This is a genomic window from Microbispora bryophytorum (assembly GCF_043197435.1).
Lineage (GTDB): Bacteria > Actinomycetota > Actinomycetes > Streptosporangiales > Streptosporangiaceae > Microbispora > Microbispora bryophytorum.
Map to the genome: position 1 here is coordinate 491,127 of NZ_JBICTF010000003.1, position 57,372 is coordinate 548,498.

At 72.2% G+C, this 57,372-nt stretch carries 49 protein-coding genes, 1 pseudogene and 1 riboswitch (1 of these 51 cut by a window edge); of the genes and pseudogenes, 26 read left to right on the top strand and 24 right to left on the bottom strand.

Going from position 1 to position 57,372, the window contains the following annotated elements; translation table 11 throughout:
- Positions 1-112 precede the first annotated feature (112 nt).
- A complete protein-coding gene (locus ACGFIB_RS11580; protein WP_357256854.1) occupies positions 113-850 on the top strand; it encodes a pyrimidine reductase family protein in 738 nt (245 codons plus the stop codon).
- Positions 834-1,943 (top strand): ATP-dependent DNA ligase, encoded by a 1,110-nt coding sequence (locus ACGFIB_RS11585; RefSeq protein ID WP_435822678.1) that lies wholly within the window; start codon positions 834-836, stop codon positions 1,941-1,943. The genes ACGFIB_RS11580 and ACGFIB_RS11585 overlap by 17 nt, the downstream gene beginning before the upstream one ends.
- A 12-nt stretch (positions 1,944-1,955) precedes the next feature.
- Here ACGFIB_RS11585 and glgX read toward each other — a convergent pair whose 3' ends face one another.
- The 4 genes from glgX to ACGFIB_RS11605 form a co-directional block, all read right to left on the bottom strand.
- Positions 1,956-4,076 (bottom strand): glycogen debranching protein GlgX, encoded by a 2,121-nt coding sequence (gene glgX, locus ACGFIB_RS11590; RefSeq protein ID WP_393370793.1) that lies wholly within the window; start codon positions 4,074-4,076, stop codon positions 1,956-1,958.
- 114 nt (positions 4,077-4,190) lie between these two features.
- On the bottom strand, positions 4,191-4,619 hold the full coding sequence (locus ACGFIB_RS11595) for an OsmC family protein (protein WP_142571701.1): 429 nt from the start codon (positions 4,617-4,619) through the stop codon (positions 4,191-4,193).
- An 88-nt stretch (positions 4,620-4,707) separates the two neighbouring features.
- Complete coding sequence (locus ACGFIB_RS11600; RefSeq protein WP_393370797.1) at positions 4,708-6,354, bottom strand: isovaleryl-CoA dehydrogenase; 1,647 nt, start codon at positions 6,352-6,354, stop codon at positions 4,708-4,710.
- Positions 6,355-6,493: 139 nt separating this feature from the next.
- Positions 6,494-8,197, bottom strand: a complete 1,704-nt coding sequence (locus ACGFIB_RS11605) for an ankyrin repeat domain-containing protein (protein ID WP_393370800.1) — start codon at positions 8,195-8,197, stop codon at positions 6,494-6,496.
- A gap of 175 nt (positions 8,198-8,372) precedes the next feature.
- Here ACGFIB_RS11605 and ACGFIB_RS11610 point away from each other — a divergent pair, with 175 nt between their 5' ends.
- The 6 genes and pseudogenes from ACGFIB_RS11610 to ACGFIB_RS11635 form a co-directional block, all read left to right on the top strand.
- Positions 8,373-9,059 (top strand): DUF1707 SHOCT-like domain-containing protein, encoded by a 687-nt coding sequence (locus ACGFIB_RS11610; RefSeq protein ID WP_357242637.1) that lies wholly within the window; start codon positions 8,373-8,375, stop codon positions 9,057-9,059.
- Between the two features lie 178 nt (positions 9,060-9,237).
- On the top strand, positions 9,238-9,735 hold the full coding sequence (locus ACGFIB_RS11615; RefSeq protein ID WP_357242640.1) for a SigE family RNA polymerase sigma factor: 498 nt from the start codon (positions 9,238-9,240) through the stop codon (positions 9,733-9,735).
- A gap of 1 nt (position 9,736) precedes the next feature.
- Positions 9,737-10,534: a hypothetical protein gene (locus ACGFIB_RS11620; RefSeq protein ID WP_357242643.1), complete on the top strand. Its 798-nt coding sequence runs from the start codon at positions 9,737-9,739 to the stop codon at positions 10,532-10,534.
- Positions 10,535-10,579: 45 nt separating this feature from the next.
- Positions 10,580-10,849, top strand: a complete 270-nt coding sequence (locus ACGFIB_RS11625; RefSeq protein WP_393370805.1) for a helix-turn-helix domain-containing protein — start codon at positions 10,580-10,582, stop codon at positions 10,847-10,849.
- A gap of 1,510 nt (positions 10,850-12,359) precedes the next feature.
- Positions 12,360-12,797 (top strand): transposase, encoded by a 438-nt coding sequence (locus ACGFIB_RS11630; RefSeq protein WP_393370808.1) that lies wholly within the window; start codon positions 12,360-12,362, stop codon positions 12,795-12,797.
- A 21-nt stretch (positions 12,798-12,818) separates the two neighbouring features.
- Positions 12,819-13,066, top strand: a pseudogene (locus ACGFIB_RS11635) (IS630 family transposase); the annotation flags it as partial.
- A gap of 48 nt (positions 13,067-13,114) precedes the next feature.
- Here ACGFIB_RS11635 and ACGFIB_RS11640 read toward each other — a convergent pair.
- The 8 genes from ACGFIB_RS11640 to ACGFIB_RS11675 form a co-directional block, all read right to left on the bottom strand.
- Positions 13,115-13,267, bottom strand: coding sequence for a mycothiol transferase (locus ACGFIB_RS11640; RefSeq protein ID WP_393370811.1), 153 nt, complete (start codon positions 13,265-13,267; stop codon positions 13,115-13,117).
- A 3-nt stretch (positions 13,268-13,270) separates the two neighbouring features.
- Positions 13,271-13,444 carry a hypothetical protein gene (locus ACGFIB_RS11645; protein WP_393370814.1) on the bottom strand — a complete coding sequence of 58 codons (174 nt, stop codon included), beginning with the start codon at positions 13,442-13,444 and terminating at the stop codon, positions 13,271-13,273.
- Between the two features lie 177 nt (positions 13,445-13,621).
- On the bottom strand, positions 13,622-14,119 hold the full coding sequence (locus ACGFIB_RS11650) for an SRPBCC family protein (RefSeq protein ID WP_357256846.1): 498 nt from the start codon (positions 14,117-14,119) through the stop codon (positions 13,622-13,624).
- Between the two features lie 411 nt (positions 14,120-14,530).
- On the bottom strand, positions 14,531-15,277 hold the full coding sequence (locus tag ACGFIB_RS11655) for a sirohydrochlorin chelatase (RefSeq protein WP_357242649.1): 747 nt from the start codon (positions 15,275-15,277) through the stop codon (positions 14,531-14,533).
- Positions 15,274-16,002, bottom strand: a complete 729-nt coding sequence (locus ACGFIB_RS11660; RefSeq protein WP_357242652.1) for a phosphoadenylyl-sulfate reductase — start codon at positions 16,000-16,002, stop codon at positions 15,274-15,276. Before ACGFIB_RS11660 ends, ACGFIB_RS11655 begins: the two co-directional genes overlap by 4 nt.
- A 60-nt stretch (positions 16,003-16,062) precedes the next feature.
- Positions 16,063-16,215: a DpnI domain-containing protein gene (locus tag ACGFIB_RS11665; RefSeq protein WP_357242655.1), complete on the bottom strand. Its 153-nt coding sequence runs from the start codon at positions 16,213-16,215 to the stop codon at positions 16,063-16,065.
- Positions 16,212-17,894 carry a nitrite/sulfite reductase gene (locus ACGFIB_RS11670; RefSeq protein ID WP_393370820.1) on the bottom strand — a complete coding sequence of 561 codons (1,683 nt, stop codon included), beginning with the start codon at positions 17,892-17,894 and terminating at the stop codon, positions 16,212-16,214. Before ACGFIB_RS11670 ends, ACGFIB_RS11665 begins: the two co-directional genes overlap by 4 nt.
- Before the next feature lie 311 nt (positions 17,895-18,205).
- Positions 18,206-18,340, bottom strand: a complete 135-nt coding sequence (locus ACGFIB_RS11675) for a hypothetical protein (RefSeq protein ID WP_263407616.1) — start codon at positions 18,338-18,340, stop codon at positions 18,206-18,208.
- A 220-nt stretch (positions 18,341-18,560) separates the two neighbouring features.
- On the opposite strand from ACGFIB_RS11675, the gene ACGFIB_RS11680 reads away from it, so the two are divergent.
- The 5 genes from ACGFIB_RS11680 (at position 18,561) to ACGFIB_RS11700 (ending at position 25,142) form a co-directional block, all read left to right on the top strand.
- Positions 18,561-19,529, top strand: a complete 969-nt coding sequence (locus tag ACGFIB_RS11680) for a YihY/virulence factor BrkB family protein (RefSeq protein WP_223853256.1) — start codon at positions 18,561-18,563, stop codon at positions 19,527-19,529.
- 32 nt (positions 19,530-19,561) lie between these two features.
- A complete protein-coding gene (locus ACGFIB_RS11685) occupies positions 19,562-21,133 on the top strand; it encodes a serine/threonine-protein kinase (protein WP_393370823.1) in 1,572 nt (523 codons plus the stop codon).
- A gap of 228 nt (positions 21,134-21,361) precedes the next feature.
- A riboswitch (ZMP/ZTP riboswitch) is annotated at positions 21,362-21,457 on the top strand.
- Between the two features lie 9 nt (positions 21,458-21,466).
- Entirely contained in the window at positions 21,467-22,744 is a 1,278-nt protein-coding gene (glyA, locus tag ACGFIB_RS11690; RefSeq protein WP_457852310.1) for a serine hydroxymethyltransferase, read from the top strand.
- A 523-nt stretch (positions 22,745-23,267) separates the two neighbouring features.
- Positions 23,268-24,422: a ribosome small subunit-dependent GTPase A gene (gene rsgA, locus ACGFIB_RS11695; RefSeq protein ID WP_229689663.1), complete on the top strand. Its 1,155-nt coding sequence runs from the start codon at positions 23,268-23,270 to the stop codon at positions 24,420-24,422.
- A 39-nt stretch (positions 24,423-24,461) separates the two neighbouring features.
- Positions 24,462-25,142 carry a phosphoribosyltransferase gene (locus tag ACGFIB_RS11700; protein ID WP_357159537.1) on the top strand — a complete coding sequence of 227 codons (681 nt, stop codon included), beginning with the start codon at positions 24,462-24,464 and terminating at the stop codon, positions 25,140-25,142.
- 87 nt (positions 25,143-25,229) lie between these two features.
- Here ACGFIB_RS11700 and ACGFIB_RS11705 read toward each other — a convergent pair whose 3' ends face one another.
- The 3 genes from ACGFIB_RS11705 to ACGFIB_RS11715 form a co-directional block, all read right to left on the bottom strand.
- Complete coding sequence (locus ACGFIB_RS11705) at positions 25,230-25,544, bottom strand: WhiB family transcriptional regulator (RefSeq protein ID WP_076434697.1); 315 nt, start codon at positions 25,542-25,544, stop codon at positions 25,230-25,232.
- Positions 25,545-25,660: 116 nt separating this feature from the next.
- Positions 25,661-26,566, bottom strand: coding sequence for a sucrase ferredoxin (locus tag ACGFIB_RS11710; protein ID WP_142570002.1), 906 nt, complete (start codon positions 26,564-26,566; stop codon positions 25,661-25,663).
- 172 nt (positions 26,567-26,738) lie between these two features.
- Positions 26,739-28,247 carry a glycerol-3-phosphate dehydrogenase/oxidase gene (locus ACGFIB_RS11715; RefSeq protein WP_393370834.1) on the bottom strand — a complete coding sequence of 503 codons (1,509 nt, stop codon included), beginning with the start codon at positions 28,245-28,247 and terminating at the stop codon, positions 26,739-26,741.
- A gap of 57 nt (positions 28,248-28,304) precedes the next feature.
- Here ACGFIB_RS11715 and ACGFIB_RS11720 point away from each other — a divergent pair, with 57 nt between their 5' ends.
- From ACGFIB_RS11720 to ACGFIB_RS11730, 3 genes are all read left to right on the top strand, one after another.
- On the top strand, positions 28,305-29,918 hold the full coding sequence (locus tag ACGFIB_RS11720; RefSeq protein ID WP_393370837.1) for an FAD-binding oxidoreductase: 1,614 nt from the start codon (positions 28,305-28,307) through the stop codon (positions 29,916-29,918).
- Between the two features lie 169 nt (positions 29,919-30,087).
- Positions 30,088-31,587: a metallophosphoesterase family protein gene (locus ACGFIB_RS11725; RefSeq protein ID WP_393370841.1), complete on the top strand. Its 1,500-nt coding sequence runs from the start codon at positions 30,088-30,090 to the stop codon at positions 31,585-31,587.
- Between the two features lie 51 nt (positions 31,588-31,638).
- A complete protein-coding gene (locus tag ACGFIB_RS11730) occupies positions 31,639-33,264 on the top strand; it encodes a bifunctional 3'-5' exonuclease/DNA polymerase (RefSeq protein ID WP_393370844.1) in 1,626 nt (541 codons plus the stop codon).
- Positions 33,265-33,282: 18 nt separating this feature from the next.
- On the opposite strand, the gene ACGFIB_RS11735 is transcribed toward ACGFIB_RS11730, so the two are convergent.
- The 5 genes from ACGFIB_RS11735 to ACGFIB_RS11755 all read right to left on the bottom strand — a co-directional run bounded on the left by ACGFIB_RS11735 (position 33,283) and on the right by ACGFIB_RS11755 (position 41,140).
- Positions 33,283-34,896 carry a serine/threonine-protein kinase gene (locus ACGFIB_RS11735; protein WP_357242686.1) on the bottom strand — a complete coding sequence of 538 codons (1,614 nt, stop codon included), beginning with the start codon at positions 34,894-34,896 and terminating at the stop codon, positions 33,283-33,285.
- A 134-nt stretch (positions 34,897-35,030) separates the two neighbouring features.
- Positions 35,031-37,304, bottom strand: coding sequence for a serine/threonine protein kinase (locus ACGFIB_RS11740; RefSeq protein WP_357242689.1), 2,274 nt, complete (start codon positions 37,302-37,304; stop codon positions 35,031-35,033).
- 152 nt (positions 37,305-37,456) lie between these two features.
- A complete protein-coding gene (locus ACGFIB_RS11745; RefSeq protein ID WP_393370849.1) occupies positions 37,457-38,842 on the bottom strand; it encodes a YlbE family protein in 1,386 nt (461 codons plus the stop codon).
- A gap of 34 nt (positions 38,843-38,876) precedes the next feature.
- Positions 38,877-40,238, bottom strand: a complete 1,362-nt coding sequence (locus ACGFIB_RS11750) for an FdrA family protein (RefSeq protein WP_393370852.1) — start codon at positions 40,236-40,238, stop codon at positions 38,877-38,879.
- A complete protein-coding gene (locus tag ACGFIB_RS11755; RefSeq protein ID WP_357256820.1) occupies positions 40,235-41,140 on the bottom strand; it encodes a DUF2877 domain-containing protein in 906 nt (301 codons plus the stop codon). The genes ACGFIB_RS11750 and ACGFIB_RS11755 overlap by 4 nt, the downstream gene beginning before the upstream one ends.
- Before the next feature lie 287 nt (positions 41,141-41,427).
- On the opposite strand from ACGFIB_RS11755, the gene ACGFIB_RS11760 reads away from it, so the two are divergent.
- The 6 genes from ACGFIB_RS11760 to cutA all read left to right on the top strand — a co-directional run bounded on the left by ACGFIB_RS11760 (position 41,428) and on the right by cutA (position 48,698).
- Positions 41,428-43,005: a PucR family transcriptional regulator gene (locus ACGFIB_RS11760; RefSeq protein ID WP_142570595.1), complete on the top strand. Its 1,578-nt coding sequence runs from the start codon at positions 41,428-41,430 to the stop codon at positions 43,003-43,005.
- Between the two features lie 95 nt (positions 43,006-43,100).
- Positions 43,101-43,328 carry an RNA-binding S4 domain-containing protein gene (locus ACGFIB_RS11765; RefSeq protein WP_167748190.1) on the top strand — a complete coding sequence of 76 codons (228 nt, stop codon included), beginning with the start codon at positions 43,101-43,103 and terminating at the stop codon, positions 43,326-43,328.
- Between the two features lie 146 nt (positions 43,329-43,474).
- Positions 43,475-44,857, top strand: coding sequence for a uracil-xanthine permease family protein (locus tag ACGFIB_RS11770; RefSeq protein WP_142570013.1), 1,383 nt, complete (start codon positions 43,475-43,477; stop codon positions 44,855-44,857).
- 27 nt (positions 44,858-44,884) lie between these two features.
- Complete coding sequence (locus tag ACGFIB_RS11775) at positions 44,885-45,760, top strand: FAD binding domain-containing protein (RefSeq protein ID WP_357242702.1); 876 nt, start codon at positions 44,885-44,887, stop codon at positions 45,758-45,760.
- On the top strand, positions 45,757-46,293 hold the full coding sequence (locus tag ACGFIB_RS11780; RefSeq protein ID WP_393370856.1) for a (2Fe-2S)-binding protein: 537 nt from the start codon (positions 45,757-45,759) through the stop codon (positions 46,291-46,293). Before ACGFIB_RS11775 ends, ACGFIB_RS11780 begins: the two co-directional genes overlap by 4 nt.
- The gene (gene cutA / locus ACGFIB_RS11785) at positions 46,290-48,698 is read left to right on the top strand and encodes an aerobic carbon-monoxide dehydrogenase large subunit (RefSeq protein ID WP_393370859.1); all 2,409 of its coding nucleotides are present in this window, start codon (positions 46,290-46,292) and stop codon (positions 48,696-48,698) included. Before ACGFIB_RS11780 ends, cutA begins: the two co-directional genes overlap by 4 nt.
- Here the strand turns inward: cutA and cydB are convergent.
- The gene (gene cydB / locus ACGFIB_RS11790; protein WP_357242714.1) at positions 48,692-49,603 is read right to left on the bottom strand and encodes a cytochrome d ubiquinol oxidase subunit II; all 912 of its coding nucleotides are present in this window, start codon (positions 49,601-49,603) and stop codon (positions 48,692-48,694) included. The two genes, cutA and cydB, sit on opposite strands and share 7 nt — an antisense overlap.
- An 11-nt stretch (positions 49,604-49,614) precedes the next feature.
- Positions 49,615-51,075 carry a cytochrome ubiquinol oxidase subunit I gene (locus tag ACGFIB_RS11795; protein ID WP_393370863.1) on the bottom strand — a complete coding sequence of 487 codons (1,461 nt, stop codon included), beginning with the start codon at positions 51,073-51,075 and terminating at the stop codon, positions 49,615-49,617.
- 452 nt (positions 51,076-51,527) lie between these two features.
- On the opposite strand from ACGFIB_RS11795, the gene ACGFIB_RS11800 reads away from it, so the two are divergent.
- The gene (locus ACGFIB_RS11800) at positions 51,528-52,220 is read left to right on the top strand and encodes an SRPBCC family protein (RefSeq protein WP_393370866.1); all 693 of its coding nucleotides are present in this window, start codon (positions 51,528-51,530) and stop codon (positions 52,218-52,220) included.
- Position 52,221: 1 nt separating this feature from the next.
- Here ACGFIB_RS11800 and ACGFIB_RS11805 read toward each other — a convergent pair whose 3' ends face one another.
- Together ACGFIB_RS11805 and ACGFIB_RS11810 are read right to left on the bottom strand one after the other, a co-directional pair.
- On the bottom strand, positions 52,222-53,409 hold the full coding sequence (locus ACGFIB_RS11805) for an FAD-dependent monooxygenase (RefSeq protein WP_357242723.1): 1,188 nt from the start codon (positions 53,407-53,409) through the stop codon (positions 52,222-52,224).
- 138 nt (positions 53,410-53,547) lie between these two features.
- Positions 53,548-54,195, bottom strand: a complete 648-nt coding sequence (locus tag ACGFIB_RS11810; protein ID WP_357242726.1) for a PadR family transcriptional regulator — start codon at positions 54,193-54,195, stop codon at positions 53,548-53,550.
- A 125-nt stretch (positions 54,196-54,320) separates the two neighbouring features.
- On the opposite strand from ACGFIB_RS11810, the gene ACGFIB_RS11815 reads away from it, so the two are divergent.
- The 3 genes from ACGFIB_RS11815 to ACGFIB_RS11825 form a co-directional block, all read left to right on the top strand.
- Complete coding sequence (locus ACGFIB_RS11815) at positions 54,321-54,983, top strand: DsbA family oxidoreductase (RefSeq protein WP_393370871.1); 663 nt, start codon at positions 54,321-54,323, stop codon at positions 54,981-54,983.
- Positions 54,984-55,077: 94 nt separating this feature from the next.
- Positions 55,078-57,123 (top strand): hydantoinase/oxoprolinase family protein, encoded by a 2,046-nt coding sequence (locus ACGFIB_RS11820; protein ID WP_393370874.1) that lies wholly within the window; start codon positions 55,078-55,080, stop codon positions 57,121-57,123.
- Positions 57,113-57,372: the beginning of a hydantoinase B/oxoprolinase family protein gene (locus ACGFIB_RS11825; RefSeq protein WP_393370877.1), read on the top strand. The gene runs 1,588 nt beyond the window's last position; only the first 260 of its 1,848 coding nucleotides appear in the window; the start codon lies at positions 57,113-57,115; its stop codon lies beyond the right edge, outside the window. The genes ACGFIB_RS11820 and ACGFIB_RS11825 overlap by 11 nt, the downstream gene beginning before the upstream one ends.

Genomic DNA, 57,372 nt, shown 5'->3' on the forward strand with positions numbered 1-57,372 from the left:
CTCGTGTTCCCTGACTCGTTCACCGGCTCCTCGTTCGCTTTGCGAGCGGCTCGTTCCTCACCGCTCACTCCGCTCACTGCGTCGGGTTCTCTCGTGTGCCACTGTAGGAAGCGTGCGCCGCATCCACCCCTATGCCGAGGACGAGCCGGACATCCCCGCCGCCTACGCCTACCCGCGCGACCACTGGTTGCGCCTCAACATGGTGGCCAGCGCCGACGGCGCGGCCTGGGTCGAGGGCCATTCGGAGGGCCTGTCCGGCCGGGCCGACAAGCGGATCTTCGGACTGCTGCGCGGCCTGGCCGACGTGGTGCTGGCCGGGGCCGCCACCGTCCGCACCGAGGGATACCGACCGGCCCGCCCGCGTGAGTCGTGGCGGGCCCTGCGGGAGGGCAGGCCCCCGGCGCCGCCCGTCGCCGTCGTCACCCGCCGCCTCGACCTCGACCTCGACAGCGAGCTGTTCACCGAGGCGGAGCCGTACGCCCGGACGATCGTGATCACGACGGAGTCGGCGCCGAAGGACCGCCGCGAGGAGGCGGCCGCGAGGGCCGATCTGATCATCGCGGGCGACGAACTGGTCGATCTCGCGACTGCCGTGGGCGAGCTGCGCGACCGGGGGCTCGGCCGCGTCCTGTGCGAGGGCGGTCCCCGGGTGAACGCGCAGCTCGCCGCCGCGGGCCTGGTCGACGAGCTGGCGCTGACCGTGAGCCCGCTGCTGGCCGGTGGCGACGCGGCGCGCATACTGGACGGCGTCGCGTCGCACACGCCGGTGACCCTCGCCCAGGTGCTCGAAGAGGACGGTTTCCTCTTCTGCCGATACATCAGGGAGGCGCAGGATGAAGCTTCCGGTTGAGCCGCAGATCCCCGACCTGGATCTGCCGGTCGTGCCGCCGGTCGCGCCGATGCTCGCCAAGGCCGTCAAGGGGCTGCCGAAGCAGGACGGCACGCTCTACTACGAGCCGAAGTGGGACGGCTTCCGCTGCATCGTCTTCCGCGACGGCGACGAGGTCTTCCTGGGCAGCAGGAACGAGCGGCCCTTCACGCGCTACTTCCCCGAGCTGGTCGAGGCCGTCAGACGGGAGCTGCCGCCCAGGTGTGTCGTGGACGGCGAGATCGTGCTGATCAGGGGACAGTCGCTCGACTTCGACGCGTTGCAGCAGCGCATCCATCCCGCGCAGTCCCGGGTGCGGATGCTGGCCGAGAACACGCCCGCGTCCTTCGTCGCCTTCGACCTGCTCGCCACCGGGACGGAGGACCTCATGGAGGCGCCGTTCTCGGAGCGGAGGGCGCGGCTGGAGGAGGTGCTGGCGGGCGCGGGCCGGTCCGTGCGGCTCACGCCGGTGACCCGGGACGAGAGCCGGGCCGCCGAGTGGTTCGACGCGTTCGAGGGCGCGGGTCTCGACGGCATCGTGGTCAAGCCGGGCGACCAGCCGTACACGCCGGACAAACGGGTGATGTTCAAGGTCAAGCACGAGCGGACGGCCGACTGTGTGGTGGCGGGCTACCGCGAGCACAAGTCGGGTCCGATCGTCGGCTCTCTGCTGCTCGGGCTCTACTCGCCGGACGGCCGCCTGCACCATGTGGGCGTCGCCGCGTCGTTCCCGATGAAGCGGCGCGAGGAGCTCGTCGAGGAGCTCGCGCCCTACCGGGTGGAGGACCTGAGCGAGCATCCGTGGGGACACTGGGCCGAGGTCGCGGGGGGCGGCGCCGAGGGACAGCGCCTGCCCGGCGCCGTGTCGCGGTGGAACGCCAAGAAGGATCTGTCGTTCATCCCGCTGCGGCCGGAGCGGGTGATCGAAGTGGCCTACGACCACATGGAGGGCGACCGCTTCCGTCACACCGCCCAGTTCCGCCGCTGGCGCCCGGACCGCACCCCGGCGTCCTGCACCTACGAACAGCTCGAACGTCCGGTGAGCTACGACCTCGACAAGATCCTCGCCCGCTGACCGCCCGGCGGCTCAGCCGCCGGCGGAGATCAGGACCCGCATGGACCGGTCGGTGAGGCAGACCTTGGCCCCGGCGGGCAGCGTCTCCTCGGCGTACGGGTCGTCGCGGACGTCCTCGTCTGCGGTGTCGAGGACGGGACGCCAGGCGGCCCCCAGCTCCGGGCCGGGGAGGGCGAACGTCAGGTTCTCGTGGTGCGCGTTGATCAGCAGCAGGAACGTCTCGTCGCTGATCCGCTCGCCGCGCGGTCCGGGCTCACTGATCGCCTCGCCGTTGACGTACACCGCCAGCGACTTCGCGTAGCCGGTGTGCCAGTCGCCGTCGGTCATCTCCGTGCCGGACGGCGTGAGCCAGATGACGTCCCTGCTGCCGTCCCCGACCGAGTGGCCCTGGAAGAACCGGCGCCGCCGGAAGACGGGATGCGCCCGCCGTAACGCGGCCAGGCGGCGGACGAAGTCGAGCAGGTCGCCCTCCTGCCGGACCAGCGACCAGTCGATCCAGGAGGTGTCGTTGTCCTGGCAGTAGGCGTTGTTGTTGCCGCGCTGGGTGCGGCCGAACTCGTCGCCCGCCAGCAGCATCGGCACGCCCTGGGACACGAACAGCGTGGTGAGGAGGTTGCGCCGCTGCCGGCGGCGCAGCCGTACGATGCCGGGGTCCTCCACAGGGCCCTCGGCGCCGCAGTTCCAGGAGCGGTTGTCGTCCGTGCCGTCGCGGTTGCCCTCGCCGTTGGCCTCGTTGTGCTTGTGGTCGTATGACACGAGATCGGTGAGGGTGAATCCGTCGTGCGCGGTCACGAAGTTGATCGAGGCGACCGGGCGGCGGCCGCTGCTGGCGTACAGGTCGCTCGACCCGGCCAGGCGCGAGGCGAACTCGGGCAGCGTCTGTGAGGCCCCGCGCCAGAAGTCCCGCACCGAGTCGCGGTACTTGCCGTTCCATTCGGTCCACAACGGCGGGAAGTTCCCGACCTGGTAGCCGCCGGGGCCGACGTCCCACGGCTCGGCGATCAGCTTGACCTGCGAGATCACCGGGTCCTGCTGGATGAGGTCGAAGAACGCGCTGAGCCGGTCGACGTCGTGCAGCTCGCGGGCGAGCGCGGCGGCGAGGTCGAAGCGGAAGCCGTCCACGTGCATGTCGAGCACCCAGTAGCGCAGCGAGTCCATGATCAGCTGAAGCGCGTGGGGCGAGCGGACGTTCAGGGAGTTGCCGCACCCGGTGTAGTCGAGGTAATAGCGGCGGTCCTCCTCGCGCAGGCGGTAGTAATCGACGTTGTCGATGCCCCGGAAGCCCAGCGTGGGGCCCATGTGGTCGCCCTCGGCGGTGTGGTTGTAGACGACGTCGAGGATCACCTCGATGCTCGCCTCGTGCAGGGCGCGCACCATCGCCTTGAACTCCTGGACCTGTTCGCCGCGCTGCCCCGAGCTGGCGTAGGTGTTGTGCGGCGCCATGTAGGCGATCGTGTTGTAGCCCCAGTAGTTGGTCAGGCCCCGGGCGACCAGGAAGTGCTCCGGCACGAACTGGTGGACGGGCATGAGCTCGACCGCCGTCACGCCGATCGACTGGAGGTGGTCGAGCACGGCGGGGTGCGAGAGCCCCGCGTAGGTGCCCCGCTGCTCCTCGGGGACGGCGGGATGGCGCATGGTCAGGCCGCGCACGTGCGCCTCGTAGATCACCGTCTCGTGATAGGGCGTGCGGGGCGGCCGGTCGTTGCCCCACTCGAAGAACGGGTTCACCACCACGTTCTTCGGCATGTACGGCGCGGAGTCCTCGGTGTTGAGCCGTGCGGGATCGGCGAAGTGGTAGGAGAACAGCGACTCGTTCCACCGCACCGAGCCCTCGATCGCCTTGGCGTAGGGGTCGAGCAGCAGCTTGGCCGGGTTGCACCGGTGCCCGTGGTCGGGCCGGTAGGGCCCGTGCACGCGGAAGCCGTACCGCTGGCCGGGCAGAATCCCCGGCACGTATCCGTGCCAGACGAACCCGTCGACCTCGGGCAGGTCGACGCGGGTCTCTCCGCCGTCGTCGTCGTACAGGCACAGCTCGACCCGCTCGGCCGCCTCCGAGAACACCGAGAAGTTGGTGCCCACACCATCCCAGGTGGCGCCGAGCGGGTAGGGCTCTCCAGGCCAAACCTCGCGCATGTAACCTCATTCTCCACTGCTGGGGCGAATCGTGCACCCGCGACGACCCCTGCTCTCGCACGGGAACGCGGGAGCCCCTACCGGATCGGGTCCGGCAGGGGCTCCCGCTGGTGCTCAGCCGACGAATTCGGCGTTCAGGGTGATCGTCGTGCCGGCGAGCGCCTTGCTCACCGGGCAGTTCGCCTTGGCCGTCTCGGCGGCCTGCTGGAAGTCCTCGGCCGAGATGCCGGGCACCTGTCCCCGGACGGAGATCACGATGCCGGTGATGCCCTCACCCGGCTGGAAGGTCACGTCCGCGCGGGTCTCCAGCGACTGCGGCGGCGTGCCCGCCTTGGCCAGGCCGGCGGACAGCGCCATCGAGAAGCACGAGGAGTGGGCGGCGGCGATCAGCTCCTCCGGGCTCGTCTTGCCGTTGGCCGCCTCCGCGCGGGAGGGCCAGGAGACGTCGAAGGTGCCGACTCCGGAGGTGTCGAGCGAAACGGTGCCCGAACCGTCGAGCAGCGCGCCCTTCCACTGCGTCGTCGCGGTACGAGTGGTCGCCATGGCGATATCCCTTCAGTAAGCGGAGCCTATCCACAGTGACCTTAACGCCGCCGCCGCTGCGCCGGGTCCACCGGCATGGCCGGTCGGGTCACGCCGGCGCCGCGCGGTCGAGGATCGCCTCTAGGGCGAGGCCGGAGGGCAGCGTGCCGAAGGCCCGTCCCCAGTCGCCGGACAGGCGCGAGGCGCAGAACGCGTCGGCCACCGCGGCGGGGGCGTGTCGTACGAGCAGGGACGCCTGCAGGACCAGCGTCATCTCCTCGGCCACCCGGCGCGCGTCGGACTCTCCCGCCGAGGCGAGCCTCTTCAGCACCCGCTCGGCCGCGTCGGCGACCCTCCTGTCCTGGGCCAGCGCCACCTCGGCGAAGAACGCCTCGACCGCCTCGGACTCCCTGGCCATCACACGCATCAGATCGAGGGCGGCCACGTTTCCCGAGCCCTCCCAGATGCCGTTCAGCGGCGACTCCCGGAACAGCCGGGGCATCTGCGACTCCTCGACGTACCCGTTGCCGCCGAGGCACTCCAGCGCCTCGGCCGCGTGGACCGGCGCCCGCTTGCACACCCAGTATTTGCCCGCGGCGAGGGCGGCCCGGCGGAACAGGCCCTCGGCGGCGTCGCCCCTGATGGCACGGTCGGTCGCCCCGGCCAGGCGCGTCATGAGCGTGGTCGCCGCCTCCGACTCCAGCGCCAGGTCGGCGAGCACCGCGCGCATCAGCGGCTGCTCGGCCAGCGTCCGGCCGAACGCGCTGCGGTGGCGGGTGTGGTGGAGCGCCTGCGTCAGGCCGTAGCGCATGCCGGCGGCGGAGCCGATCACGCAGTCGAGCCTGGTCATGTTCACCATCTCGATGATCGTCCGTACGCCCCGGCCCTCCTCGCCGACGAGGTAGGCGACGGCGCCCTCGTACTCGACCTCGGCCGAGGCGTTCGACCGGTTGCCGAGCTTGTCCTTCAGCCGCATCAGGCGCATCGCGTTGCGGGTGCCGTCGGGCAGCACGCGGGGGAGCAGAAAGCACGACAGCCCGCCCGGAGCCTGGGCGAGCACCAGGAAAACGTCGCACATCGGGGCGGAGTTGAACCACTTGTGGCCGGTCAGCGCGAAACTCCCGTCGCCCAGCGGCTCGGCCCTGGTGGTGTTGGCCCGCACGTCGGAGCCGCCCTGCTTCTCGGTCATGGCCATCCCGGCCAGCACGCCGCGCTTGTCCTGCGGCGGGCGCAGCCCGAAGTCGTACGTGCGGGAGGCCAGCAGCGGCTCCCACTCCGCCCGCAGCGACGGCGAGTGCCGCAGCGCGGCCACGGCGGCGTACGTCATGGAGATCGGGCAGCCGTGCCCGGCCTCGACCTGCGACCAGGTGAAGAACTTGGCGGCCCTGGCGACGTGCGCACCCGGCCGGGCCGAGGTCCAGGGCGCGGCGTGCGCGCCGCTCTCGACGGCGACCGTCATGAGCTCGTGCCAGGCCGGGTGGAACTCGACCTCGTCGATCCTGTTGCCGTACCGGTCGTGGGTGCGCAGCACGGGCGGATGCTCGTTGGCCAGCCGTCCCCACTCCTGCGCCTTCGCGGAGCCGGCCAGCAGGCCGAGCTGGCGCAGCTCCCCGGTCGCCCAGTCCGCGCCCTCCCTGGCGAGCCCTTCCAGCAGAACCGGGTCGGCCGAGACGTCGTGGCCGGTCAGCGGGGGCACCTGATTGGTCACGTCGTGGGTCACTGGGGCCTCCTGTGGTCGATGCCGGGACTCGTCCATGCCGGACGTCCAACATGCCGGGACTCCATCTCAACATCTCGAAGGGCCGGGACAAACACCGGGCGGCAGACGGTCCGGTGCGGGACGAACACCGGGCGGCAGACGGTGCGGTGCGGGACGAACACCGGGCGGCAGGCGGTCAGGCGCCGGAGATCTCCAGGCCGAGTTCGTGGGCAGCCTCCAGGGCGAGGTCGCGGGCGTAGTCCTGGCCCGCGCCCGCCTCGCACAGCACCCGGTGGACGCCCTCGATCGCGCGCCGGTCCCCGCGCCCGGCCAGGCCCCGCGCGGCCTCGGCCACCGTCGTCAGATCGCGGTCGGTCAGCCGGGTGACCAGGGCGTCCCTGATGGAGGCCGTGTCCGCGGGCAGCCCCGCGATGCCCATCGTGGCCCAGTCGCGCACCTCGTCGTCGGCGCACCGGCTCAGCCGGATCAGCGTGGTCAGCCCGTCCTCGTCGTCCGGCGGCAGGACCGCGGCGAGCGCGACGGGGTCGTGGACCGTGGGCTCCCGTCCCGGGCTGTTGACGATCTTCAGCACCTCGGGGAGCGTCCGCTCGTCGGCCTGCTGGCCGAACGCATGGAGCAGCGCCTCGACGACCGAGGGCTCGGTCTCGTGCCGGGCCAGGTCGCGCAGGATCTCCAGGACGCGGTCACGGTAGGGGGCGTGCCCCGCGCCCAGGGACACGGCGCCCCGGCCGAGCCCCGCCTCCTCGCCGAGCTCTGTCTTCCTACCGAGCCCTGCCTCCTGGCCGAACCCCGTCTCCGGGACGAGCCCCGTCTCTGGGCCGAGCCCTGCCTCCGGGCCGAGCCCCGTCTCCGGGCCGAGCCCCGTCTCTGGGCCGAGCCCTGCCTCTGGGCCGAGCCCCGTCTCCGGGCCGAGCCCTGCCTCCGGGCCGAGCCCCGTCTCCGGGCCGAACTCCGCGAGCACGTCGACGCCGAACTCCCGCTCCACCGGGTCGTCGCTCTCGCACAGCCGGGCCAGCGCCAGGAAGGTCTCCTCATCGTGGCGGGCCTGGAGCGCGTGGACGGCCGCCCACCACGTCTCGTCGTCCTCGTCCAGGTCGCGGTAGGGCAGTGCGCGCCTGAGCAGCACGTCCGCGGGCGGTCGCAGGCCGAGAGCGGCCTCCAGGACCGTCGCGGCGGCGGCGTGCCCGTGCTGGCGCGTGATCGAGTAGCCGCCGCCGGCGCCGCGCGCCTCGACCGTCACCCGCCGGGTGCCGTCCGGTGCGGAGGCGTGGAGCACCAGCACCGTGTGCTCGCCGCCCACCCTCGCGCAGACCTCATCGCGCAACACGGCTTCGAGATCCACCGCCGCCAGTCGCGCGGCGATCTCCAGCGGGGTCGCGCCGTCCCAGCCGGGCGCGGACGGGTCGGCGCCGTGCTCCAGCAGGGACCACACGATCCCGTACGCCCCGAAGAGCGCGGACAGCGTCAGCGGGGTGTCGCCGGCGTCGTCGGCCCGGCCGGGATCGGCCCCGGCGTCGAGCAGGATGTCGGCCGACTCCAGGTTGCCGTTGGCGGCGGCCCACAGCAGGGCCGTCCAGCCGCCCTCCTCCGCCGCGTCGGGGTCGGCGCCGCCGTCGAGCAGTGCCTGCACGGTCTCGGCGTGGTCCCAGCACGCCGCCGCGCAGAGCGGAAGGCCCTCTTCGTGCCCCCCGCTCGGCTGGTCCGGGTCGGCGCCGTACTCCAGGAGCAGACCGACGATGTCGTGGTGACCGCCGAGGGCCGCCCGGTAGAGCGGCGTCGTCCCTTGAGCGGGGTTCACGGCGGTGTCCGGGTGCAGCATCGCCGCCACCCGCGCGACGTCCCCTCCCGCTATCGCCTCCAGCAACCTGCTGCGGGTCACGATTCCATGCTCACACAGCCCATTCCGGGCCTCGCCGCAGGGATCGTCTCCCCGAATCGTCCCCGAATCGTCCCCGGTCGTCCCCGGGTCGTCCCCGGGTAGTCTCCGGGATCGATTTCCGGGATCGTTCGCAGGGAGGAGGGACAGCGGGGCCGGGCGGGATACGGTGAAGGGCGTGAATGATCCGGGTGGCGTGCGGGCGTCCGACGCCGAACGCGAGTCCGTGGTGGAACGGCTACGCGAGGCGTCCGCGGAGGGGCGGCTGACCCTCGCGGAGCTGACCGAGCGGACCGAGGCCGCCTATCTGGCGCAGACCCACGGTGAGCTCGCCCAAATCACCGCCGACCTGCCGGGCGGCGCTCCCGCTCCCGGGCCCGCTGCGCCGGCCGCCTCGCAGGGCAGGGCGCGCAAGTGGATCGTGGCGGTGATGGGCGACGCCAAGAGGACCGGCACCTGGCGCATCGACGACGGCATCGGCGCGGTCTGCGTGATGGGCGACGTGGTCCTCGACCTGCGTCAGGCCGAGGTGCGCGGACGCGAGGTGGACATCGTCGCCACGTGCGTGATGGGCGACGTGAAGATCATCGTGCCGGACGGCGTCGACGTCGAGCTCTCCGGCGTCACGATCATGGGGGACAAGAAGGTCCAGGTGGTCGAGGCACCCCGCGGCCAGTTCGCCCCCGTCGTCAGGGTCACGGCGTACGTGCTGATGGGCGACGTGAAGATCATCGGCGACTCCCGGGCCGAGCCGATCAAGCGTGGCTGGTTCGTCTGGAGCGAGTGGTGGCAGGAGCGCCGCCGGCGCCCGGGCCACGGGGGATATGAGATCCCCGACCGCCGCCGCCACCGCGGCCTGCACTGATCCGGGCCGCGCTGATCCGGGTCGTACTGATCTGGGCCCGCTGATCCGGGTCGCATCGATCTGGCCGCGCTGATCCGCCGTCGGCCGGACGGCGGTACGAGGCAACGGCGGGACCCTCCCAGGGCGTAGTCATCGGTGACCGTTCACCAAGGGATCACCGAGAACCTGGGGGCCGCACATGCGCGACCGGGCTGACTTCGAGCGCTACGTCCAGCAGCGCTCGGACCGACTGCTGCGGACGGCCTACCTGCTCTGCCGTGACTGGGCCACCGCCGAGGACCTGCTCCAGACCGCGCTGGCCAAGGCGTGGCTGGCCTGGCGCAGGGTCGGCGAGAACCCCGATCCGTATGTCTACCGCATCCTCGCCAACACCCACGCCTCCTGGTGGCGCAGGCGCTGGCGGGGCGAGCAGCCGACCGAAGTGCTGCCGGAACCGGCCGTCGGCGATTCCGCCGACCTGCTCGGCTCCCGCGACGCCGTACGGCAGGCGCTCACCTGCCTGCCGCCGAAACAGCGCGCCGTGATCGTGCTGCGTTACTTCGCCGACCTGGGCGACGCCCAGATCGCGGAGATCCTCGGCTGCTCGGTCGCCACCGTGCGGAGCACGGCGAGCAGGGCCCTGGCCAGGCTGCGCGTCGACTCCGCCGCCCGCTCCGCGATGAGCCTGGAGGGCTGACATGACGATGACCGACAACGACCTGCGCGACCTGCTCGCCCGGGACGCCTCCGAGGCGAGGGGCGCGGGTGTCACCCTGGCCGACGTCGACCGGAGGGTGCGGCGCATCCGGCGCCGTCGCGGCGCCGCGGGGGCGGTGCTGGCCGCGGGCCTGGCCGCCGCGGTGATGGTCGCGACCGCGCCGCGGACGGTCACGATCACGCCGGCCGACGGCTCGGACCCCGCCGCCGCCGCGATGGCCGGCCCTTCACTGACTCCGGGGGTGTCGTACCTCGCGGGGCAGCGGGTGTTCCTCGAAAAGGAGATCGAGACGGGCGGGCGCGTCCTGCGGTTCCCCTACACGGGCATCAGCACGTCGGTGAACGTGCAGGTCGACTGCCGCGAGCCGTCGTACGCGTTCGTCTGGCTGAACGGCCGCTTGGAGACGCAGGGTGTCTGCGGCGTGCAGAGGGACCAGGTCGACCACTTGATCTCGTGGATCGACGAGTCCGGCGGGGATCTGAGGGGAGACAACGAGGTGGACGTCGCACTGGTGCCGGTCCAGCGGGTTGCGGCGGACCGCGACCCGGGCGCGCCGATTCCCGCGCTGGGCGAGCGGGAGGCCGAGCGGGTCGTCGGCGAGACCGGCGAGTATCGCACCGGCGGCAGGGTGACGATCCGGGAGGCGTGGCTGCTGGCCGTGGCGCCGACGCCCGTCAACTGCGACCGGGACATCGTGATCCGCAAGCCCAACGGGCAGGAGATCCTGTCCTCGGCCTGCGACCAGCCCAGCGAGAAGCCGCCATCCCCGCAGGGCTAGTGTCATACGCCTGAAATTCGTCGGATAATACTTATCCTGACGTGTATGGGGAATCCGGGCCCCTCCGCAGTACCGATCGAGTTGACCGATGCTGAGCGGGCCTGGCTGCACGGCCTCACGGCGGGGGCGTCAGAACTGGCGGGCCGAGTGAAGAGCGTACTGGCCTGTGCCGAGTCCGGGGCCAGCAATGCGCAGGTGGCACGGGATCTCGGTATGAGCGTGGCGACGGTCCGCCGGTGGCGGACCGCCTTTGCCCAGGGGGAAGGAACGCCCTGCTCGACAGGCCCCGGACGGGACGGCCAAAGGCCGAGTTGACGCTGACCGACGCCGAACCTAGACGCCTTCCTCCAGACCGATCCGCGCGACGCCGGCTGCGACGAAGCCATGGAGATGCTGGACGTCTACGCGGAGCTGCTTGCTGCGGGCAACGACCCGAGCGAGCGGTTTCCGGGCTTTCATGCGCACTTTCTGGCCTGCGGTCCATGCGCCCAAGACTCGGAGGGCCTGCTATCGGCGCTCACAGGCCCAGCCTCTTCTCAGCCTGGCCCGCCATAGCGCGCTGGCGAGGATCACGAGAGGCGGGTTCCAGACCCGGACGCCGCGCCGGCAAGCCGGTACCTCGAGTCTCTGTTGACGCTGTGGCCAAGACGAGCAGGCGGAGCGCTTCGAGTCCACATGTTGGTCGAAAGAGTCCAAAATACCTTCCGGTCGCTGGGCAGGGGCGACTTGTATGGACTCAACCGTCCCGTATACGGTGACTTAGGCGTGGCGTCGGGAGTGACCTGACCAGCGCGTACACGGCTTGTGCTGCTCTGACGAAAGAGTCGGCCGAGGAACGTTGATAACGTCGCCGTACCACCGATGGCGCAAGGAAAGGATCTGAGGGCAGCAATGAGCGGACAAGCATGGACGATGGAAGAGCTGCTTGCGGAGCTTGAGCGATACGAAGGCGAGCTAAAGGCCGCCAACATGACACCCGAGACAATTCAGTCCTACGTAGACCGGGCCCACCGGTTCGTGGGTTGGCTTTGTGGCGACTACAAGCCTCGCCAACACTCAGATCGCCCGCGCTACCGGTACCCAGAGCACCGCGCCGGATCCTGAATCTGGTCGGGGGATGCCGAGTGCCAGAGATCTCAGTCCAAGGAAGGCGCAGTACCTTTCCGACTGCGGGACGGTGGTTGGTCAGGGGGCGCTGGCATCCCCCGTCGCCGAGGCTGAGGCTGGCACCAGCGGGGGCGAGTAGACCACAATCCATACATAGATCCATCAGGTCGTTCTGTTCGGGTAAGGGGACAGGGTAGGACGAACACACCCGGCGGGCGATGGTGCCGGGCTTGGGATGCTCACCGCCGGGTGGGGCTTGCCTCTTGTAGGCCGGGATGCCGAGTTGCTTGATCCTTTGCCCCAGAGATCGGATGCGGTATACGTCTCGCCGCGCCACGGCTATGAGCAGGCCATCCTCGTCCTCGAAGGCGTCGAAGCGACCGTTACTTAGGATGAAAAGGGCTTAATGAATCTCCATTGTTGCTCTCGGCACTGGCTGCTCAACCGGATGCCGTACTCCGACTTCTTCTTCAGCCCTTAGTAGTCTGACCACCCGGCCCAATGGTGCCCGCGCCGCGCCCCCTACTCCTCGAGGTCCTCGCCTGACCGCCGCTCTAGCCATGTCCCGAACGCGCCAGCATCATGACCACACCTAGCAGGCCGTGTAGGTGAACGGGGCGGTGCCGGCGAGGAACATCGTCCTCAGAGAGTCCAACATGGGACTTGACCTACCCAGATGATCGATCGATACCGGCGCTGTTGAATACGCGGCGTTCAATTGCGGCTGAGGTGGGGCAAACTCAGCGTCGCGCTTCTACCTAACGCAGGTGCGATCGGTGGCCTCATCCGCGAGCGACGAGAACAAGCCGAGATCGCTTTACAGCAGGCGTGGCGCAACCGCCGCCCCACCACACCGGTGATCTTCCACTCGGACCGCGGCTGCCAATACACCAGCACCGCCTACACCCGCCTGGCGGAGCGGCTCGGAGTCCGGTTGTCGGTCGGACGCCGGGGTCAGTGCTGGGACAACGCGCTGGCCGAGTCGTTCTTCGCCACGATCAAGGGCGAACTCCTGGACGAACGCCGCTGGCCCACCCGGGCCGCCGCCCGCAGCGCGATCTTCGAATTCATCGAAAGCTGGTACAACCTCCGCCGCCTCCACAGCAGCCTCGGCTACGTTAGCCCCGCCGCCTACGAAGAAACTCGCGCGGCCTGATCACCACAGCAACGGTGTCCGTCAAAGCGGAACAAGCTCACCCCGACCTACGCCTCGTGGGCAAACCCATCGAGGCGCACTTCGGACCGCTACGGCAGTTCGCCATCGCCAACTTCAACCACCCAAATCACACCATGCAGACCCGGGCCCTGCACGCCTACCTGCGCTGGCGCAACGCCAATGCCCGCCACCGCGATGTCCTGGCCGCCGAACGCAAAGAACGCGCCCGCATTCGCAGCGAGAAAGGCATCCGCTGGGGCGGACGCCCCTCGCCACCGCGGCCTGAAGAACCCGACGCACCTCACCCGGTCACAGAGCTATCCGGCGTAGGGGTTGCCGCCGAGCCAAGTGGTGCCGTCGATCAGTTCGCGCACCGCGTCGAAGTGGCCGCTGTGGCAGGCGACTTCGGTGAGCACGTGGATCAGGATGTGCCGCACGTCAGGCAGCTGCCAGGTCGGCCAGATCTCCACGGGTCAGGCGGCGGGCTCCTGTTCGGGCACGGCGGCGGCGAGCACGGCGTCTGCACGCGCGATGGCCGCCCGGTAGTCGGCGAAGACCTCGTCGATGGTCATCCCCTCGGGTACGCACCAGTGCGCCTCCGCGCCTGCCGCGAGCTGTCCGGCCACATCCTGTTCGCCCGCGATCACCCGGGAAACCAGGAGCGTTCGACATCCAGGGTGAGGTGGCGCAGCAATGCCAGGCAGCTCCAGCCGCTGGGCAGCACCGGCCGCCGCAGAGATCCTCCTCCGAGAGCCCTTCCAGGACCCCGAGGACATGATCGCGCTGACGGTCCAGGGCTCCCTTGAGGGCGTCGAGTTCGGCGTTCACCGGGCGGCGCACTGTTCGGCGAGGCGTTCCAGGGTGCTCGCCATCTGCGTCTGCCACCAGGCGCGCCCGCTGTCCACTTCCGCGCGTTTGTCCTCCGGCATGCGCGAACCGTCGAAGGTCTCGGTCACGACCGTCGCCCCGGCTCCGTCCGGGAGCAGATCGAAGATCCACCGGTGGCCCCACGCGGCCCCGGGCGCGGTGGCGTCCGGGTGCCCGCGACCGGGCCTCGGCTCCCAGCCGAGGCGACGGTCCGGCTCGTACTCGACGACGTGGTTGTTCATCTCATAATCGCCGTATCGCTCGTAATGCATCCGCATCACGAAGACGTCCCCGACGCCCGAGACCACGGCGTCGGAGACGCCACCGCGCAGCATCCCCGAGCCGTCGAGGTCCGGGTGCCGTCCGGGGTCGGCCAGGATCCGGAAGATCTCCTCCGCCGGGGCCTCGATGCGCCGGGACACCACCACCACGGGCTCGCCTGTCGTACTCGTCATCCGCGTGCCTCCGTTAACCGCAGAGCATGAACCGGCTCCGGCCCGGACGCTACACCGGGGGTACGACAACGCCTCGCCGAGGACGTTCCAAATGCCGTCGGTTGGCGATCAGGCCTGACCCGGCTACCCGGCGAACCTATGCGGTCACAGCACTAGATGAGTACGTCTCGGCGAGAAGTACTTCTCCCACTGGGTTGACAAGGGTCGTGCGGAAGGTCGTGAGGAGGGCCGTGCGGAAGGCGAGATCGGCTCGATTCTCACGGTGCTCGACGCCCGTGGTCTGGAGATCTCCGACGAAGCGCGTGAACGGATCCGCCGGTGTGAGGACCTGAGCCAGCTCGGCACCTGGGTCCGCAGGGCCGCCACCGTCGCCTCCGCCTACGACCTTTTCACCTGGCCCCGGCCGCGCGGTCAGGCGGCCTCGGAGGCGGCGCGTACGGCCTGGGCGTGGCGTTCGAGCAGGAGCGCGACCAGTTCGGGGGCGGAGCCGAGGACGCCTGCCACGGCGTGCGCCCCGGCCTCCAGGGCGTCGCGCTCCACCATGTCGGCGAAGTGGCCAGGGGCCAGCAGGTAGGGCGCCACCACGACCTTCGGGGCGCCCGCGCGCGTCAGCCGCACGACCTCGTCCCGGGGGGTGGGCGCGGCGGCCGAGGCGTAGGCGGGGGTGACCGACCACCATGGCCGGGTGCGTGCCCACTCACGGGCGACGGCGGCGATCGTCGCGTTCGCCCGGCGGTCGCTGGAGCCGGCCGAGACGAGCACCACGGCGGTGTCCGGATCGCCGATCTCCACACCGGCCTCGGAGAGGCGGCGTTCGAGGGCCCGGACGAGCAGCGGGTGCGGGCCGAGCGTGGGGCCGCAGACGGCCCGCAGCCGCGGCGTGCGGCCGGTCGCCTCCCGCAGCGCCGCCGGGATGTCCACCCGGCTGTGATAGGCGGCGGTGAGCAGCAGGGGGAGCACGACGGCCTCGTCCAGCCCCGACAGCGCCTGCGGCAGCGACGGCGGGGCGTGGTCGAGATAGGCGGCGCGGACGTCCAGGCCGGGCCGCGCCCGCCGTACGCCGTCGAGCAGCGCCTCCACGGTCGCGGTGGCGCGCGGGTCGCGGGACCCGTGCGCGACCGCGATCAGCGGCGCGCCTGTGTGCGGGACGGTCGTCACAGGTGGATGCCGCACTCGATCTTGCCGAGGCCGGCCCAGCGGCCGCTGCGCGGGTCCTCGCCCGGCGCCACCCGGCGGGTGCAGGGGGCGCAGCCGATCGAGGGGTAGTCGTCGTAGTGCAGCGGGTTGATCAGGACGCCGTTGTCGGCGATGTAGTTGTCGACGTCCTCCTGGGTCCACCGGGCGATCGGGTTGACCTTCACCATCTGCCGCTTGGCGTCCCACTCCACGACCTTGGTGTTCGCCCTGGTGGGCGACTCGTCGCGGCGGATGCCCGACACCCAGGCGAGGTAGGGCTCCAGCGCCCGGTTGAGCGGCTCGACCTTGCGCAGGTAGCAGCACAGGTCGGGGTTGCGCCCGTACAGGCGCGGCCCCAGGTCGCGGTCCTGTTCCTCGACGGTCCTGGACGGCTGCACGTTGATCACGTTGACCTGGTATACCGCCTCGACCGCGTCCCGGGTGCCGATGGTCTCGGCGAAGTGGTAGCCGGTGTCGATGAACAGCACGTCGACGCCGGGCTTGACCCTGCTGACCAGATCGATCAGCAGGGCGTCGCTCATCGACGACGTGAGACAGAGGCGGTCGCCGAAGGTGGCCGCGGCCCAACGGATGATCTCCCGGGCGGGCGCGTCCTCAAGGAAGCGCGCCGCGGACTCCACGATGCCCTGGAGGTCCAGCGTCACCCGCTGCCGCTCCAGTCCTGCCTCTATCTCCGCCACCGACATCGTTACTCCTCACACGTCGTTCATTGATTCATCGGATGATGGGCTGAAAGCCTTTGGGGGTTACGAACGCACGCCGAGGCCGAGGAATTTCACCCGGAAGGCGCGGGCGCAGGACCGGCAATACCATCCGTAGCTCTCCTCCTCGGTCACGTAGGGCTCCAGGTCCTCCTCGCCGCAATATGGGCAGTAGAAGGGTGCGGCGCGCTCGGTCACTTGAGGTCGGCCTCGTCGGCGCGCTGGACCCATTCGGCGAAGGTCTCGCCCTCGTTCTTCTGCTTCTGGAAGTTCAGTACGACCCGCTCGACGTAGTCGGGCAGTTCCTCGGCGGTGGCCTTGAGCCCCCGCACCTTGCGGCCGAAGCTCGGGTTGAGGCCCACGGAGCCGCCCAGGTGCACCTGGAAGCCCTCGACCTGCTCGCCCCTGTCGTTGACCACGAGCTGGCCCTTGAGGCCGATGTCGGCCGTCTGGATGCGCGCGCAGGAGTTCGGGCAGCCGTTGACGTTGATCGTCAGCGGCTCGGCGAAGTCGGGCAGGCGCCGCTCCAGCTCGTCGATCAGGGCCGAGGCGGTGGCCTTGGTCTCGACGATCGCGAGCTTGCAGAACTCGATTCCGGTGCAGGCCATCGTCTGCCTGCGGAACGTGGACGGGTTCACCTGGAGGTCGGCCGCCTCCAGCTCCGCCACGATCGACTCCACGTTGTCGGGGGCGACGTCGAGGATGACCATCTTCTGCTCGACGGTCGTACGGACCCGGGTGGACCCGTGCCGCTCGGCGATGTCGGCGATGCGGTGCAGCGTGTCGCCGTCCACCCGGCCCACGCGCGGGGCGAAGCCGACGTAGAAGTTGCCGTCCCGCTGGGGGTGGACCCCGACGTGGTCGCGCCGCCCGCCGCGGGGCGCCTCCGGAGCCGGGCCGTCCTCCAGGGCGTACTTCAGGTACTCGGTCTCCAGGACCTGACGGAACTTCTCCGTGCCCCAGTCGTTGACCAGGAACTTGATCCGCGCCCGGTGGCGCAGGCGGCGGTAGCCGTAGTCGCGGAAGATGCCGGCGACCCCGGCCCACACCTCGTGGACCTGCTCGGGCCGGACGAACGCGCCGAGCCGCTTGGCGAACATCGGGTTGGTCGACAGGCCGCCGCCCACCCAGACGTCGAAGCCGTGCTCGCCCTGCTCGTTGACCACGCCGACGAACGCCACGTCGTTGATCTCGTGGACGGTGCAGTAGGCCGTGCAGCCGCTGATCGCCGTCTTGAACTTGCGCGGCAGGTTGGAGAACGCCTTGTCGCCGATGTACCGGTCGTAGATGTCCTGGATCTGCGGCGTGCCGTCGATCACCTCGCCGGCGTCGATCCCGGCCAGCGGGCACCCGAGGATGACGCGGGGGGTGTCGCCGCACGCCTCGGTGGTGGACAGGCCGACCGCCTCCAGCCGCCGCCAGATGTCCGGCACCGACTCGATGCCGATCCAGTGGAGCTGGATGTTCTGCCGGTCGGTGATGTCGGCGGTGCCCCGGGCGTACTCGTTGGAGATGTCGGCGATCACGCGGAGCTGCTCCAGGCTGAGCTGCCCGCCGTCGATGCGGACGCGCAGCATGAAGTAGCGGTCGTCCAGCTCCTCCGGCTCCAGGATCGCCGTCTTGCCGCCGTCGATTCCGGGCTTGCGCTGGGTGTAGAGGCCGAACCAGCGGAAGCGTCCCCGCAGGTCGGCGGGGTCGATGGAGTCGAACCCGCCCTTCGAGTAGATGTCGATGATCCGCTGGCGGACGTTCAGCCCGTCATCGGCCTTCTTGTTCTCCTCGTTCTTGTTCAGCGGCTCACGGTAACCGAGAGCCCACTGACCTTCGCCGCGCGGGCGCTTGTGGTGGCGGTTCGCCGGGCGGGCCGGGGTGCTCATGGGCACACGTCCTTCTCCGAGGCTCGGTCTGAGATCGGGTTTCGGCGGGACGCCGGCGCAGGTGGCCTCTCACCTCGCCGTCGAGCGTGAGGGCATACAAAAACGACACCTGGCCAAGCGCCCGGATGGATCAGCGGAGGGCGACGGTCAGCCGGCGTCGATACAGATCGCGCTACGGACACGCAGGAGATCGACGTGGCGTCGCACGACGAGCAACGGGTCCGCTGGCATGTCCCAAACGATACCTCTGAGATCCTGGATGTCCAAGTTCGTGTCCAGGATGCGGGATTGTGACGGCAATGTAACGCGGGTCAGCCCTTGCGGACCCAGTTCTCCGGCGGCTCGGCCTCGTGTTCCTTCTCGGACGGCTCCTGATGCTGGCAGTCGCACCAGGATCCGCCGCGGCACTCCTCGTGCCGGTGCTCTCCACACGCTCGGCAGATCATGTCTCCATTGTGAACGCCGTGCTGCGAACCGGGCCGGCCGCAGGGGCGCCGCACGGGCATGGACCCGGGACGTGAGCGCCCTGATGGCGACGTGGGAACGCGGTTCTCGCGGGCAGGGGGCGGGGGCCCCTATTCTTGGCGGCGACAATCCCGCCCGCAGGTCACGTACTAACCGCCGCGGCAGCGGGTAGAGCCCAGTTCTCATGACCGGTTGGGTGCCATGACCTCCACGGACGCGCCGTCGCGCAGGCCGCGGCGCCTCACGCGCCAGGGCATGGCGCTCGCCAGGGCGCGTCTCACCTGGTTGCGCGACACGAACCTCTGGGCCCTGGCGAAGGCGACCACGATGGCGGGCGTCAACTACCGGGTGACCGGCCTCGCGGGCGAGGCGGCGTTCTTCGCGCTGCTGTCCCTGCCGCCGTTCGTCCTCGGACTGCTCGGCGTCATGGGCCACCTGAGCGGGCTGCTCGGCCCGGCCGCCATCGCCGAGATCAAGCGCTGGGTCGTGGACCAGTCCGAGCTGCTGTTCACCGACAACACCGTCCAGCGGGTCGTCAAACCGCTGCTCGCCGACGTGCTGAGCGGCGGCCAGGTCTCGCTGATCTCCGTCGGCTTCCTGCTGTCGCTGTGGTCGGGCTCGCGGGCCCTGTTCGTCTACGTGGACCTGATATCCATCGCGTACGGCCTGGGGGAGACCCGGGGGATCATCCGCACCCGGGTCCTGTCGTTCGGCCTGTACCTCGCCGCGCTGCTGATGGGGCTGGTCGTCATGCCGATCCTGGTCATCGGCCCCACGCTGATGTCCAACGCCCTGCCCAGGTACGCCGCGCTCGTGACCGTCCTCTACTGGCCCGTGCTCGTGATCGGCTCGGTGCTGATGCTCACGCTGCTCTACCACGTGAGCGTGCCGCACCGGACGCGCTGGTGGCGCGAGACCCCGGGGGCCCTGCTGGCGCTGGTGATCTGGATCGGGTGCGCCGCGTTCCTGCGCGAGGTGCTCGCGGCCTGGTTCACCCCGCTGTCGATCTACGGCTCGCTGGCGGCGCCGATCGCCGTGCTGCTGTGGCTCTACATCACCGCGCTCGCCGTGCTCATCGGGGCGACGCTGAACGCGGAGGTGGACCGCCTGTGGCCGCTGGGTGGCGCCACCAGGCACGAGCACCATCACCGCAAGTCCGATAAAGGCTGATCTGTCCCGGTGGCGATGGAAGGATGGCGTCGATGGACGCACAGCCTTCCGCCGGCGACTCCACCGCAACCCACCGGCGCACGATCGGCCCCTACGTTCCCGTACGCCGCCTAGGGGAGGGCGGCATGGGCATCGTCTATCTCGCCCGCGACCCGGGGGGCCGCCAGGTGGCGCTCAAGGTCATGCGGCCGGAGCTGGCCGCCCAGGAGGAGTTCCGGGCCCGGTTCCGCAAGGAGGCGGAGGCCGCCAAGCGGGTCGCCAGGTTCTGCACCGCGCCGCTCCTCGACGCCGGGCAGGACGGCGACCGGCACTATCTCGTCACCGAATACGTGGACGGTCCCGACCTGTCGGCGGTGATCGACGCGCAGGGCCCGTTGCCCGGCTCGAACCTCGACGCGCTCGCGGTCGGCGTCGCGACGGCCCTCGCCGCCATCCACGAGGCGGGGATCGTGCACCGCGACCTCAAGCCGTCCAACATCCTGCTGTCGCCCCTCGGCCCCCGGGTGATCGACTTCGGTGTGGCCCATCTCGCCGACACGCTGGCCGAGCGGACCGGCACCGTGATCGGGACGCCCAGTTACATGCCGCCCGAGCAGGCGCGCGGGGAGCCGGTGACCTCGGCGGCCGACGTCTTCGCCTGGGGGTGCGTGGTCGCGTACGCCGCCACCGGCAGGCCGCCGTTCGGCGGCGGCGCGGCGCCGGAGGTCCTCTACCGGGTCGCGCACCACGTGCCGCACCTGACGGGGATGGACGAGCGCCTGCGGCCCCTGGTCGAGCAGGCGCTGGACAAGGACCCGGCCCGGCGGCCGAGCGCCCAGCGGCTCCTCGACCGGCTGCTCGGCCGGGAGGAGGTCGCGGTCGAGGCCGCCACGAGGATCGTCACCGACATCTGGGCCGCCCCCGGCGAGACGGCGCGCCAGGCGGGCGCGGGCGCGGAGCCGTACGGCGCGGACGGGCCGGACAGGGCGGGACTGCGTGGCACAAACCAGCGCGGCACAGAACGCAGCGGCACAGAACAGGGCGGCACAGAACACGGCGGCGGCAGGGGACGCGGCGGCACAGAACGGAGCGACGCGGGGGCGGGCGGCTCGGGGGCGGGTGGCATGGGCGGGCGGCGCGGCCGCCGCTGGGTGCCGGTCGCGGTGGCCGGAGGGGCGCTCGCGGTGGCCGCCGCGATCCTGCTCCTGACGCTGCGCCCCTTCGGCGGCGGGACGACCCCGAAGGGGCCGCTGGCGGCGCGGGACGTCACGTTCAACGGCTCCTTGCTCCACGTGACCGTCGACTCGGTGCGGCGGAGGGGGACCTCCGTGAGCGTGCAACTGACGGTCACGCTCAAGGACGGGAACCGATGGTGGCCGAGGAATGCGTTCGGCGACCAGATGTCGGGCGCCGCCCTCGTGGATCCGCCCAGCGGCTCCAAGTTCGTGCCCGCGAGCAAGGACGGCGGCTGCCTGTGCAGCGCGCTCCCGGGCCAGCTCCTCAACCCGGGCGACGTGCTTCCGCTCTACGCCACGTACACGGGTGTGCCGGAGGGGCTGGACGAGATCGGCTTCGACGTTCCCGGGTTCGGGCTCTTCGCGGACCTTCCCCTCGATGACGCCTGACCGGACGGCGTCTTCCGGGACGTGCCGATCTCGGCGCCCTGAGCCCGATCCCTGTCCTGTCCGCGGCCCGATCCCTGAGTCCAGGCCCTGAACGCGAGCTCTGAACCCAACCCCGAGCCTCATCCCAAGCCCTGTTCCGGACCGCATTCCGAGGCTCACTCCGACCCTCACTCCGGAGCCTCGTTCCGGGCCGCACCCGGCTCTCGGACGAGGCGCGCTCCGCTAGGGTTGAGGCATCGTGACTGGCGCTGGAACGCCCGATGGGCGCAGGTGGGGCACCACCGGGGAGCGAATCTGCGGAGGCCGTGCGCCTGGGTCGCCGCCGCCGTCGACGTGGAGAAGGAAGGCGCCATGGCTGAGAACTCGCTGAACGTCGTCGATCCCGAGATCGCCGAACTGATCAGGGCGGAGGAGCGGCGGCAGGCCGACACCGTCAAGCTGATCGCGTCCGAGAACTACGTGTCCAGGGCCGTCCTGGAGGCGACCGGGACCGTTCTCACCAACAAATACTCCGAGGGCTACCCGGGCAAGCGCTACTACGAGGGCCAGCAGGTCATCGACAAGATCGAGACGCTGGCGATCGAGCGGGCCAGGTCGGTCTTCGGGGTGAGTCACGCCAACGTCCAGCCCTACTCGGGCTCGCCCGCCAACCTCGCCGTCTACCTGGCGTTCCTGAACCCGGGCGACACCGTGCTCGGCATGGGCCTGCCGTTCGGCGGTCACCTGACCCACGGCTGGTCGGTGTCCGCCACCGGCAAGTGGTTCAACTCGGTCCGTTACGGCGTGCGCCGCGACACCGGCCGCATCGACATGGACGAGGTGCGCGCGCTGGCGCTGGAGCACCGGCCCAAGCTGATCTTCTGCGGCGGCACCGCGATCCCGCGCACGATCGACTTCCCGGCCTTCGCCGAGATCGCCAAGGAGGTCGGCGCGGTGCTCGCGGCCGACATCGCCCACATCGCGGGCCTCGTCGCCGGCGGCGCCCACCCCTCGCCGGTCGGGCACGCGGACGTGATCTCCACGACCACCCACAAGACCCTGCGCGGCCCGCGGGGCGCGATGCTCATGGCGAACACCGACGAGGTCGCCAAGGCGCTCGACAAGGCCGTGTTCCCCGGCCTGCAGGGCGGCCCGCACAACCACACAACCGCCGCCATCGCGGTCGCCCTGCACGAGGCCGCCCAGCCGGAGTTCAAGACGTACGCCGCGCAGATCGTGAAGAACGCGCAGGCGCTCGCCGACGAGCTGCTCGCCCGCGGGTTCGACCTGGTCTCCGGCGGCACCGACAACCACCTGATCCTGATGGACCTCACGTCCAAGGGCGTCGGGGGCAAGCCGGCTGCGCAGGCCCTCGACCGGGCGGGCCTGGAGACGAACTACAACACCGTGCCCTTCGACCCGCGCAAGCCGTTCGACCCGTCCGGCATCCGCATCGGCACGCCCTCGGTCACCTCGCGCGGGATGGGCGAGGCCGAGATGCGGCAGATCGCGGCGTGGATGGACGAGGTCGTCACCGCCGTGGCCAAGGGCGACGCGGAGGACGTGATCGCACGGGTGCACGGCGAGGTCACCGAGCTGACCAGCCGGTTCCCCGCGCCCGGCCTGTCCTGACCCTCCAACCACCGTGATCTTGCGGTTTGTCGCAAGGGTGCGGGCGGACCTCGCACCGCACCTTCGTGATCTTGCGGTTTGTCGCATCGACAGCCAGTGACCTGCGCCATCCGTGTGTTTGATCTTGCGCGAGATGTCGCGGCTGCCCACCTGGCCTGCCGATAGTCGCAACGTGATCTTGCAGTCTCCGCCGACTGCAAGATCACGAGCGCTTGAAGGCCAGGTCGGCGACTGATTCGGTGAATCTCTGCAAGATCACGACTGCGCTGCTATGTCGTCTACCTGTGCTTTCTCTTCGCTCTGCGACAAACTACAAGATCACGGCATGGGTGGGGGGATAAATGGGTTGCGGGGGGTGAGTGCGGGGCTGTTACTGTTCCCCCGTCGCCGCCACCGAGCGGCCAGGACCAGGGAGGTGAGGACTATGCGGGTCTTTCTGACGACCATGCCGTCCGTCAACTCCCGGGTGTCCGCCTAGTCTCTTCTCGCTGGGACGCCCGGTTTCCGAAGGGTGTTTCCAGCAGTGTTCAACGAACTTTCTCTTCTCGGCTGGCACGACGGGCTCGCGGAGCAGCTGCCCGACCTGCCCGGCGGCGCCGTTCCCGCGCGTGTGGCGCGGGTAGACCGGGGCGCCGCCGAGGTCATCGCCGCCGACGGAAACCATCAGGCGCGGTTCGGCGCCCGCGTACGCAGGGCCGCGGCGGCCGATCCGCTCGCGCTCCCGTGCGTGGGCGACTGGGTCGCGCTCGCCCGGCTCGACCTGTCCTCATCCCAGGGGGGCCGCTACGAACTGGCCGAGGTGCTGCCCCGCCGTACGGCCTTCGTCCGGGGCGGCGTGAGCCGCGACTCGCGCGGAGGGCTGTCGGGCGACGGCCAGGGCCAGGTCCTGGCCGCCAACGTCGACGTGGTCTTCGTGGCCGAGCCGTCCATGCACGCCACGCCGCCCGAAGGGCCAGGGGGGGTCGTCCCCCCGGGCAAGCACAGCGCCGACCTCGGCAGGATCGAGCGCCTCGTGGCGCTCGCCTGGGAGAGCGGCGCCCGGCCGGTCGTGCTCGTCACCAAGGCCGACCTCTTCGAGCAGGGTCTGGACGATCTCCTCGCCGACGTCGCGGCGGCGGCGCCGGGCGTCGACGTCCACCCGGTCTGCTCGCTCACCGGCGACGGCGTGGATCTGGTGCGCGCCCACCTCGGCCCCTCGGGGACCGCGGTGGTCCTCGGTGCGTCGGGCGCGGGCAAGTCCACGCTCGTCAATGCCCTCGCCGGCGCGGAGGTCATGGAGACTCAGCAGATCAGGGCCGCCGACGGGCGGGGCAGGCACACCACCGTCCACCGGCAGCTCATCGTGCTGCCCGGCGGCGGGCTCGTCATCGACACCCCCGGCATCCGCCGGGTCGGTCTGTACGAGATGAGCCAGGGCGTCGATCTGGTCTTCTCCGACATCGAGGAGCTGGCCGAGGACTGCCGGTTCTCCGACTGCCGGCACCGGGAGGAACCGGGCTGCGCGGTGCTGGCGGCGGTCGAGTCGGGCGAGCTGCCCGAGCGGCGGCTGGAGAGCTGGAACAGGCTCCAGCGGGAGGCCGCCTGGATGGCCCGCCGCACCGACGCCCGGCTGCGCGCCGAGGAGACCCGCAAGTGGAAGACCATCCACAAGCAGATGCGGGGCATGGGCCGCCCGTAGGCCCGGGTGCGTTCCGTTCCGGGTGGGTATGACCGGGGCGTGAAGACGATCCGGGTGCGGCTGCCGTACGCCGGCCGGGCAGCGGCGGGTGCGCTGCTCGCCGAGGTCCTGCGCGACATGGATCCGCAGGATCCGGTGGTGCTCGCCCTGCCGCGCGGCGGCGTGGCGGTGGCCGCGCCGATCGCGGAGCGGCTGCGCGCCCCGCTCGACGTGCTGGTGACCCGGAAGATCGGGCATCCGGCCCGGCCTGAGCTCGGGGTCGGCGCGATCGCGGAGGGCGGGCGGCCCGTGTTCGACTCCGAGACGCTCGACCGGCTCGGCCTGGAACCGCAGGACGTGGCGGAGGTGGCCGGGCGGGAGCGGCGCGAGCTGGCCAGGCGGGTGCGGGTCTACCGGGGAGAGCGGCCGCTGCCGGAGCTGCGCGGCCGTGACGTGATCGTGGTGGACGACGGCCTGGCGACCGGAGGCACGGCGCGCGCCGCGCTGCGGGCCGTACGGACGATCCAGGCGGGGTGGGGCCGGGTGACGCTGGCGGTGCCGGTCGCCGCTCCGGAGACGGTGGAGGCGATGCGGGGAGAGGCGGACGAGATCGTCGTGCCGGCCACCCCGGAGAACTTCCGCGCGGTGGGCCAGTGGTACCGGCGGTTCGACCAGCTCACCGATGACGACGTGCTGGGGCTGCTGGCCGCGGCGGGGTGCGGAGGGACGGATGAAACCTGAAGGGCGCTCCGCGTGCGCCGTCGCCCACATCGGGGGACGGGACGCGAAGCGCCCAGCGGTGACGCGTGTCGGGGAAGGGGGAAATGCTCAGGCTACGGCGCTGATTCCGGCGCTGGCGGCGCGCCGCATGCGACGGCGACGCTCGGACGCGCGCTCGTCCTCGTTGAGACCGCCCCACGTGCCGTACTTCTCCGGACGGGAGAGCGCGTAGTCGAGGCACTCCGCTCGCACAGGACACTGAGCGCAGATGGCCTTGGCCTTGCGCTCCCGGATGTCGCGCTCGGGCTGACGCTCGCCGTCAGGACCGAAGAACAGCACCAGGTCCTCTCCCCGGCACGCGGCATCATCCTGCCAACCCCAGCTGGGGCGCGGGCGGGCGAGCTGCCGACGTACCTGAGACATGAGAAACCACCTTTGGTGAGAGGTATTTCAGTGTTTGTGCCGCATTGGACGCTTGTGGCGTCCCTTGTGCCAACGCCGGGATAGGCCGTGGTGTTCCCGGCTCCGGGGCGGAGCCCTCAGGTCAACACCGGCGTGAGCTCGCTCAGCTCGGCCAACCTGTAGGTCGGGATTCCGTCGGCGCAAGTCAACCCGCACGGTGCCGTGAGCACCGTGGGCTCGACCACGACCCGAAACCGCGACGTCCCACGCTCCGTCGTGCGCCGCACGACGCAGACCGTGGTGTCGTCAACCGACCGGGAGGATTCCACGGCCACCCCGCCGACCGAGATCTCGCCGGTATGCGCCCGGACGAAGTGCTCGGCGGCCTGCAGTGGCTCAGGGATGCCCGCGCGTCCCCGGAAACGGTCGAGGACGACCTCGCCGTGCCGGTACGCGTTTGCCGCCGCGATCGCAGCAGCCTGAGACATGCTGCCGTAGTAAAGCCCGTGTGGCAAGCATACGAGGTTGGCGGCGTATCGATCGCCGCCGACATGTGTGGTTTCCCACACTTCGCCGGACAGGTTCTCGTCGAGGAACCGCGCCAGCGGGAGTCCCAGACGGGCACAGCACGCGTTGTGCCGACCGTGCGTGCAGACCAGGTACATCGGCTCGTTCACCAGTATGCAGGACTCCGGAACCACTCCGTGCACGAGAGCGCCCAGGTCAAGATCGTCAGGGCGCTCCACGAAGCCCTCGGCGAGCCACGGATCGTCCACCGCGGCCGCGGCGACGTAGACGTGCAGGGGGCCCGTACGGGCCTCGCGGCGGCCGGGCCGGCGGATCAGTTGCGGCCGGATGTCAAGAGCCCTGGCGCGGGAGATCAGCCGGTGGACGTCATCCGGCAGCCGGCACTCCTCCAGCTCCGCGGCCCAGGGCCCCGCGTGCTCGATGAGCAGCCAGAACCGGCCCTTCCTGGTCGCGCTCGCCAGGATCGGCGCCTCCCCCGCGTGGCAGGCGGCGGGGTGCTCGCACCCGTTGGCCATCCGGTCCCGTCCCTCACTCTTGTTTCTTAGGTAAGACTAACCTTAACCAATCGCGTCAAGGGCCGCGGCCGCGGGGTCGTAAATCCGCGTTAAAGACGTAAATGTCCCGATATGGCCCGCTGTGTACAGAGATCGAGAACACGCCAGGGACGGCGCCGGGGGTCGGTGCCGGTCAGGCGTAGGCCAGGGCGGCCTCGGCGGCGGGGAGGGCCGCCGCGCGGTCCTCGGGCACCAGCCCGATCCTGGTCCGCCGGTCCAGCAGGTCGCCGGCGTCCAGGGCGCCCTCGTGACGCACGGCCCACACCAGCTCGGCCCGGGTGATCCCCAGCGCCACCGGCTCGGCCAGGGCCGGGTCCGCGCGCATCAGGTCGCGCACCGCCCAGGACTCCGAGCCGTACCTGCGGGCCAGCCGCCCGGGCGCGCCGGGACGCACCGGCCCGGCCCCGACGAGGGGCAGCCGCGCCGTACGGCTCGCGCGGGCGTCGGGGCAGGCGGCGTCGACGGCGTCCTCGGCCATCCGCCGGTAGGTCGTGAGCTTCCCGCCCACGACCGTCACGACGCCGTCCGGCGAGCGCAGCACGGCGTGGCGGCGGGACAGGTCGGCCGTCCGGCCGCCGGTGGCTTCCGGTGCGTCCACCGCGTCGACCAGGGGCCGCAGCCCGGCGAAGGCGCCGGCGACGTCCGCATGCGACAGCGGCCGGTCCAGGGCCGTCCCGATGACCTCCAGCAGGAACGCGACGTCGCTCTCGGGAGCCTCGGGGACGTCCGGGACCGGGCCGTCGAGCGGTTCGTCGGTCAGCCCGGCGTAGACCCGCCCGTCGGCTTGGGGGAGCACCAGCGCGAAGCGGGCGCGCTCGCCGGGGATCGGCACGTGCAGCCCCGCGCGCAGCGCGCCGAGCGCCCCGGGATGCAGGACGAGGTGCGTGCCCCGCGAGGGACGCAGCACCACCGACGGCGTCAGCTCTCCGGCCCACACGCCGGTCGCGTTGATCACCGTGCGGGCCCGGATGTCGAACTCGTCGCCGGTCAGCTCGTCGCGCACCCGGGCGCCGTCCCCGGCGAGGGCCAGCGCGCGGCACCGGGTGAGGATCCGCGCGCCGTGGGCGGCGGCCGTGCGCGCCAGCGCCACGACCAGGCGGGCGTCGTCCACCACCCGGCCGTCCCACGACAGCAGCGCCCCGCGCAGGCCGTCCGCGCGTAGCGACGGGGCGAGGGCGAGCGCCCGGCCGGCCGAAAGCCGCGAGGGGCCGGGCAGCAGGCGCCGCGGCGTGCCCGCCGCGGCCCGCAGCGCGTCGCCCAGGCGGTAGCCGGTCATGAGGGCCGCGGCCTGCGCCCGGGGGACGTCCGGTGTCAGCGGCAGCACGTACGGGTGGGCGGCGACCAGGTGGGGCGCGGTGAAGCGCAGCAGGGCGTCGCGCTCCACCGCGCTCTCCCACGCCACGCCGACCTGGCCGCTCGCGAGGTAGCGCAGCCCGCCGTGGATGAGCTTGGAGCTCCACCGAGAGCTGCCGAACGCCAGGTCGTGGGCGTCCACGGCGGCCACCGACAGCCCGCGCGAGGCGGCGTCGAGCGCGGCTCCGGCCCCCGTCGCCCCCAGGCCGACCACGAGCACGTCCACGACGTCCGTGCCCGCCTCGTCGAGCTCCCACCGGCGCCTGGCGGCGTTCAATGAGGAGTTCATGTCCCCTCCACTACTCCCGCATTACTCTTTAGTAACCTACCTGGAGGCGCGACGGCTATGGAAACCCCTCTCACGGCGGCGGAACCCATGCTCTGGTCGGGCTGGGGCGATCCGGCCAAGGCCGCCGAGCTGCCGCCGCCGGTGCGCGACCTGCTGGCGCAACTCCTCGGCGTCCGGGCGCCCGCCACGCCGGCGGCGACGTTCGGCGAGGTGCGGCTGCCGCCGGTGGCGCTGCCGCCGCCCGTCCTGGCCGCGCTGGCCGCGATCGTGGGAGACGGGCACGTGCGGGCCGACGACGACGCCCGCATCCGGCACACCCGGGGCAAGTCCACCCCCGACCTGCTGCTCATGCGCTCGGGGGACGCCTCGGACGCGCCCGACGCCGTCGTGCTCCCCGGCTCGCACGACGAGGTGGCCGCCGTGCTGCGCCTGTGCGCGGAGCAGCGGGTGGCCGTGGTGCCGTTCGGCGGGGGCACCTCGGTGGTCGGCGGCCTCGTGGCGGCCCGGTGTGGCTCCGAGGGGGGCTTCGCGGGCGTGGTCGCGCTCGACCTGGCCCGGCTCGACCGGCTCGTCTCCGTCGACCCCGTGTCCATGATCGCCGAGCTGGAGCCGGGCCTGCGCGCGCCGCAGGCCGAGCAGCTCCTCGCCGCGCACGGGCTGACGCTCGGGCACTTCCCCCAGTCGTACGAGTACGCGACGCTGGGCGGGTTCGCGGCGGCCAGGTCCAGCGGGCAGGCCTCGGCCGGGTACGGCAGGTTCGACGACATGGTCGCCGGCATGACCGTCGCGACGCCCCGGGGCACGCTGGAGATCGGCCGAGCGCCCCGGTCGGCCGCCGGGCCGGACCTGCGCCAGGTGTTCCTGGGCTCCGAGGGCGCCTTCGGGGTGATCACCTCGCTGCGGCTGCGCGTCCGCAGGGCCCCGGACGTCAGGGCGTACGAGGGTTGGCGGTTCGCCACCTTCGCCGAGGGCACGGCCGCCATGCGGCGGCTCGCGCAGCAGGAGGGCCCGCCGCCCACGGTGCTGCGGCTGTCGGACGAGACCGAGACCATGGTCGGACTGGCGAAGCCGGCCGACCTCGGCGCGGCGGGGCGCGACTCCGGCTGCCTGCTGGTGGCGGGCTTCGAGGGCTCCCCGGGCGACGTGGCCCACCGGCGGGACGGCGCCTCCGCCGTGCTGGTCGAGGCGGGCGGGGTGCACCTCGGGCCGGAGCCGGGGGACGCGTGGGCGCGGGGCCGGTTCTCCGCCCCCTACCTGCGCGACTCCCTGCTGGCCGCGGGGGCGACGGTGGAGACGCTGGAGACCGCCTGCTTCTGGTCGAACCTGCCGCGCCTGTACGACGCCGTGCGGCTGGCCCTGCTCGGCGCGCTCGGCTCCCCGCTGGTCATGTGCCACATCTCCCACGTCTACGCCACGGGGGCCTCGCTGTACTTCACCGTGGTGACGGCGCAGACCGGCGACCCCCTCGGGCAGTGGGCGGCCGCCAAACGCGCGGCGAGCGAGGCGATCGTTCAGGCGGGCGGCACGATCTCGCACCACCACGGCGTCGGCCGCGACCACCGCGAGGCGTACGCCGCGGAGATCGGCGACCTGGGCGGCGAGATCCTGCGGGGGATCAAGGAACGGCTCGATCCCGCCGGGATCCTCAACCCGGGTGTGCTGATCCCCTAGCACCGCCTTTCCTGCGTGGTGTCGCCCTGAGCGGCCCCGCGCCACGTCGCCGCCGTCACTCGCGGGCTCGCCACGAGTTCCTCCTCCGCCGTGCGTCGCACCATTCACGTCCCCGCAAGTTCGGGCAAATCTTGTCGATGGAGGCGCTGGAAACGCCAAGATTGTTCCCATGGTCGATGTGGGCGCGGCCGCCGCGCGGGGGAAGCAGGTCTCGTCACGGGTGTCGCAGGCCGGAGCGGGCTGGGACTGCGCGCAGATCGGCACGTTCGACGCGCTGCGGCCCAACCGGGACTCCTTCACCTGGCTGAACCCCCCCACCCTGTGGCGGTCCCGCAACGAGGTCCTCGCCCAGCTGTTCGGCGACCCCTCGCCGCAGGTGCGCCCCCGCTGGGTGGCGGCGCAGCGCGACCGCGGCGTGGACGCGGACTTCCGTGTCAGGCTCGACCTGGGGGAGGAGTTCTCGTTCCTGGTGCTCGGTGACACCGGCGAGGGCGACGCCTCGCAGTACGCGGTGGTGCCCGGGCTGCTCAAGCTCGGCGCGGGCACCGCGTTCGCCGTCATCGCGAGCGACGTGATCTACCCGACCGGCTCCGGCAACGAGTACGGCGACAAGTTCTTCCGGCCCTACAAGGACTACCCGGCCCCGATCTTCGCCGTGCCCGGCAACCACGACTGGTACGACGGGCTCGGCGGCTTCATGCGGGTCTTCTGCGCCGCCCACCCCCTGTCCGCCGAGCAACGAGGCTTCCGGTTGTCTCCCGACGGGCTGCGCGGGCTGCTGTGGAAGAAGCCGGCGACGATCGACGAGGACGCCCTCGCCGAGGCCGGGAAGATGCGGCCCGATCCGGGCCCGGCGCTGCCGGGGCCCTACTGGGTGATCGACACCGGCCGCCTGCTGCTCGTCGGCATCGACACCGGGATCAAGGGCACCCTCGACCGCGAGCAGGGCGAGTGGCTGCGCCGGGTCTCCGCCGACCCCCGGCCCAAGATCCTGATCACCGGCAAGCCGATCTACGTCAACAACGCCTACCACCCCTGCGAGATCGAGGGCGGCGGCACGGTGGACGACGTGGTCCGCGACCCGGCGCACAACTACGTCGCGGCCATCGGCGGCGACGTGCACAACTACCAGCGCTACCCGGTCCGGGTGGAGGGGCGGCTCATCCAGTACGTCGTGTCCGGAGGCGGCGGGGCGTTCATGCACGCCACCCACACGATCCCCCGGGTGGATGTGGGCGGCGTCCACGAGGACGACTTCAAGTGCTATCCGCTGCGCGGCGACTCGCTGTCGTTCTACAGCCTGCTCTACAGCAGGAGGCTGCGGCTGCGCGGGCTCTACATCACCCCCGAGGAGGGGCTGGCCCTGATGTCCCGGCGGATCGGCAACACCCCGCCCCGGCCAACGCCGGGGGCGCCGATCGGCGCGCGGGTGAAGTGGGCGGCCCGGCTGCTCGGCGGCTGGCCGATGCCGTTCCGCCTGCCGGTGGGGCGGGTCTTCCACCGGTACATCTCCGAACTGTCCGACTGGGACACCCCGCCCTTCTTCAAGAGCTTCCTCCACCTGTCGGTCACCGGGGACACGCTCCGGCTGCGCTGCTTCGCCGCGACGGGCTGCCTGCCGCAGGAGGAGGAGCCGCCGCTGGAGGACGAGGTCGAGATCCCGCTCTGATCGGCCGGGCGCGGCCGGATAAATGTCGGGGCCGCCTGGCAGGCTGGTGGGGTGCACGTTGTGGTGGCGGCCGACGCCGAGGGGGGCGGCATCGTGAAGCCGCTCGGCGAGCCGGCGAGCCGGGTCTCCGATCTCGCGGCGGCCGTGCGCACGCTGGAGGCCGCCGAGCGGCCCCGCTGGGTGTGGGCCGACGCGCGCCGCGTCTACCCGGCGCTCCTGTCCGCCGGCGTACGGCCGGCGCGCTGCCACGATGTCGCGCTGACCGAGAACCTTCTGCTGGCGGCGGACGGGCGCTACGGCGAGCCCAGACAGGTCCAGGCGGCCTATGCGCGCCTGCGCGGCCTCCCGGTGCCCGACGACCCGCACGAGGCGTCTGACGCGCATCAGGCGGGCGGCACGCAGGCGAGCCTGTTCGACCCGGCGCCGCCGGGACACGGCGTGCCGGAGGCCGACATGGTCGCCGAGGTGTTCGAGGACCAGCGCCGCCGCGTCGCGCGCACGGCCGATCCCGGGCGGTTCCGCCTGCTCGTGGCCGCCGAGTCGGCCGGTGCGCTCATCGCCGCCGAGATGGGCCACGACGGCATGCCCTGGCGCGAGGACGTCCACGACGCGCTGCTGACCGACCTGCTCGGGCCCCGTCCCGCCCACGGCATGCGGCCCGGCAAGCTCCAGGCCCTGGCCGACGAGGTCTCGGCCGCCTTCGGCCACCTGGTCAACCCCGACTCCCCGCAGCAGATCGTCCGGGCGTTCAAGACGGCCGGGATCGAGATCCCGTCCACCCGCTCCCACGTGCTCAAGGCGATCGACCACCCGGCCGTCGCGCCGCTGCTGGCGTACAAGGAACTGGCCCGTCTGTTCAGCTTCCACGGGTGGACCTGGGCCGATCAATGGGTCAGCGGCGACCGCTTTCGGCCCGAGTACGTCGTGGGCGGGGTGGTGAGCGGCCGGTGGGCCACCAGCGGCGGCGGCGCGCTGCAGATCCCCAAGGTCATGCGCAGGGTCGTGCTGGCCGACGACGGCTGGACGCTCGTCGTCGCCGACGCCGCGCAGCTCGAACCGCGGGTGCTGGCCGCGCTGTCCGAAGACCGGGGGCTCGCGCGGGCGGCCGGGGAGATCGACCTGTACGCCGCGCTGGCCCAGGCGTTCGGCGGGGTCCGCGAGTCGGCCAAGATCGCCATGCTGTCCGCGATGTACGGCGGGACCAGCGGCGACGCCTCCAAGCTGCTGGCCGTCATGCGGCAGCGGTTCCCGAAGGCGTACGCGTTCGTGGAGGACGCGGCACGGGCGGGGGAGGAGGGGCGGCTGGTCCGCTCGTGGCTGGGCCGCACCTGCCCGCCCCCGTCGGACCGGTGGCGGCGTCTGGTGGCCGGTCCCGAGGGCGCCAGGGCGGCCAGGGACCGGGGGAGGTTCACCCGCAACTTCGTCGTGCAGGCCACGGCGGCCGAGTGGGCGCTGACGCTCCTCGCCGTGCTGCGCGGGCTGCTGCCGGAACCGGCGCGGCTGGTGTTCTTCCAGCACGACGAGGTGATGGTGCACTGCCCGCTCGGCCTGGCGGGCGAGGTCCGCGAGGCCGTCGGCCGCGCCGCGCACGAGGCGACCCGGCTGCTGTTCGGCGACACCGCGGTCCGCTTCCCGATGGAGGCGGTGGCCGTCACCTGCTACGCCGACGCCAAGTGACCGCAGGCACGCTGCGGCTCAGGGTGCCGGGCGTGACTTCCGGGTGACGAGAGCGGCCACCAGCAGGGCCGGCGCCCCGAGGACGGCGAGGAGCACCAGGAGCGCCGCGGAGGCGCCGGCGACGCCCCGTACGCCGGCCGAGGGCGCCGCTCCGACGCCGAACACGGTGTCGTCGCCGGAGCACGTCACCGTGTAGGTGTCCGTCTTCGGCGCCCGGATCTCGTAGAGCAGCCGCCACTTGGCGCGGCCCACGGCCAACGGCCGGTAGCTCGTCGCCGGCCGGGCGATCCGGACGCTCCGCCCACGGCCGGTCTCGACCTCGCAGCGCGGATCGGGTGACGCGCCGGAGACGTAGATCGCCGGCTTCAGCGCGGGGTTCAGCGCGACGGTCAACGGAGAACCGTCGCCGGAGACGCTCCTCGGCGTGGCGGAGATGCCCATGCCGACCGCGCACACGGCGGTGACGGCCATGAGGAGCCCGCAGAGGACCGCCCAGGCGCGCGTGGTCCGCCGCAGCCAGGGAGGGTACCGCCGGGGCCGTCGACCGGCCGGGGGACGCACCGGCGGCGCGTACGGCCTCGCCGGGCGGCGCGCGGGCCCCGCCGCGTAGGGAGCGGGAGGAACGTACGCGGGAGGCGGCGCGGGAAAGGCCGGCCGCGGACCGGGTGGGACCACCTGCGGGCCGGGCCCGCCGGACAGCAGCGAGCGCGGCGGCTCCGGCGAGGCGGTCACCGCGCGGGTCGGGACGACGCGCGTACGCACCGCCCGCGCCACGGTCGGGGGAAGCCATCTGCCCGGCTGGGTGGGCGAGGCGAAGTCACGGCCGCTGCCGGCCAGTTCGTTCAGCACGGCCGACAGGGCCGGCCGCCCTTCGGGCTCCTTGGCCAGGCACCGCGCGACCAGCGTCCGCACCGTGGGCGGCAGCGCGTCGAGGGCGGGCTCCTCGTGGACGATGCGGTACCACAGCCCCTGCCATGACCCCTGCCCGAACGGCCCGGTGCCCGTCGCGGCGAACGCCAGCACGAGCCCCAGGCAGAACACGTCGCTCGCCGGTCCGACCCGGGTGCCCTTGAGCTGCTCCGGGGACATGAACCCGGGGGTGCCCATGGTGATGCCGGTCTTCGTCAGCGAACCGCCCTCGGCGGCCAGGGAGATGCCGAAGTCGATGACGCGGGGGCCGTCCCCGGCCAGCAGCACGTTCGACGGCTTGAGGTCCCGGTGGACGACCCCGGCCGCGTGGATCGACTCCAGCGCCTCGGCCAGCCCCGCGGCCAGGGCCAGCACGGACTCCTCCGGCCACGGCCCGTGCTCGCCCACGGCGTCCTCCAGCGACATGCCGGGCACGTACGCCGTCGCGAGCCACGGCGGCGACCCCTGCGGGTCGGCGTCGACCACTCCGGCCGTGAAGAAGCCGTTGACCAGGCGGGCCGTGGCGACCTCGCGGTCGAACCTGCGGCGGAACTCGGCGTCGCCGGCCAACTCGGGCCGCACCACCTTCACCGCGACGGCCCGCCCGCTCCGCGAACGCCCGAGATACACGCGGCCCATCCCGCCCTCGCCCAGGCGCGCCTCGATCCGGAAGGGCCCCACCTGCCGGGGATCGTCCTCCCGCAGCGCCTCGAAGGTCCGCACCGGCACTCCTTGGAATCCGGGATTCACGCGTGGTCGATCAGGACGTCCTCGCCGGAAGGGTGCCGGAACACGATCACCACGCGACGGCGTCGGTGAGGCCCGCGCTGCTGCGCCGCCCCGGTGAGGACCGGGCGTCAGGCGGCGCGGAAGGTGCTCCAGAGGGCCTGCCGCACCGGTGCCGCGGACTCGTTCCAGTCGAAGTCGGGCGAGGCGAACATGATCGCGTATGCGCGTTCGCCCGCCTCCAGGTAGCGGATGACCGCGTGGACGGTGACCTCGTTGGCGTTGGTGTAGGTGTACTCCCAGTCGGCCGCGGGGTAGCGGTAGTCCACCTGGTGCAGCTGGACCTGCGTGTAGTCGGTGAAGTCCTTGATGTTCAGGTTCTGCTCGGCGGACCGCAGCGCCGCCAGGCTGCCGTCGGGGATCCTCTTGATCGTGATGCTCTGCCCGCTGTCCTTCGGGCCCGTGAGCTTGACGGAGTCGTCGTCGGCCGTGGAGGTCCACTCCTTGGGCACCGCCAGCGCCACCCCGCCCTCGGTCACCGGCTGGTAGCCCTCGGGCACGCGTACGGCCGACAGCGGGCGAGCGGTCGGCGTGGGGGCGTCGGTGGGCGCGAGAGTGGGGCCCGACCTGCCGTCCTGCTGGGAGACCACGACGCCCGGGTCGCTCGGCAGCAGCACGAACACGATCGCGGCGATCACCGCGACCACGGCCGCGGCGGCGACGACGACGAGCAGCACCTTCGACCGGCCCTCGCCGCCGGCGACCTCGGCGGCCTGCTCCTTGCGCCTGCGCCCCACCCGGGGGGTGTGCGGACCCGTGGCGTCCGCGACCGGATCGGAATCGCCGGCCTGCGGCGAGACGGCCTGTTGTGGCGCCCCGTGCTGTGGCGCCCCGTGCTGCGGTGCCCCGTGTTGCGGCGCCCCATGCTGCGGAGCCGCGTGTTGCGGCGTCGCGTGCTGTGGTCCCGTCTGCTGGTGCGCCGCATGGTGGGCCGCATGGTGCGCCGCGTGGTGCCCTGGCCGGTGCGGTGCCCCCTGCGCGCCGCCCAGGTCGCCGGGCATGTCACCCGGCGTGGGCGTCGGCCACATGGCCTCCTTGGGCCGCTCCGGCGCGTGTGTCGACCCCGAGGGGGACGACAGCGGGTCGAAGCCCGACTCGAAGGCGGGGGCCTGCCCGAAGCCGCCCCCAGAGCCGAGGCCGCCCCCAGACCCGAAGCCGCTCACAGACCCGAAGCCGCCTGTGGACCCGAGGCCGCCTGTGGACCCGAACGCGGCCGGAGGCTCGTACGCGGGATCGGCGGGCCGGGGCTCCCCGGCCTGGGGCTCCATGGGACGGGGCGCGACGCCGGGCGGGGTGGCCGCGCCCGGCGCCAGGTTCTCCGCCGTCAGCGGCACGCGGACCGGACCCGAGGGTGTCTCGATGATGCGCGAGGGCAGCGGTCCCGAGGGGATGTCGAGCGGTGGCAGCAACCTCGCGGGCGTGGAGTCCTGGGGGGTGGGCACCGACGTCGGCGTGCCGGCGCGGCCCGGCAGTCCGGCGCCGTGGCTGTGCAGCACCCGCTCCAGCATCTCCGCGACCTGCGCGGCCGGAAGGCGGTCGGCCGGGTTCTTGCGGAGCAGGCCCTCGATGACCGGCAGCAGCGCGCCCGCGCGGCGCGGCCGGTTGGGCTCCTGCGTGAGCACCGCGCCGAGCACGGCGACCGCGTCCGGCCCCTCGTACGGCGGGCGGCCCTCCACGGCGGCGTACAGCGTCGCGCCGAAGGACCACAGGTCGGCGGCGTGGGTGATCGTGCGGCCCTGCAGGCGCTCCGGCGGGATGTAGGCGGGCGAGCCCATGAGCAGCCCGGTCTGGGTGATCGTGACGTCGCCCTCGATGGCGGCGATGCCGAAGTCGGTGAGCACCACGCGGTCGGCGGTGAGCAGCACGTTGCCGGGCTTCACGTCCCGGTGGAGGATGCCGGCGGCGTGGGCGTGGCGCAGCGCGTCGAGCACTCGGATGCCGATCTCGGCGGCCTGCACGACCGGCAGCGGGCCGCTCTGCCGCACGGCCTGCTCAAGGGACCAGGCGCGGACGAGCTCCATCACGATCCACGGCCGCCCGTCCTCCTCGACCACGTCGTGGACGGTGACGATGCCGGGATGGCTGAGCCGGGCGGCCGAGCGCGCCTCGCGCAGCATGCGCCGGTGGGCGTTCTGCGCGCCGGCGTTGTCGAGTCCGAACGGCAGGAGCAGCTCCTTGACCGCGACGTCCCGGTCCAGCAGCACGTCATGGGCGTGCCACACCATCCCCATGCCGCCGCGGCCCACGGGGGACAGCAGCCGGTAGCGCCGGCCGACAAGACGGCCCTGCCCTTCGGGGGCGCCCCCCGTGGGGGCGCGGCCGACAGGTCCCTGACCCTCTGGCATAGGGGGGACCATACCGAGCAGGCGATCTGTCGTCATAGATTAGGTCCCCAATTCACGCTCGCTCCGCAAGATCTACCGAACGGACCGTGCGAATTGCATCGGTTATCTGAGGTTGACGACGATATTACGGTCTGATGACGGTCGAAGGGAATTCACGGGTCGCCCAGCGCGTCGAGGGCGGCCGTGAACGCCTCGGCCGGGGGGCTGACCAGACCCGCTCCCACCTGGCCGGTCCCGGCGATCCTGCCCGCGATGCCGGTGTTCACCACGGGCAGCAGACCGGTCCTGGCCACGAGGGCGACGTCGATGCCGGCCGGCGTGCCGCGGAAGCCCAGCCCCGGGATCTGGTACGCCGGGTGCTCGGCCATGGTGATCTCGTACATCGAGGTCGTGGCCGTCACGGCGTCGGCCACCTCGCCGCCGACGAACCGGACGATCGCGGGGGCCGCCGCCATGGCGAAGCCGCCCAGGCCCACCGTCTCCGTGATGGTGGAGTCGCCGATGTCGGGGTTGGCGTCGTGCGGGCCGTATCCGCCGAGGTAGAGGCCGTCGGGCACGCCGGCCGGCCCGGTGAACCACCGGTCGCCGAGACCCGACACCTGAATTCCGAAATCGGTCCCATTGCGCGCCATCGCCACGACCAGGCTCGACCCGGGCACGCCGCGCGCCGCGTCGGCGCTGACTTTGGCCGCCGCCATTCCCGCGTTCAGGAAGAAATGATCATTTCCGTTGATGAATCGCAGCACCTCGGCCGCGTGGTCCGGGGCCGCCTCCACGACCGCGGGCGCGATCTCACGCACCATCAGGGACGTCGCGGCGCGGTTGCGGTTGTGCAGCTCGTCGCCCATCTGCAGCGCCTGCGCGATGAGCGTGCGCAGATCGAGGGGGCCGCACCGCTCCAGCGCCGCCGCCAGCGCCGGCCCGAGCACCTCGCCCATCCAGCGCAGCCGCCCGATCACCTCGGGCCCGTACGCGCCGTAGCGCAGGACCTTGCCCAGCCCCTCGTTCAGCGAGCAGTAGGCCGTGCCGCCGTGCTCGGCGTCGGAGACCTCCAGCATCCACATCGACGGGCTGACGACGCCCGCCATCGGGCCGACCGTGCGGTGGTGGTGGCAGGAGTCGAGCGTGATCCCCGCGCCGGAGGCCAGGAGGTCCTCCGCCTCCTCGGGGGCGGCCGCCAGGCCCTCGAACAGCATCGCCCCGACGAGCGCCCCCCGCATCGGGCCGGAGGCCCGTTCCCAGGTGATCGGCGGACCGGCGTGGAAGAACTCGCCGGCGCCGAGGCCGAGAGCCTCACGCGCCGGGCGTACGCCGGTCAGCATGGGCCGCGCCGACAGCATCCGCCCCACGGCGGTGGCGTTGGCGCTCTCGCGCCGGGGGTCGGCCAGCACCCGCGCGAGGGCCGCGGAGGCGCCCGGCAGCGGCGGCCGCCAGTCGACCTCCCGCCGCGGCACGGCCTGCCGGTCGAGCGCCTCGCCCAGCACCTGCGCGCCCACCGTGATGACGCGCGGCTCGCCGTACAGCATGGAGAGGGTCATCAGGCTCCGATCGGGGTCCGTGCGGCCACGCCCGTCACCCGCCCGCGAGAAGGCGGGCGTGCCGGGCCGCCGCGGCGTTGGAGGTGAAGACCGCCGCTCCGGCCTCGTTCAGCCGGGCGGCCTGGGCGCGCAGCCGCTGGGGGTCGCCGTCGGTGCCGACGACGGCCACGACCACGTCCACACCCCCGGCCACCGCTTCGCGGATCGCGGGCGCGAGCCAGGAGGACGGGTCGGGGTCGGCGCCGTGCCCGAGCACGACGTCCATCAGCGCGACGCCGGAGGCGACGCCGCGCAGCGCCTCCAGCCGCAGCGTCGGGTCGATCATGGGATGGGCCCGGCCCCGGGTGTAGGCGTCGTCGCCGAAGTCGGTGAACTCGCCGGTGCCCGCGACGAACGCCGCCTCCGCGCACAGCGTGCCGCCGGCGTAGAGCCCCCGCAGGGTCCCCGTCGTGTCCGGCCGTCGCGCCGGGGCGGGCCAGGACGGCCACGCGGGCACGTCGCGGCCGAGGGCCCGCAGCGCCTTCTCCGCGGCGGTGGTCAGGTCGTCCTGCCCCGGCCCGAGCAGCGCGGCGACGACCGGCGTCGCCAGATCGAGGTCCCGTACGGCACGGGCCACCTCCGGGGCGGGGGGCTTGGAGACCAGCATGATCAGCTCGGTCGCCGGGTCCTCGTCGAGCGCGCGCAGCGCCTGCACGGCCGAGCGCCCGCCCACCTGGGCGGACAGATCCCTGCCGCCCACGCCGAGCACGTGGGACACGCCGACGCCGGCGAGGTCGAGCAGGCTCGTCACCTGCTGGGCGCCGGTGCCCGAGGCAGCCACGACGCCGACGGGCCCGGGGCGCAGGACGTTGGCGAAGCCCAGGCCGGCCCCGCCCACGACCGCGGTGCCGCAGTCGGGCCCCATCACGAGCACGCCCCTGGCCCGTGCCCGGTCCTTGAGGAGGATCTCCTGCTCCACCGGCATGTTGTCACTGAAGATCATCACCGAGAGCCCGGCCTCCACGGCGTCGAGCGCCTCGGCGAAGGCGTGCTCGCCCGGCACGCTCACCAGGGCCAGGCTCGCCTCGAAGGCCCGCGCCGCCGACCGGGTCGTACGCGGCGGCGCCTCGCCCCGCGTCCCGCTCGCCGGCGCCCGTGCGGCGAGTTGCCGCTCCAGTTCGGCGGCGGCGTCCTCCAGCTCCGGCGGCGAGCCGGCCCGCACCGCCACGAGCAGGTCGCCGGGCGTCGCGGGCGGCACCGCGAAGCCGAGATCGCGGGCGAGGTCCAGGTTGAGCTCGGTCGCCATCGCGACGACGGCGACGGTGACTCCGGGGTGCTCGGTGAGGGCCCGGCTCACCCGCATCAGCGCCACGGAGTCGCGGTAGACGCCGGGGCGCACCTCGACCAGATCGTTCACCGGCCCTCCCGATGGGCGAGGACGGCGGCCAGGCCGATCTGCACGCCCCACGCGAGGTCGGCGCCCGAGGTGTGCCCGAGGCGGAGCAGACGGTGCACGGCCGGCTCCAGCGGCTGGTGCCCGGCCGCGCCGCGCAGCACCCCGGTGACCTCCGGGCTCGCCTCGCCTCTGGCGGCGCAGTGCAGCAGGGTGGCCGAGATGGGCGTGGTCCTGGTGCGGGCGTCGTAGGTGACCGCCGCGGCGAGCCAGTCGGCCAGCCATACGGCGCGCGGCGCTCCCGCCGCCGCGCCGAGGTGCCGCAGCGCGACCAGCAGGCCGGCGAGCATGTCGTCGCCGCTCGGCGTCAGCCCCGGGCCGAGGCCGATCAGCCGCTCGGCCGCGGTGATGCTCTCCACCAGCGAACCGGACCGGCAGCCGCGATCGAGCAGCGCCGGGGCGCCGTCAGGGACCAGACCCGGACGCCGGGGCGAGGCCGCGCGGACACGGCCGAGCAGGCCGAGGGCGGGCGCGAGCCGCGCGGGGTCGGCGGGGCCGAGCGGGGGAGCGGGGTCCCACCAGCGGCGCACGCAGATCGACACGCCGCCGACCTCGACGGACCCCTCGCCGACCCAGGCGTCGTCGCCCGCCGACACCCCGCCGAGGCGCTCGGCGAGCAGCACGGCGTTGGGCAGACGGGTGGCCTCGCCCGTCACCACGGCGACGACGTGCGGCTCGGCCTCGCTCCTGATCTCCAGGTAGAGCGCGAGGGGAAGGACCGCGAGCACCCTGGCCGGTCGGCGGGGCGCCTCGATCGTGGGCCGTACGGCCTCGCTCGCGGCGCCGCTCACGTAGGCGGAGGCCGCCGGGGGGCGGGACGCGGGCGTCGTCGCCCGCCGCCCTTTCGGGCGCGTGCCAACACTCACCGGGACCTCCCGAAGCCAGTCGTTGCCGACGCTAAGGCCCGGTCTCCCCCCTCCGTACGGAGAAAGGTGCCAACAGTCGGCCGAATGCTTGGCTCTTCCTGACAGGACCGCGGTCGGGCACAATCGGCCTGAGACGAGCCCGATGCCGTGAGGGGAGTGGTCCGCGAGGTAGGAGCGGCCCGCGTAACGGACGAGGAGCGGTGAGCGATCAATGGCCCGGGGACGTCGCGACCCCGGTGACGGCATTCTCGGAGACGGCATTGCAGAACGACCCGGCCCCGCCCGCCATGCGCCTGGCGAGCACCGGAACGATCCTCCACGGCGTGTCGGTGGGCGAGGTGCTCGGGGTCTCGACGCTGGCGGACGCCCGCCTGATCGCCGGGCGGGCGGGCCTCGACCGCATCGTGCAGCGCCTCAACGTGATGGAGGTGCCCGACATCCTCGCCTGGGTGAAGCCGCACGAGCTGCTGCTCACCACGGGCTACCCGCTGCGCAACACGCCGCAGTCGCTCGACCGGCTCGTGGCCGACCTGGACGAGCGCGGCCTCGCCGCTCTGGCGATCAAACTCGGCCGCTACCTGGACGAGCTGCCGGGGGAGATGGTCGAGCAGGCCGACCGGCTGGGCTTCCCGCTGATCCTGCTGCCCAACGACGTGGGCTTCGACGACATCCTCAACCAGGTGCTCACCGACATCCTCAACCGCCAGGCGGCGATCCTCGCCCGTACGGAGGAGGCGCACCGGGCGCTCGTGCAGATCGTGCTGGCCGGGGGCGGGATGCGGGAGGTCACGGCGGAGGTGGCCGGGCTGCTGCAGGTGGCGGTGGGGGCGACCGACGCCGCCGGTCATCTCCTCGCGGCCGCCGGGGAGTCCGGGCAGGTGGCGCGGCTGCGGGAGATCAACGCGGCCCTCGCGCGGACGCAGGCGGCCCCGCCCGCGGGCGGTGACGGGCACTATGCGGCGGTGCCGGTCGTCGCGGGCGGGCACCACCACGGGAGGATCGCGGCCTACAGCGCCCACGGCACGCTGACCCCCAGCGACATCGGCATCCTGGAGCGCGCCGCGACCGTCGCCGCGCTGGTGATCACCAAGCAGGAGGCGGTCACCGCGGTCGAGAGCAAATACCGCGCCGACTTCCTGCGCGACGTGCTCACCGGGAGGGGCGGGCTGCGGGTGGCCGAGCGCGCCCAGGCGTTCGGCTGGGACGTGGAGCGCCCGGTGAGCGTGCTGGTCGCCGAGATCGACCCGGACGCCGAGGAACGACCGCTGCAGGACCGCATGCTGGCGGCGTGGCAGGCGGCGGTGCGCAAGCACGACCCGCGCGGCGCGGTCGCCGGCTTCTCCCACGAGGTCGTGGCGATCGTCGGGGCGGCGGCCGACCCGGCGAAGGTGGCCAGGGACGCGCTCGCCGCCGTCTCCGACGGCACGTTCTCCACGGGCCTCAGCCGGGTCGCCTCCGGCGTGGACGCCCTGCCCGGCGCGTACGGCCAGGCGCTGAAGGCCGCCAGGGTGGGCCGGCAGCTCCACGGGGCGGGCGCGATCGCCCACTTCGACGAGCTGGGCGTCTACCGGCTGCTGTCGCTGGTGAACGACACCGACGAGCTGCATGCCTTCGTCCGCGAGACCCTGGGCCCGCTCGCGGGGGACGACGACGCGGAGAACGCCGACCTGCGCCGCACCCTGCAGGCGCTGCTGGAGACCAACCTCAACGTCGCCGAGACCGCGCGCCGGCTGCACTTCCACTACAACACCTTGCGCTACCGGATCGGCAAGCTGGAGCGCATGCTGGGCAACTTCACCGAGGACGCGCACCTGCGGCTCAACCTCACCCTCGCCCTGCACGTCCTGCGCATGAGGGGCATCTAGGTCGTGGCCCTTGGATCTTCCACCTGCGGTCGCCCAGGCGGCGCCTCGTCACGGCGAGTCTGCGGGGCACTCGCTGGCTTATCTAAGCTGGCGGCGTGAACGACGCGAAGGCCCCAGCGATCACCTTCGAGCTGGACGGCGACTACATCCCGCTCTGCGATCTCCTCAAGTTCTGCCAGATCACCGACAGCGGCGGCGCGGCCAAACACCTCGTCGCGGAGGGCCGGGTGCGCGTCGACGGGCGCGTGGAGTTGCGCAAGGCCTGCAAAATCCGGGCGGGCCAGGTCGTCAGCGGCGAGGGGTACACGATCCGTGTGGTGTGACGCCCCGGAGGGCGCTGGTTTGGCAGATCATGCCCATGTCTGCCGCGCACGCCAGTCCTAAAGTGCCCCAAACGGTCTAGAGCGCCGCGGAGGGACGCCTGCGGGGTGGCCTACCGGCCCACGGCCCAGTACCAAAAGGGGCGTAAATGGCTTTCAGATGGACAGTGCACGGCGACGGCAGAGGGCTGGCACCCGGGGAGGTCGTCAAACCGAACGAGAGGCTGAGCTGGCCGCGCATGGCCGGCATCGGCGCCCAGCACGTGATCGCCATGTTCGGCGCGACCTTCGTGTTCCCCCTCGTCATGGGGCTGGACCCGAACACGGCCGTGATGATGTCGGGCGTCGCGACGATCCTGTTCCTGCTCTTCACCCAGGGGCGGATCCCCAGCTACCTGGGCACGTCGGCGTCGTTCGTCGGGGGCGTCGTCGCGGTGCGGGCCGCGTTCGGCGGCGACACCCCGGGGGCCGACCAGGTCGTGACCGGCGCGATCCTCGTCGCCGGTCTGGTGCTGGCCCTGTGCGGCGTGGCGATCCACGTGCTCGGCGTGCAGATCATCCACCGCGTCTTCCCCCCGGTCGTGACCGGCGCGGTGGTCATGCTGATCGGCTTCGGCCTGGCGTACGTCGTGGCCGACGTGTACTGGCCACAGGACCCGTGGATCGCGCTGATCACGATGGTCGCGACGTTCGTGTTCATCGTGGTGTTCCGCGGCTTCCTCGGCCGGATCGGCGTGCTGCTGGGGCTGGTCTTCGGGTTCGTCCTGTCCTGGCTCGCCGACAAGGCGTTCGGGAACATCACCGCGTACAACGCGGGCATCGGGAAGATCGACACCCACCCCCGGGTGAGCTTCCAGGCCGTCGTCGACGCCGACTGGATCGGGCTGCCGCACTTCCACGCCCCGTCGTTCCAGGCGTCGGCCGTGCTGGTCGTGCTGCCCGCCGTGATCGCGCTGATCGCGGAGAACGTCGGCCATGTCAAGGCCGTGGGCCAGATGACCGGCGCCGACGTCGACCCCCAGATGGGCAAGGCGATCATCGCCGACGGCGTCGGCACCGTGGTGGCGACCGCCGTCGGCGGCTCGCCCACCACGACATACGCTGAGAACATCGGCGTCATGGCGGCCACCCGGGTCTACTCGACGGCCGCCTACTACATCGCCGCGGTCATCGCGATCCTGTTCGGCCTGTGCCCCAAGTTCGGCGCGCTGGTCGCCGCCACGCCCGGCGGCGTGCTCGGCGGCGTCACGGTCATCCTGTACGGCATGATCGGGTTGCTCGGAGCGAAGATCTGGGTGGAGAACCGGGTGGACTTCGCCGACCCGGTCAACATGGTGCCGATCGGCGCGGGGATCATCCTCGCGATCGGGCCGGTCACCCACCAGATCACCGGCGACTTCTCGCTCGCCGGGATCGCGCTCGGCACGATCGTGGTGCTCGCCGGCTATCACCTGCTCCGTGCGATCGCGAGCAGACGAGCGAAGGAGGTCACGGGTGGGGAGATCGGGCTCGAACGCGACCCGGCTGTCTGAACGGCCCGCGCCGCGGGTGCGAACGCGGTGAAGCCGCCTCCGTTCCACTACCACGGCCCGGCCACCCTCGGCGAGGCGCTCGACGTCCTCGCCGAGGCCGGGCCCGGCGGGAAGGTCCTGGCGGGCGGCCAGAGCCTGATCCCGCTGCTCAACATGCGGCTGGCCGCGCCCGACCACATCGTCGACGTGAACCGCGTGCCCGGCCTGGACGGGATCGAGGCCGGGCCGTCCGGCGTACGCGTCGGGGCCCTGGCCCGCCACGCCGCCGTGGAGCGCTCGCCGCGGGCCGCCGCCGCGCTGCCGCTGCTGCGGCAGGCGCTGCGGCTGGTCGCCCACCCCGTGATCCGCAACCGCGGCACGGTGGTGGGCAGCCTCGTGCACGCCGACCCCGCCGCCGAGATGCCCGCCGTGCTCGCCCTGCTCGGCGGGTCCGTACGGATGGCGAGCCGGGGCGGGGAGCGGGAGGTGCCGGCCGCGGAGTTCTTCACCGGCCCGATGGAGTCGGCGCTGCGGCCCGGCGAACTGGCCGTGTCGGCGTTCTTCCCGGCGCTGCCCCCTCGGTCGGGCACGGCCTTCCACGAGGTGGCCCGGCGGCACGGCGACTACGCGGTGGCCGGGGTGGCCGCCGCGGTCACGCTGGACGAGGACCTCCGGATCGCCGCCGCCCGCGTCGCCTGCGTGAGCGTGGGACCGGTCCCGGTGGTCGTGGACGTGACCGCCGCGTGCGGCCCGCGTCCGGCCGCCTCGGTCGAGTGGGAGGCCGTGGCGGGAGCCGTACGGGACCGGATCGATCCGGAGGGCGACATCCACGCGACGGCGGACTACCGGCGGCACCTCACCGGGGTGCTCGCCGCGCGGGCGCTGCGGGACGCCGCCGCGGCGGCCCGCGGGGAGGAATCGTGAACGAGACACGCCATCGGGTGACGCTGACGGTCAACGGGGTCCTGCGCGAGGCGACGGTGCCCGGGCGGCGGCTGCTGTCCGACTGCCTGCGCCACGACCTCGGCCTCACCGGCACCCACGTGGGCTGCGAGCACGGCGTCTGCGGCGCCTGCACGGTGCTGCTGGACGGCGAGCCGGTGCGGTCGTGCCTGACGTTCGCCGTCACGGTGGACGGCCACGAGATCACGACGGTGGAGGGGCTGGCGCGCGACGGCGAGCTGTCGCCGGTCCAGCGGGCCTTCGCCGAGTGCCACGCCCTGCAGTGCGGGTTCTGCACGCCGGGTTTCCTGTGCACGGTGACCGCGTTCCTGCGGGCCAACCCCGCACCGGCCGAGGAGGAGGCGCTGGAGGCCGTGGCGGGCAACCTGTGCCGGTGCACCGGTTACCAGAACATCCTCAAGGCGGTCCACCGGGCGGCGGAGCTTCAGGCAGAGCTTCAGGCGGAGCCTGGGGCGGAGCGTCAGACAGAGCTTCGGGTGGAGGAGGATCGGTGACGACCAGGTTGTTCGGCGAGCCGGTCCAGCGGCGCGAGGACGCCCGGCTGATCACCGGCCAGGGGCGCTACCTAGACGACCTGGGCGCAGGCGCGCTGGCCGCCGCCTTCGTCAGGTCGCCGCACGCCCACGCGCGGATCCTCGACATCGACGTGTCGGCCGCCCTCGACGTGGAGGGCCTCGTCGCGATCTACACGTGGGAGGACCTGCCGGGCGCGCTGGCCGAGCCGCTGCCGCTGCTGATCCCGCACCCCGCGCTCACCCACGGGCGCACGGCGTACCCGCTGGCCCGGGAGATCGTCCGGCACGTCGGCGAGCCGGTCGTGATGGTCGTCGCCCGCGACCGCTACCTCGCCGAGGACGCCTGCGCCCTGATCCGGGTCGACTACGAGGTCCTCAAGCCCGTCGTGGGCATCGAGGAGGCCGTGCGCGGAGTCCACCTCGTGCACGAGGACGTGCCTGGCAACGTCGGCGCGCACCTCGTCCAGGAGGTGCCGGGACCGGGCGGCCTGACCGCGGGGGAGGCGATCGAGGCCGCCCCGCACACGCTGGCGTTCCGCCTCGACGTCGAGCGCAGCGCGTCCATGCCCCTGGAGGGGAGGGGCGTGTACGCCCGCTGGGACGCCGACGACGGCTCGCTGCGCGTCTACTCCTCCACGCAGACGTCCACGAGCGTGCGGATGGCGATCGCGGCCAAGCTCGGGCTGCCGCTGCCCAAGGTGGAGGTCGTCGCGCCCGATGTCGGCGGCGGCTTCGGCGTCAAGATCGTCCACCCGTGGCCCGAGGAGGTCCTCGTGCCGTGGGCGGCCCGGCTGCTGAACCGCGAGGTCAAGTGGGCCGAGGACCGGCGCGAGCACTTCGTCTCCTCTTCCCACGAGCGCGGCCAGGTCCAGCACGTGCGGGTCGGGTTCGACGACGAGGGGCGCGTCCTCGGCCTGGAGGTGGAGATCCTGCACGACCACGGCGCCTACACGCCGTACGGGATCATCGTGCCGATCATCACCTCGACCCAGCTGCTCGGGCCGTACAAGGTGGGCGCCTACCGGGTCGAGTTCTCCTCGATCTACACCAACACCGTGCAGGTCACGCCTTATCGGGGCGCGGGCCGCCCGCAGGGCGTGTTCTGCATGGAGCGGACGATGGACCGCATCGCCGCCCACCTCGGCAGGGACCGCACGGAGGTCCGCGCGGCCAACTTCATCCAGCCGCACGAGTTCCCGTACGACCAGGGCATGACGTTCCAGGACGGGCGTCCGCTGATCTACGACAGCGGCGACTACCCCGAGGCGCTGCGCCTGCTCAAGGAGCTGATCGGCTGGGACTCCTTCCCGGAGGCGAAGGCCCGCGCGGCGGACGAGGGGCGCAGGATCGGCATCGGCGTCGGCTGCTACGTCGAGGGCACCGGCGTCGGCCCCTACGAGGGCGGGCACGTGCAAATCACCTCCGACGGCCGGGTGCACGTCTCGACCGGCCTGACCTCCCAGGGGCAGGGGCACGAGACCGCCTTCGCCCAGATCGCGGCCACCGAGCTCGGCGTGCCGATCGAGAAGGTGTCGGTCGTCACCGGCGACACCCGGCGCTTCGGGTACGCCGTGGGCACCTTCGCCTCACGGGCGGCCGTGATGAGCGGCAACGCGATCGCGCTCGCCTGCCGGAAGGTCAGGGAGAAGGCGCTGCGGATCGCGGCGGAGGCGCTGGAGGCCGACCCGCGCGACCTGGAGATCACCGACGGGACGGTCCACGTCGCCGGCGTGCCGTCGGCGTCGATCCCGCTGGGGACCGTCGCCGTGCTGTCCAACCCGCTGCGGTACGCCTTCGACGAGGAGACCAGACGGGCCACCCAGTTCGCCGGGGCCGCCTCCGACGACCGGCCGCCGGTCGCGGAGGGGGAGGAGCCGGGTCTGGAGGGCCGGGACTACTACTCACCGGTCAGATCCACCTTCGCGGCCGGCATGCACGCGGCGATCGTGGAGACCGACCCCGACACCGCCGAGATCAGGATCCTGCGCTACGCCGTCGTCCACGACTGCGGCAGGCTGATCAACCCGATGATCGTCGAGGGGCAGATCCACGGCGGGGTCGCCCAGGGCGTCGGCGGGGCGCTGTACGAGAAGATGGTCTACGACGAGCACGGCCAGTTGCTGAACGCCTCGTTCATGGACTTCCTGATGCCGTACGCCACGGAGGTGCCGCACATCGAGACGGCCCACCTGGAGACGCCCTCGCCGCTGAACCCGCTGGGGATCAAGGGCGCGGGGGAGGCCGGGGTCATCCCGGTCTCGGCCGTCATCGCCGGTGCGGTCGAGGACGCCGAGGGCATCACGATCGCCCGGATGCCCATCTCCCCCTCCGACCTCCACCACCTGCGCCTCACGCCTCAGGGAGCGCCCGGAAGCGATCAGTGAACTCCGGCGGTGAGGCGCTTGCGGAAGACCCAGTAGGTCCAGGCCTGGTAGGCGATGACGCCCGGCAGGGCGAACAGGCCGATCCAGGTGAGGACGGTCAGCGTGTACGGCGCCGAGGCCGCCTCGGCCAGCGTGAGCCCGGGCAGGGGAGCGGTCCACAGCACGCCGAAGACGGTGGCGGTCGTCGCGGCGATCGCGGTCGCGGTCGCGGTGAAGGCCCAGCCCTCCCGGCGGCCCCACACCAGCGTCACCCCGGCCGCCAGCGCCGAGGCGGCGAGCAGGGCCGTGCCCAGCGTCCACGCCGGCCCCCTGCCGGGCACGGACGGCAGCGTGGCGATCGCCATCGGCAGCGCCCCGACGGCCGCGAGAAGCGCGGCGCGGCGGGCGCGGGCCCGCACCCCGCCGGTCGTCTTGAGCGCCACGAACACCGCGCCGTGCAGCACGGCCACCGACAGCGACAGGGCCCCGCCGAGCACGGTCGCCGGCGCCGTGCCGAACAGCAGGTTGCCGAAGATCGCGCCCCACAGGAACGCCGGGAGCACGCTGCCGACGACGATCCCGGCGTCGCACAGCGCGATCTCGCGGCGCGAGTGGACCTTGCCCCGCCACTCCAGGCCCACCCCGCGGAGGATCAGGCCGGCGATGACGAGGAAGACCGCCAGGTAGAAGCCGCTGAGCAGGCCGGAGTACCAGGCAGGGAAGGCCGCGAACATCGCCCCGATCGCGGTGATCAACCACACCTCGTTGCCGTCCCAGACCGGCCCGATGGTGCCCAGCACCTGCCTGCGGTCGGCCTCGGAGCGCGACAGCAGCGGCAGCAGCGCGCCCACGCCGAAGTCGAATCCCTCCAGGACGAAGTAACCCGTCCAGAGGAACGCGATCACGATGAACCAGAAGGTCGTCATCTCGTAGCTCCTCAGTACATGAGCGTCGGCGTGAGCCGCGCGTCGTCGGGGCGGGCGGGAGCGGCGCCGGTGGGCGCGCTCTCGATCGGCGGCAGCTCCGGGCCCGCCTTGACGTGCCGCACCAGCAGCACGCCCTCGGCCACCGCCAGCACGCCGTACAGGACCGTGAAGACCGCGAGGGTGATCGCGACCTCGCCGAGCGAGACGCCGGGCGACACGCTGGCGGCCGTCATGAGCTCGCCCTGGACGGTCCACGGCTGGCGGCCGATCTCGCTGAGCAGCCACCCCGAGATGATCGCGACGGCGGGCAGCGGGAGCGCCAGCACGCACAGGCGGGCGAACCAGCCGGGCACCGGCTTCGCCGTGCCGCCGCGCCGTCGCCGGGTCAGCCACAGGCCGAGCACGGACAGGCCGACCGTGGCCATGCCGAAGCCGATCATCACGCGGAACGACCAGAAGACGACCGGCAGGTTCGGGATGTAGTCGGCCGGCCCGAAGGCCTTCTCGTACCGCGCCTGGATGTCGTCGACGCCCTGGACCGTCGCGCCGGGGTCGTGCGCGGCGAGCAGGCTGAGCAGGCCGGGCACCTCGACGCCGGGCGCGATCGAGAACGGCGCCCCGGCGGTGTCGTGGCGCAGGCCCTCCGCCGCGGCGAGCTTCATCGGCTGCTGCTCGCGCAGCAACTGGCCGGACAGGTCCCCGCTGCCGGCGACGACGGCCCCCGCGATCGCCGTCATGACGAGCGCGGCGCGCAGGCTGGTCCGCCACATGTCCGGAAGGCGGCGCATCGGCACGGTCGCGTCCTGGGCGGCCGGGGCGTTCCGGCGGCCGGGCAGCACGGCGAGGCCGCGCTCGCGCAGGATGCGGTAGCCCGCGACGGCGATGACGAACCCGCCCGCCACGACGAACGAGGCGGCGACGACGTGCGGCACCTGGGCGAGGGCCGTCGAGTTGGTCAGCACCGCCCACAGGTCGGTCATCCTGGCCCTGCCGTCCACGACCTCGTAGCCGACCGGGTGCTTCATCCAGGCGTTGGCCGCGAGGATGAAGTACGCCGACAGGTTGGAGCCGATGACGGCGGCCCACAGGCAGGCGAGATGGATCCGCCTGGGCAGCCGGTCCCAGCCGAAGATCCACAGGCCGAGGAACGTCGACTCCAGGAAGAACGCGAGCAGCGCCTCCAGTGCCAGCGGCGCGCCGAACACGTCGCCGACGAAGGTCGAGTACTCGCTCCAGTTCATCCCGAACTGGAACTCCTGGACGATGCCGGTGACCACGCCCATGGCGAAGTTGATCAGGAAGAGCTTGCCGAAGAACTTCGTGAGCCTGAGGTAGTGCTCCTTGCCCGTCAGGTGCCAGGCGGTCTGCAGTCCGGCGACGTAGACGCCCAGCCCGATCGTCAGGGGTACGAAGAGAAAGTGGTAGACGGTGGTCACCCCGAACTGCCACCGTGCCAGGTCAAGCGCGTCCATGTCTCCCTCACCCGGAGCTCTACAGCTCGTAGTTCTATAACCAGTAGTACTACACGCTGTAGAGCATCGGCGCTCCGCGAGGTGCGATCTTCGTCACAGCCGGGCGGGTGCGCCGCCCGGACCCCGGTTCGCGGTGCCGGATCCCGTTGCCTGCAGTACCGACGGTTGCGGTCGGACCGTCCCGGCCACCGGGGACGGGGGCTCCGTCCCGCCGGGAGCGCCTCCGGGGGAGGCACGGGATCAAGACTGGACGAACGATGACAAGTGCCGCGTCCGCCGTGCGGCTGATTCGCTCGTACGCCGCGCGGTTGACGGCGCGACGGCGTGGCTCGGTAGCCGGCCGCGCCACCGGGCATGTGAACTCTGCACGACCACGGCGCCGTGCCGGGGCAGATCTTGCCGTTCTCGCCGTACGGGTGATTCCCTAGGGTGCTCGGCATCGGAGGTGGCTCATGAAGGTCTCAGGCAGCGCGCTGGTCGCGGCGGAGCGCAAGCGGGTCTGGGACGCCCTCCAGGACCCTGCCGTCCTGGTCCGGACGATCCCCGGCTGCGAGCGCCTGGAGACGATCGGCGAGAACGTGTACGCGATGACGGTGACCGCGGGGGTCGCCTCGATCAAGGGCGTCTACCAGGGCGAGGTGGCGCTGCGCGAGCAGGAGGAGCCGGACCGGTTCACGCTCGGCGCGCGCGGCCAGGGCGCCCCCGGCACGGTGGAGGCGACCGTGGCCGTACGGCTCGGCGACGCCGGAGGCGGCACCCGGATCGACTACGACGCCGAGGCCGTCGTCGGCGGCATGATCGGCGGCGTGGGGCAGCGCATGCTCGCCTCGGTCGCCAAGAAGACCGCGGGGGAGTTCTTCTCCGCCGTCGAGCGGCACCTGCTGTCCGTCCCCGCCGGAACCGTGGAGACCGTCGTCGCCGAGATCGCGCCGGTGGCGGCCGGTGAGCGTGCGGCGGTGGCGGGTGTGACCGGGGAGGCGGCCGTGACCGGGGAGCCGCGGGTGTTCACGCGGCAGGTCCCGGCCCCGCCCCGCCCCGGCGTGCCGGCCTGGACGATGCTCGCGGCGTTCGGCGCCGGCGCGGGGGTCGCGCTTGGCAGCGCGGTCATCGGCTGGCTCCTCGGCCGACAGGGCCGCCGCAGGTAGGTCACGCCAGGTGGGCCGCCGCGCCGACGGGCGTGTCCCAGTCGATGCGGTAGCGCTGCTCGGGGCCCACGGTCTTGTCCGGATTCATGAATGTCTTCAGCATCAGCGGCATGAGCAGCGGTATCAGCTTCTGGACGACCGGACCCGGCGTCTTGGTACTGTTGATCTTGTAGGTGCGTGCCGCCACCTTCTCCACCCGGGTGCGGCGGAGCCGCTCGTACGTGGCGAACGCCCGCGGCACGTCCTCGATGTCCCGCAGGCAGCGGGCGAGCTCGACGGCGCTCTCGATGGAGAGCGACGCGCCCTGTCCCGAGCTGTTCGACGGCGCGTGGACGGCGTCGCCGACCAGGACCATCCGGTCCCGATACCAGTGCGGGACGCTGGGCATGATGTAGAGGGCCCCCGTCACCTGCATCGACGTCATAGGGGTGTGCCGGAGCAGGTCACCGCCGGGCACGTCCTCGCCGTACGTCTCCAACAGGATGCGCGTCCACTCCTCGCGCGGCACCTCGCGGGCCTGCGTGAGGGACAGGGGCCGGTGGTAGGGCAGGTTGACGCCCCAGGTGCTGCCGCCCGCGGCGTTGCGCCAGTAGAGGTAGTAGCCGCGCCTGCCGAAGGCGAAGACGATCGTCTCCGGGTCTTCGGGCACGTCGTACGACGACACGCCTTCCACGCCGAGCATCCCGGTCCACTTCGGGCCGGGCGCGTCCGGATCGATGAGCCGCCGAACGGTGGAGTGGATGCCGTCGGCGCCGACCAGGACGTCGAACCGGGCCCGGCTGCCGTCGGCGAAGACCGCCGTGGTGCCCTCCACCCCGGTGAGCCGTCTGCCGTACTCGACGTTGACGCCCTGCTTCACGGCCTCGTCGTGCAGCGCCCGGTAGAGGTCGGCGCGCCGGACCGCGTGCAGCGGTCCGACCTGGGACAGGCTGGGCAGCTCCAGGCGCGTGCGATTGGCGAGCGTCATCACCGAGCGCGTGCTGGGCTGCGCGGCCGCCCGCACCGCGCCGGCCACACCGACGATTTCCAGTGCCGCCATGCCGTTGGGTGCGAGGACGAGCGATCCGCCGACGCCCTCGGCGCTGGTCGGGTACGCCTCGTAGATGGTGGCGTCGATGCCCGCCTTGCGCAGCGCCAGCGCGGTGACCGGGCCGGCGATGCCGCCGCCGATGATCGCGACGTTCTTCATTTCTCCTCCTGTCGATTGACGTGCTCGCCGAACCGCCATGGGAGGAGACCCGTTATTCTCGATTCGCTGCATCTTCGGGCCACCACATGCCGGTTCGAAGGTCTTCCTGGTGGCGGTGTTGCAGCACCGCCACCAGGGCTAAATGTCAGTGATGTGGTCTTCCGCGAGTTTCTTCATCTCGGCCGGCAGTTCGCCGGTCTCGTGGAAGGTCCGCCATTCCGGCAGGTCGGGGAACGTGCCCGCCGTCAGCTCGCCCAGCAGGGCGCCGATCCAGTCCTCTTCCGCCTTGAGTATCGCCAGGTCGTACTCCACCTCGATGAGGAACAGACGCGGCACCCGCGCGCTGTCACGTTCGTAGAGCTCCTCCAGCCTGGCGATCCCCTTCCTGATCGCCGCGAGCCGCTCGGTGAGCAGCGCGGCCACGTCGTCCGGGGGGAGCACCGTCATGACCGACAGGCCGGCGCGAAACCAGGGGAACTCCGTGTGGGGAACGCTGAGCAGCTCCCGGGTCCAGTCGACCAACTCCTCCCGGCCCGCCTCGGTGATCTGGTAGACGGTCCGCTCCGGGCGGCGTCCCTGGCGACCGCTCTCCAGCTCCTGGATCAGCCCATGCTTGGCCAGGTTGCCGACGACTGTGTAGAGAGACCCCCACTTGATCCCCATGTCGTGCTCTTTGTTCCAGCCGCGCATCGCCGCCGCCATCTCGTACGGATGCATCGGCCGATGCGCGAGCGTGGAGAGCACCGCCAACGCCAGCAGATTCGCCACCTTGCGCCGCTTCGCCATCCACGATCACCCTCTTCCTCACTCACTCGTCTACGAATATACGGATGCGAGTCGGAACCTGGCAAGACCACGGACGCCGCCGGTGCCGGGGAATCGGCCGTCGGCGCCGCTGGTTGGGATATGTCGTGAAAATCGAGATCTTCTCCGATGTCGTATGTCCCTGGTGCTACATCGGTCACCACCGTCTCCGGGAGGCCGTGCGCCTCTACGAGGGGGACGTCGAGGTCGCCCATCGCCCGTTCCAGCTCGACCCGGACGGGGTCTCCGGCGGTGAGCCGTTGCTGCGCGCGCTGGAGCGCAAGTTCGGCGGCGCCGCCCAGGTGGCGCAGATGACCGGTCACGTCACGGGAGTGGCCGCGCAGGACGGGCTGGAGCTCCGCTTCGACCGGGCGGTCGCCGCCAACACGTTCGAGGCGCATCGGCTGATCGGGCTGGCCGGCCGCGCGGGGCGCGACGGGGACATGGCCGACCGGCTCTTCCGGGCGCACTTCACCGAGGGCCTCGACGTCGGCGACCCCGCCGCGCTGGCCGCCCTGGCCGCCGAGACGGGAGTCGAGGACACGGGTGAGGGAGCGGACGAGGTGCGCGCGGAACTGGCCCGCGCCCGTGCGCTCGGCGTCCGCGCCGTCCCGCTGTTCCTGTTCGAGGAGAAGTACGCCGTCTCGGGCGCGCAGCCCGTCGAGACGCTCGTGGCCGCCCTGCGGGAGGTCGAGGCGCGTACGGCCGAGGAGAGGGCCGTGGGCGTGCCCGCCGCTGAGGACTGCGACGACGGCACCTGCGCGGTGTAGGTGACCAGTCCGGGCAGGGTCTGACGACAGGACGTCGATTCTTCGGCAGAGTGCGCCGGTTCTTCCGATCGGCGGCGATCGGTAAACACGGAGCATGTCCAGCGTCCGCATCGGGGTCGACACAGGCGGCACCTTCACCGACGTCGTGCTTCTCGACGAGGAGTCCGGCCGGATCGTCACGACCAAGACTCCCTCGACTCCTGCCAACCCGGCCGAGGGGTTCATGGCAGGCGTTCACAAGGTGCTCGAGGCCCACGCGGGGTCCCGCGCCCTCGACGCCGTGTCCGCCCTCGTCCACGGCACCACCGTCGCCACCAACCAGTTGCTGGAGGACCGCCCGGACGGCACGTCTCACCTGGGCTTCGTCACCACGGAGGGCTTCGGGTCCGTCCTGGAGATCGCCCGGCAGAGCGTGCCGGACGGGTACGGCAACTCCTACTTCTGGGTCAAGCCGCCGCGGATCGTGCCCGTCCACCGGGTGCGGACCGTCGGCGGACGGCTCGACCACCTCGGCCGTGAGGTCCGGCCGTTCGACGAGGAGCAGGCCGCGGACGTCGCGCGGTGGTTCAGGGAGCGGGGCGTCACCGCGATCGGGGTGTGCTTCCTGCACTCCTACGCCAACCCCGGGCACGAACGGCGGATGCGCGAGGTGCTGGAGCGCGAGCACCCCGAGGCCGTCGTGTCGCTGTCGAGCGACGTGCTGCGCGAGTACCGGGAGTACGAGCGATCGGTGACCACGCTGGTGGACGCGGCGGTCAAACCGATCATGCGGCGGTACATCGAGAACCTGTCGGAGCGGCTCGGACGGCCGTTCTCCGTCATGAAGAGCAACGGCGGCGTGCTGTCGGCGGCCGAGGTGGTGCACCAGCCGATCACGACCGTGCTGTCCGGCCCGGCCGCGGGGGCGCTCGGCGCGGCGCTGATCGCGGGGACCGCCGGGCATCCGAGCGCCATCACCCTCGACGGCGGCGGCACCTCGACCGACGTGGCCGTCGTGGTGAACGGAGAGCCGTCGCTGACGACCGAGGGCGGCATCGGCCGCTACCCGTGCAAGATCCCGATGATCGACATCGTCACGGTCGGGGCGGGCGGCGGATCCATCGCCTGGATCTCCCCCGAGGGGACGCTGAAGGCCGGTCCGAGGTCGGCGGGCGCGGACCCCGGGCCGATCTGCTACGGCAGGGGCGGCACCGAGGTGACGGTGACCGACGCGCACGTCTTCCTCGGGCGGGTGCCCCCGCATCTGCTCGGCGGCGAGATCTCCCTCGACGTCGCCGCCGCGCGGGCGGGCGTCGAGGCGCTGGCGAACCGTCTGGGGCTGAGCCCGGAACGCTGCGCCACCGGGATCCTGGAGATCAGCGCGTTCAACCAGTCGAACGCGATCAGGCAGATCACGGTCCAGCGCGGCCTCGACGTGCGGGACTTCCCGATGGTCGCCTTCGGCGGATCCGGGCCGCTGCTGGCCTGCCGCCTCATCGACATCCTCGGGCTGGCGGCCGTGATCGTCCCGCCGGATCCCGGGAACGTCTCCGCGTTCGGCCTGCTCACGGTCGACGTGAAGAACGACTACGTGCGCACGCACGTCGCCCGCGATCCCTCCCCTGAGACGGTCGGCGAGATCCTCGCCGACCTGGAGGCACAGGCGGCGGACGCGCTCGACCGCGAGGGATTCGCCGAGCACGTGTACGCGCGCAGCGCCGACCTGCGCTACTACGGCCAGGCGTACGAGGTGCGGGTGCCGGCCCCCGACGGCCCGGTGGACGAGGCGTGGCTCGCCGTGATCGCCGAGCGGTTCCACGCCGAGCACGAGAGGCTCTACGGGTACGGCTACCGCGACGACCCCCGCCATGTCGTCGAGTGGGTCAACCTCCGGGTGTCCGGCATCGGCCCGATCACCCGGCCGAAGATCGCGCGCAGGCCCCGCCAGGAGCACGAGCCGAGCCCGGTCGCGACCCGCGACGTGTACTACGAGCAGTGGGGCCGCACCGTCATCTACCGCCGTGCCGACCTCGGCGCGGGAGCCGTGGTGCGCGGCCCGGCAGTGATCGAGGAGTACGGCTCGACCCTGCCGGTGCACCCCGGGTTCACGGTGACCATGGACGACTACGGCAACCTCGTGGTGGTGAGCGATGACCGATAGGAACGTCGACCCCGTGCTCGTGGAGATCGTGGAGGGCACGCTCGCCTCGGTGGAGATGGAGGTGGAGACCGCGATCGCCCGCACCGCCCGGTCGCCGATGATCCGCGACGCCCACGACTTCCGCGCGGGCATCCACGACGCGCGGTTGCGCAAGCTGACCGGGCGCTCCTATTCGGCGCTGGTGCAGCCGATCGTCCGCGACTTCCCGATCGGCGCCATGCGGCCCGGCGACGTCTTCTTCCACAACGA

Bases quoted from the DNA above. Each gene is read 5' to 3' on its own strand.
- ACGFIB_RS11625 (WP_393370805.1), top strand. From the start codon at position 10,580: ATGGGGAATCCGGGCCCCTCCGCAGTACCGATCGAGTTGACCGATGCT.
- ACGFIB_RS11650 (WP_357256846.1), bottom strand. From the start codon at position 14,119: ATGACGAGTACGACAGGCGAGCCCGTGGTGGTGGTGTCCCGGCGCATC.
- ACGFIB_RS11795 (WP_393370863.1), bottom strand. From the start codon at position 51,075: ATGGACGCGCTTGACCTGGCACGGTGGCAGTTCGGGGTGACCACCGTC.
- ACGFIB_RS11585 (WP_435822678.1), top strand. From the start codon at position 834: ATGAAGCTTCCGGTTGAGCCGCAGATCCCCGACCTGGATCTGCCGGTC.
- ACGFIB_RS11685 (WP_393370823.1), top strand. From the start codon at position 19,562: ATGGACGCACAGCCTTCCGCCGGCGACTCCACCGCAACCCACCGGCGC.
- ACGFIB_RS11660 (WP_357242652.1), bottom strand. From the start codon at position 16,002: ATGTCGGTGGCGGAGATAGAGGCAGGACTGGAGCGGCAGCGGGTGACG.
- ACGFIB_RS11740 (WP_357242689.1), bottom strand. From the start codon at position 37,304: ATGCCAGAGGGTCAGGGACCTGTCGGCCGCGCCCCCACGGGGGGCGCC.
- ACGFIB_RS11715 (WP_393370834.1), bottom strand. From the start codon at position 28,247: ATGAACTCCTCATTGAACGCCGCCAGGCGCCGGTGGGAGCTCGACGAG.
- ACGFIB_RS11705 (WP_076434697.1), bottom strand. From the start codon at position 25,544: ATGTCTCAGGTACGTCGGCAGCTCGCCCGCCCGCGCCCCAGCTGGGGT.
- ACGFIB_RS11745 (WP_393370849.1), bottom strand. From the start codon at position 38,842: ATGACCCTCTCCATGCTGTACGGCGAGCCGCGCGTCATCACGGTGGGC.
- ACGFIB_RS11805 (WP_357242723.1), bottom strand. From the start codon at position 53,409: ATGAAGAACGTCGCGATCATCGGCGGCGGCATCGCCGGCCCGGTCACC.
- ACGFIB_RS11615 (WP_357242640.1), top strand. From the start codon at position 9,238: ATGCGCGACCGGGCTGACTTCGAGCGCTACGTCCAGCAGCGCTCGGAC.
- ACGFIB_RS11760 (WP_142570595.1), top strand. From the start codon at position 41,428: ATGCGCCTGGCGAGCACCGGAACGATCCTCCACGGCGTGTCGGTGGGC.
- ACGFIB_RS11770 (WP_142570013.1), top strand. From the start codon at position 43,475: ATGGCTTTCAGATGGACAGTGCACGGCGACGGCAGAGGGCTGGCACCC.
- ACGFIB_RS11620 (WP_357242643.1), top strand. From the start codon at position 9,737: ATGACGATGACCGACAACGACCTGCGCGACCTGCTCGCCCGGGACGCC.
- ACGFIB_RS11675 (WP_263407616.1), bottom strand. From the start codon at position 18,340: ATGATCTGCCGAGCGTGTGGAGAGCACCGGCACGAGGAGTGCCGCGGC.
- ACGFIB_RS11820 (WP_393370874.1), top strand. From the start codon at position 55,078: ATGTCCAGCGTCCGCATCGGGGTCGACACAGGCGGCACCTTCACCGAC.
- ACGFIB_RS11670 (WP_393370820.1), bottom strand. From the start codon at position 17,894: ATGAGCACCCCGGCCCGCCCGGCGAACCGCCACCACAAGCGCCCGCGC.
- ACGFIB_RS11595 (WP_142571701.1), bottom strand. From the start codon at position 4,619: ATGGCGACCACTCGTACCGCGACGACGCAGTGGAAGGGCGCGCTGCTC.
- ACGFIB_RS11720 (WP_393370837.1), top strand. From the start codon at position 28,305: ATGGAAACCCCTCTCACGGCGGCGGAACCCATGCTCTGGTCGGGCTGG.
- glgX (WP_393370793.1), bottom strand. From the start codon at position 4,076: ATGCGCGAGGTTTGGCCTGGAGAGCCCTACCCGCTCGGCGCCACCTGG.
- ACGFIB_RS11680 (WP_223853256.1), top strand. From the start codon at position 18,561: ATGACCTCCACGGACGCGCCGTCGCGCAGGCCGCGGCGCCTCACGCGC.
- ACGFIB_RS11600 (WP_393370797.1), bottom strand. From the start codon at position 6,354: ATGGACGAGTCCCGGCATCGACCACAGGAGGCCCCAGTGACCCACGAC.
- ACGFIB_RS11800 (WP_393370866.1), top strand. From the start codon at position 51,528: ATGAAGGTCTCAGGCAGCGCGCTGGTCGCGGCGGAGCGCAAGCGGGTC.
- ACGFIB_RS11710 (WP_142570002.1), bottom strand. From the start codon at position 26,566: ATGGCCAACGGGTGCGAGCACCCCGCCGCCTGCCACGCGGGGGAGGCG.
- ACGFIB_RS11810 (WP_357242726.1), bottom strand. From the start codon at position 54,195: ATGGCGAAGCGGCGCAAGGTGGCGAATCTGCTGGCGTTGGCGGTGCTC.
- cydB (WP_357242714.1), bottom strand. From the start codon at position 49,603: ATGACGACCTTCTGGTTCATCGTGATCGCGTTCCTCTGGACGGGTTAC.
- ACGFIB_RS11725 (WP_393370841.1), top strand. From the start codon at position 30,088: ATGGTCGATGTGGGCGCGGCCGCCGCGCGGGGGAAGCAGGTCTCGTCA.